Genomic DNA, 48,588 nt, shown 5'->3' with positions numbered 1-48,588 from the left:
CCGCTGCACCGGCCGCCGCTGCGCGCACCGAGCCTGCCGGGAATGGCCTGGCGCCTGCCGCGGCTCCCAGCCCTGCTCCCGGTCCTGCCGCCGGCCCAGKCGCCGACGTGGAGGTTTTGCGCCGCGCGTGGCCCGAAATCCTGCAAACACTCACCAAGATCAAGCGCAGCACCTGGGCACTGGTGGAACCCAATGCCCAAGTCGGCCATTTCGAAGACCACGTCCTGACCCTCGCGTTCACCACCACGGGGCTGGCGGGGGCTTTCGGCCGGGCCGACCACGCCGACAACCTCCGGCAGGCGATCCACAAGACGATCGGCATCGATTGCCAGATCCGGGCCGTGTCCGGCAGCAGCAACAGTCCAGCGAGCTCTGAGCCAAACCCAAAAGCGCCGGCTAGCCCGGAGACTCCGGCAACGACGGCAACGTATGCATCATCGGCCGACGTCGCCTGGGGCCTGAGCCCGGCCCCCCAGCCGCCCGAATCTCCGGCGAACGAAACCTCTGTTGCCATCCCGGCTGGGGCACCCGCCCAGACCCACGTTCCCGCCGCTTCACAGCCGGCGACGCAATCCACCCTGGCCCCCACCAGGGCCGCGCCGGCTCCCAACGACGAGGCTCCCAAGGCAGCGCCGGTGCCGGAACTGCAGGTGCCTGCCCCTGCAGCCCAGGCTCAGGTCCGCACGGCCGAGCCATCCGTCGAACCGGGCGGGCCGTCGGAGGCGTCCGGGTCCTATGCCGACCCTGATGAAGACTGGGGACCGCCCCGGGACGAGGACGCCCCGCCGCTGGACGAAGAACCACCCCTGGATTGGGATCCTTCACCCGCCGCCACGCCGCGCCGCCCCGAGCCCGCAGCAGCGGCAGCGGCTCCAGCCCGCAAGTCCCCGGCCGCGCCGGGGACCAAGGCTGCCGGCTCTCCCGCCGGGACACCGGACGCGGGCCAGGACGCGTCGGCTGATGCGTGGGCCCGCGCCGTCGAGCAGTCACCGGGCGTCTGGACGGTCGGAACAGATTCGAACCTCGGCCGGTACACGGGTCCGGATGTCGAGCCCTCGGCACCCGAGCCTGAGCCGGCGCCAGTGCACTACGAGCCGGCGACGGCACAGATCCCGGCGTATGCGGGCGTGGTGTCCGCTCCGTCCGGACTGACCTCGGACCACCCTGCCCGCGCCGAAGCGGCGCCGGCCGTCGCGGAAGCTGTTGCGCCGCGCGTGGCTGCCGCTGCCGCCGCTGCAGTCGCGGATGCTGTTGCGGTGACCGCTGCTCCGGAGGCTGCCGCCCCGGCAGGCCGGCAGAGCCTATACCAGCGGCTGTCGAACAGTCCCGAGGCCGAGGCCGGGCGGGCGAAAGCCCCCACCCGCGCTGCTGCCGCAACCACCGTGTACGTACAGGACATCCCGAGCGCCGACGACGAAACGATCGAGGAATCGGGCGTCTTCGGCCGGGCCGCCGTCGAGCGTATTTTGGGCGGGAAACTGGTAGAGGAACGCTCCCTGGATGGAAGCCCGCTGCCGCCCCGCTTCTAGCAGACCCCCTGCCGGCTGGCCCCGGCCCCACTCCAAACGAACGAGGACATTGTGTATGAAGGCGCAGTTCAAGAGCTGATCGACGAGCTCGGACGCCTTCCCGGAGTGGGGCCAAAGTCAGCCCAGCGGCTGGCCTTCCACATCCTCGAGGCGGATCCCCAGGACATGAAGCGGCTCGTCGATGCCATCACCACTGTGAAAGAACGGGTCAAATTCTGCACGGTGTGCGGGAACGTGACGGAGCAGGAACTGTGCAACATCTGCCGCGACCCGCGCCGGGATCCCTCGGTGATCTGCGTCGTCGAAGAATCTAAGGACGTCCTGGCGGTCGAGCGCACGCGGTCGTTCCGCGGCAGGTACCACGTGCTGGGCGGCGCGATTAATCCAATCGCCGGCATCGGTCCGGAACAGCTCCGGATCCGTGAGCTGCTGACCCGGCTCAACGACGGCGCCATCCAGGAAATCATCATCGCCACCGACCCCAATCTGGAGGGCGAGGCCACCGCCACGTATCTTGCCCGGATGCTCAAGTCGATCGGCATCGCCGTCACCCGGCTCGCTTCCGGCCTGCCCGTGGGCGGGGATCTGGAATACGCCGACGAAGTCACCCTCGGCAGGGCCTTCGAAGGCCGCCGCAACGCGCTGAGCTGACGGCCTTGTGGCAGCCGCAGGCAGCTACACCCCGGCGCCGCTCCTCACCGAGCGTTTGCTGTTGCGTCCGTTGACAGCGGACGACGCCGGCGCCCTGCTCCGATTCCGCGCCCATCCGGCGGCGACGCGGTACCTGTCCCACGGTCCGCTTACCCCGGCGCAGAACCACGCCCGGCTCGAGCAGGCGCTGTCCGCGGCGGCAGCCTCTACTGCCGAGTGGTTTCACTTCGGCTGGGCGATCGAACTGCGGGCCACCGGAGAAATCGTTGGGGACGGCCGGACCTGGAACACGGAGGAGCCCCCGGCGCCCGGCCGGATTCCCGCTGAGGCAGCCAGCCTGGGCTACGTTCTGCACCCGGACCACCACGGGGTCGGGCTCGGCCGGGAGGCCGCGAGCGCCCTGGTCGACTGGCTTTTCAGCGCCCGCGGCAGCGGGACCATTTTCGCGGGGGTCTACGAGCCTAATCTTCCCTCGCGCAGGCTGCTGGAGGGCTTGGGCTTCCGGAAGGACCGCTTTTCTTCCCGGTTGCCGAGGACACAGCGGGAAAGCAGCTGCCGTCCTGGCGCTACAGGCTGGACCGCGGCTAGCTGTACTGCGCCTGGGAGCTGCCGGCACAGGTGGCAGTGCCGCGGACCAGGGCTGCCGCTCCTCCCGATTCCCCTCCGGGCCCAATGGACATGTCCCCGCATCCCTCCCCCTGGCCCAGCCCCAGCCCCAAGCCCGGCGGACGTGCCCAGCGCCCGCGCCCAGGACTGGACACAATGCCCTGATGCCCACTCCTGCCTGCCAAGAATGAGCATGTCCCGCGGAACGGGAGAGCATGTCCACCACCCACCCGCGCTTCCCCAACCGGACCAGTGGACATGTCCAGCGCCCAGCCCCAAGCCCAGCGGACATGTCCAGCGCCCAGCCCCAAGCCCGGCGGACATGCCCAGTGCCCGCGCCCAGGAATGGACACAATGCCCTGATGCCCACTCCTGCCTGCCAAGAATGAGCATGTCCCGCGGAACGGGAGAGCATGTCCACTACCCACCGCGCTCCCCAACCGGACCAGCGGACATGTCCAGCACTCCGCCCCAAGCCCGGCGGACATGTCCAGCGCCCAGCCCCAAGCCCGGCGGACATGTCCAGTGTCCGCGCCCAGGACTGGACACAATGCCCTCATGCCCACTCCTGCCTGCCAAGAATGAGCATGTCCCGCGGAACGGGAGAGCATGTCCACTCCTGGCTGCCATCACGGGGCATGTCCGGTGGAGAGAGGCCCGGAGTGTCTGCCATTCGGTCACAATTCAACGGCGCGGGCGGCACGGCGATAAACTGGGGTGAGAAGTTACGCCGTCGCGCCGTTTGGTTGCCTGGCCCAGAACCCCGATGATCCAGTGAGGGTGCGCGAATGAGTTTGCCCACTACCGAAGTCCAGCCCGGATCGCAGCCGCAGACGCTGCCCGTCTCGGCCGCCGCCACCAAGCACCTTGTCGTGAAGAAATTTGGCGGGTCCTCGGTGGCGGACGCGGAGGGCATCAAGCGCGTCGCCCGGAGGGTCGTGGACGCCCAAAACGCCGGCGACGAGGTGGTGGTGGTGGTTTCCGCCATGGGCGACACCACCGATGAGCTCCTTGACCTCGCCAGCCAGGTGACCGATTCCGCCCCCGCCCGTGAGATGGACATGCTCCTTTCTGCAGGCGAACGCATCTCCATGGCGCTGCTGGCCATGGCCATCAACAAGTTCGGCGCCTCGGCCCAGTCGTTCACCGGGTCCCAGGCCGGCATGATCACCGACGGCATCCACGGCAAGGCCCGGATCATCGACGTCGACCCGCACCGCATCCGCACCGCCCTGGACAAGGGGCACATCGCGATTGTGGCCGGCTTCCAGGGCATGAGCCACGCCACGAACGAGATCACGACGCTTGGGCGCGGCGGTTCGGACACGACGGCGGTGGCCCTCGCCGCGGCGCTCGACGCCGATGTGTGCGAGATCTTCACCGACGTCGACGGCGTCTACACGGCCGATCCGCGCGTCGTGGCGTCGGCCCGGAAGATCGACCGCATCTCCAGCGAGGAAATGCTGGAGCTGGCCGCTTCCGGCGCTAAGATTCTTCACCTGCGCTGCGTCGAATATGCCCGCCGCTTTGGGGTGCCCCTGCACGTCCGTTCCTCATTCAGCCAGAACGAAGGCACCTGGGTCCTGCCCGGCGCCGACGACAAGATCACGACTCAAGAGGGAGTTGCCTTGGAGCAGCCAATCATCTCCGGTGTTGCACACGACCGTTCCGAAGCCAAAGTCACGGTTGTCGGCGTACCGGACATCCCCGGCAAGGCTGCGGCGATCTTCCAGGTCATCGCGGACGCCCACTCGAACATCGACATGATCGTCCAGAACGTCTCCACACACGGCACCGGCCGGACCGATATCTCCTTCACCCTCCCGATCGTCGAGGGCGCCGAGGCTCTGGCCGCCCTGCACGCCGCGCAGGACCGGATCGGCTTCGAGAGCATCGAATACAACGAGAAGATCGGCAAGCTCTCGCTGATCGGCGCCGGCATGCGCTCGCACCCGGGCGTTTCCGCGCGATTCTTCGCGGCCCTCTCCGAGGCCGGCATCAACATCAACATGATCTCCACCTCGGAGATCCGGATCTCCGTGGTCACCCACGCCGATCTGCTCGACGACGCCGTCCGGGCCATCCACAGGGCGTTTGACCTCGACAGCGAGGACGAGGCCACGGTCTACGGCGGCACCGGCCGCTAGCCGAGCCGAAGCTTGTCGGGCGGGATCCCGGAGCGCACAGAGATATGGGGAAGGGAGCGGCGCTTGCCGCTCCCTTCCCCACATCTGCCCGAATCCGGCCGCATCCCCCCGTTTCGGGCCGCAATCCAACGGCCGCACGCGGCCGCCCCGCAGCACCGGGATCCCCCCGGCACCTATGGGATGGGCGCAGCGGGCCTGCTCAGACCTCTTCTTTCCCGAGATCCGTTTTCCGGACAGCGTAGTGGTGTCCCTGGTCGTCCGTCTCGACCTCGAAGCCTGCCAGGTCGTCTTCCGAGGCGTGCTCGAAGTCATCGTGCTTGTGAACTACAGGCGCCGCGGTGTCGCCTCGATTTGCGGGCCCGAACAGGAGCCGCAGCTTGTCGGTCTTTTCCATGAAAGCTCTGACAGCACGTGTCACTAGTCCCACCCCCTTTCCTCGTCCCGGATGGTTCAGGATGCTGCACAGCGGTGTGGCAGTGCCCTCATTTTACGCCCGGCGGCGGGAAATGGCCCGGGCGCGGTGCCGCGAAAAGGGACCTAGCGCAGGGATTTGTCGTCAGGATTTCGGGGCACCACATAGGTGCTGCCATCGGGCCGGTGCAAGGTCTCCCACTGTTCAGTTTCGGCCTGCCGCATTGCCAGCAGCCGCCTGTTCTGGTCGGTCATCTCGTGGCCGAGTGAACTGCGGTTGGCCGGGCCGAACACGGCCCGGAACTTCCCGGTGGCCCGCATGAACCTCTCGACGGCGTTTTCCTTGGCCATGGCTATCCTTCCCTGGGAACAAGACAATGCTCCCAGTGTACGCTAATCATTAGTGCACTAATCATTCAAAGGAGTCGGTGTGACCGAAGGAACCCCAGCAATCCAGGGCGGGCACGTCACGCAGGGCGTGCAGGAAGCCCGGGCAGCGGAGGACGACCTCCTGCTGGAACAACAGCTCTGCTTCGCCCTGACGGTAGCCTCCCGAAGCGTCGTGGGCGCCTACAAACCCGTCCTGGACCAGCTCGGCCTGACGCACCCGCAGTACCTCGTCATGTTGTGCCTTTGGGAAGCAAGCCCGCGGTCCGTCCGCGACATCAGCGAGGCCCTGGCCCAGGAGCCGGCAACCATCTCGCCGCTGCTGCGCCGCCTCGAGACCGCCGGTTTCATCACCCGCCAGCGGATGGAAGGCAACGAGCGCACCCTCGATGTCCGGCTGACGCCGCGCGGAGCCGCCCTTCGGGAGCAAGCCACCGAAGTCCCGGGCATCATGATGGCCCGGCTGGGCCTGACGCGTGAACAGGTCGGCCAGCTGCACGCGACCATGATGGACCTGATCGCCGCCACCCGGCCAGGCCCGGACGACGCGCCCCGGCGGTAGACTGGGCAAAACAGAGGAGGACTGCTGATGCGCACGCAATCGGGCCGCCCGGCACTTGTCCTGGCGGCCGTCCTGATGGCCGTGGCCGGACTGGCCGCCTGCACGCCGAACGGCGGGCCAACACCTTCTCCCTCCACCAGCACGACGTCGGGCGCCCCCTCCACCCCCTCGCCAACAGCCCCGTCCGGCTCCCCGTCGCCAGACACAGAGACGACGTCCCCGGCACCCGCACCCTCCGCGGAGCCGCTGCCGTCCGGCCCCGGGCAGGGGAACGCCGAGCTCGCCATCATGATCAAACCGGCCGAGACCGCTACCGCGACCAACTTCACGCTCGTCTGCCAGAACGGGGCTCCTGCGGCCGAGAGCCAGCATCCCAACCCCGCCGCAGCGTGCATCGCCATCAAGAACAATCCGTCCATTCTCAACCCGGTTCCCGCCGGCAAGAACCAAGTCTGCACCCAGCAGGCGCCCGCTATCCAAGGCGGCCAGCAAATGATCTACGGCGGCCCGCAAACGGCGACGGTCACCGGCGTCGTGGACGGACACCAGGTTCAGGTCAGCTTCAGCCAGAAGGACGGCTGTGAAATCGCCGCCTGGAACGCCGCCAAGGACGTCCTGGGCTCATCCGGCGGGGCGAACTAAGCCCTTGCACCTCCAGCAGGAAGAGTGGCTGCCACGCCAGGCCGCCCACGTCCAACGCGTCCGCCGCTATGCGGATCCCTACCTCGAGCGGCGCTCCGCCGGCCGGAAGCACCCGGTGGAGGACTTCCTCTTCACCTACTACACCCAGAAGCCCGGACAGCTGCTGCGCTGGCACCCGGGCGCCGGCGTCGTGCTCTCCGGCCCCGAGACTGCGGCGCGGACCGGGTGGAAGTATTACCGCGCGGCCGACGGCGCCGAACTCGCGGCCGCCGGACTGCCGGCAGGGTCGCCCGCGGTGACTGTCGACGTCGGCGCCTTCCTGAGGGACCGACGGGAGGCACTGCAGTTCGCCGGGATCATCCTCGCCGCGACCGCCGCGCGGCCGGCCCAGTTCGGCTGCTTCGGGCTGCACGAGTGGGCCATGGTCTACCGGCAGGACAAATTCGACCTCCGGCACGAGTACCTGCAGTTGCGGCTGGGGTCCGGGCGCACCGACGAGGTGGTGGAGGAGAACCGGATCCGGTGTTCGCACTTCGACGCCTTCCGCTTCTATACGCCGGACGCCGTTCCGCTAAACAGCATGGTCCCCAGCAGGGAGAACCAGCGGGCCATGGATCAGCCGGGCTGCCTGCACGCCAACATGGACCTCTACAAGTGGGCCTACAAGCTTTCCCCGCTGCTGCCCAGCGAGCTGGTCATGGACTGTTTCGAACTGTCGTGGCGGATCCGGGCCATGGACATGCAGGCCTCGCCCTACGACCTCGCCGACTGGGGGTACCCGGCCATCCGGATCGAGACACCGGAGGGCAAGGCCGAGTACGTTGACTATCAGCGGGCGTTCGCGGCCGAGTCACAGCAGCTCCGGGAGCGGCTCCTGCAGGAGCTGACGCCGCTGCTCAACGCCGCGGCCGGGACCGCGCCCACCACCGGAGGCCCGGAGCCGGACAACAGCCTGAAGGGACCGTCATGACAGACACAGCCAGCCCCGAAAATGCCCGCCACGACCCTAACGGCGTCGATCTGACCATCCGCATCACCGAGGCTCCCGGTGCGCCGGAATACACGTTCAGGCTGGAAGCCGGCGACGGCGTCCCCTCCGCCGCCTCCACCCTGCCCGATCCGGCCGCAGCCCTTGAGGCCGTCCGGCGCCACGGCGAGGCCATCTTCTTCCCGAAGCCGGGGCCGCCGCGGCTGTGCACGCAGCAGTACGGCGGCCCGCAGACCGCCGTCGTGACCGGCTGGTACCTCGGACGCGAGGTCAATAGCCGCTTCAGCCGGACCGACGGCTGCGAGATCGCCCGCTGGCGCGCCATGGCGCCGCTGCTCGGCGGCACCGTTGGGTCCACGGGCGCCATCTGACGTTTCCGGGCGTGCCGCCCGGCCCCTGCGCCCGATGCCCTACCCCGCCGCGGCCGGGCCCGCTCTGGTCCGCGGCGGCTTAAACGGCAACGGCCGGCGGTGTGAGCCGCCGGCCGTTGCCGTTTCCTAGTGAGGGTTTCTGCCTAGATGGCGTTGTTCGAGGCGTTGGACTGATCGCTGTTCTGGATCTTGCCCTGGTCCTCCGAGGTCGGCGGGACCACGACGGCCCCGGCCGGGCTCACCAGCACCGTTACGAACGTGGGATCGCTGGCACCGGCGAAAGTGACCCGGCCGATGTACGAACCGGCCTCCAGCCCTTCCCAGCTCAGCGTGACCTTGCCGGCCTTGCCGTTGGCGAGCCGAAGCGGGGTCGGGTTCAGCGATGCCTTGCCCACCACCTTGCCCAGCACGGCGGCGTCGACAGAGGCCTTGGCGGGCTTGTTGTTCGGGCTCGCGTACAGGTTGGCGTAGATCGTGTACTTGCCCGGTTTCGGGTTGGGGATGGACACCGATTCGCTCGCCGATGACGTCGCGACCGTCAGCGGGCCGCTCGGGGTCATGACGTACATGTCGAAGTCAGCGTTCGGGTCCGCGGAAATGACCGAGAACTTGGCCAGAGGGGCTCCGGCCTCGACTGTGACGCTCTTGACGAGGTTCGAGGCATCCGTGCGTGCCGTGAACGGGCCCGGGACGAGCTCGACGGCCGTGGAGTCTGCCTTCGAGAGTCCGTCGAGGGTCATGTTGATCGGCGAGCTGGTGCCGGAGACCACCTTGATGGCGCCCGAACCGCTGCCCCCCTCGGAGGTGAAGGCAACATCGGACAAGGCCACGACCGACTGCGGCCGGACCGCGATCGGCGACGCCACGTTCTTGTTGGCGCCCTGCCAGGTCAGCGAACCGGTCGCGAACTTGCCCAGGGGTGCGCCCTGATTCTCAAAGGAGACCTTGAACGTGCGCTTTTCGCCGGCGGCGCTGAAGTTCAGAACGGCCGGGGTCACGGTGACCTTGATGCCGGGAACATTGAAGTTGGCCTTGTAGACCCCCGGCGTCAGGGCGGTCAGCGTGCGGGTGACCTCGATCTTCCCGGCCAGGTTGCCCAGGGCGAAGGACGGGAGGTTCATGTCCCGCGGCTGGGTGGTGCCGACTCCCGGGATGGGGGAATCGAAGCCCGTGCCGTTGATGAACGCCAGGTAGTCATCCGTGGTGGCGTCGTAGACCAGGCCCGGATCCAGCACGCGGGCCGGGTCCACCTGGCCCGCGCCGGTGGCGAACACATCGGTGTTCTTGGATCCGTCGGCGTTCACAACGTCGCTGGTGGTGGTCATCATCGCGGACTTGACCGTCGCCGGGGACCATGCGGGGTTCTTGGCGAGGATCAGCGCGCCGAAGCCGGCCACGTGCGGGGACGCCATGGAGGTGCCGGAGAGGAAACCGAAGTTGTCTCCTCCGGTGCCGATCGGTGAAACGCCGGCCAGCACGGCCACGCCGGGCGCCGCGACGTCAGGCTTGAGGAGGTCCGAGCCGGCAGCGAGCAGCGGGCCGCGGGAGGAGAACCCAGCAATCTGCGGCTGCGCCTCGAGGGGCAGCCCGGTGGTGTCCTTGTTGACCAGGGAAACCGTGATGGCCGGGTGGGCCGTGACCTTGGCCTTGATGGCCTCGGTGGCGGGCGGGTTCACGTGGACGGTGGGGACCGAGTGCTTGTCCGTGTCCAGCGAGGAGTTGGTCAGGTTGACGAGGATCATGCCGACGCCGCCGCCGCGCTTGACCTCGGCGCTCTTTGCGACGCGGTCAACGACGCCGCGGTCACAGACCACAACTTTGCCGGCGATCTTCGCCGGGTCCAGCGTGTCGGGGCCGCACAAAGCCGAGCTGGTGCTCCCGGCTGCTGCGTTGGCTGCCAGGACGACGCCGGCGTTGGAGACCTGGCCGTTCATGATGCTGGCGCCGCGGTACTTGCTGCCGTCGGAGAACTCGACCGTGCCCTGCAGTTCCTGCGAGAAGCTGCTGGCGGCGACCGTGGTCAGCCAGGGCGCGCCGTGATTGACGGTGCTGGCGGTCGGGCCGGAGTTGCCGGCGGAGACGGCGACGAAGATCCCGGCCGAGGCGGCGGACAGGAACGCCAGGGAGACCGGGTCCGTGGTGGTGTCCGTGGCGCCGGAGATGGAGTAGTTCAGGACGTCCACGCCGTCCTCGATGGCGCTCTCGATCGCATCGACGGACGCTGACGAGTAGCACCCGCCGGAGTTGGGATCGTTGTCTTCCCAGCAGACCTTGTAAACGGACAGCTTTGCGGCCGGCGCGATGCCGCTGGTCTGGCCGAAGCTCCGGCCGTCAACCATGGCTTCGACGTCGGCGTTTCCGGCAGCCGTGCTGGCGGTGTGGGTTCCATGGCTGGCGGCGTCGACCGGGGACAGCCGTTCGCCCGGGTCCCAGGCTTCCGGCGGGACAGTGGCCTCGAAGGCGTCGCTGAAGTAGCGGGCGCTCAGGACCTTGGAGTTGCAGGCGGTGCCGTCGAAGTCGGTACCGGTCTGGCACTCGCCCGTGAAGAATTCGCCGTCGGCTTTCAGCATCTGGATCTTGCCGTCCGCGGTGCGGTACGGCACGCCGACGACGGGATCTCCGGTGAGCGGCTTGACCTCCTCGCCGGCGAAGTAGGCGCTGGAGGGGGTGTATCCGGTGTCGATGACACCGACCACGACGCCCTTGCCGGCCGCGTCTTTGCCGCCGAACTTGGTGTTCCACGTGCCGTTGGGCCCGCTGAGCTTGAGGAAGTCGGTGCTGGAGTAGTCGGGTGCGTTCTGCGTGTCCGGCGCGACCACCAGGACCGAGGGGTCCTTGGCCAGCTTCAGGGCCTGGTCCGCCGTCAGCTGGGCGCTGAAGCCGTTGAGGGCTGCCGTGAACTGGCGCTGCATCTTGACGCCCTGCTGGCCGGCCACCTGGGCCTGCCGCTGTTCCAGATGCGCCGTGTACTGCTTGACTTCAGCCCTGTTGGCATCGAGCTTCTTGCCGGCTGCAGGCTTGGTGGCCGGCATCCCGGCCGTCCCGCCGTCGTAGGTTGCGGACGGCTTTTCCGCCAGGACCACAATGTAGCGGCCGTCCTTATAGTTGTTCGGATCAACATTCTTCTGTGCGACCCCGGCTACGGCCGGGCCTTGCGCCGGGGCCGCGTTGGCGGGGGCGATCGCGATGCTGGACAGAAGAACCGGCAAGCCCAGGGTCAGTGCCGCGGCCCTCCGGAGTCCCCCGCTTCGAAGGAAGCTCTTTCCTGGTGATGTCACGAGTGTTTGAACCTTTCGTAAAGGAACGGCCCGGCTTCAATACCGGGCCCAACGGACTGGCGGGAACTCACCGGGCGATCGCCCGGCCTGCCCCGACGGATACCAGCCGATTCATACAGTACAGACTGAGAGCGAGATATGACATAGACCACAAGGAGGTATTTAAAATTTGTCATGCAGTACGACACGATGCGATGGCGGAGCTCATGACCTGCGYCAATTGGCGCCTTCGGCCCGCACGGACCCACACGGGTGCGCACCCCTGCGGCACCTCGGCGAGGGAGGACGCGGCCACTAATGGTCCGGGGCCACCGCTGGCCTACGGGCGGCCTACCGCTGGCCTACTTGCGCGGAGTCCGGACGACGTCGCTGATCCATGCTCGGGTCTTCTCATCCAGGGGACCGGCCACCTTGGACGCCCTCGCCGCACGGTCGGCCTTGATCTTCTGCAGGACCATCCGGCCAAGCCCGGCGAACACTGCAACGGCCACAACAGATAACACCACGGATTTCGGTTTCTCAGCCATGGGCACATCCTACTGACCCGCGGCAGCCCGGACCATAGGCCGCAGCCGCCCCGGCGACGCCATTTCTCCAGTTCAACGACCTGCCGTTGGGGCCGCGTTCACACTCCCAGCTTCGAATACGGCCGGACGCACCGAGGCCGGTAGAATGGGCATGCAAGCTCGCGGAGCGCCCTTTCTCGTTGTATTCACCAAGCAGTCCTCAACACACAGCGGATCGGCGTGAGACGGCACCACTCCGCTGCGCCCTTACCCAACGCTCACGCACAGGAGTTGCCGGATGCCCCGGATCGTTGTCGACGTCATGCCCAAGCCCGAGATTCTGGACCCGCAGGGGAAGGCCATCGTCGGTGCTCTGCCCCGGCTGGGCTTTACCGCTTTCAGCTCTGTCCGCCAGGGCAAGCGCTTTGAACTCACGGTCGACGGCGAGGTGACCGAGGAGATCCTGGCCCAGGCCCGCGACGCCGCGGAGACCCTGCTGTCCAACCCGGTCATCGAGGACGTCGTCAACGTCGAGGTCGTTGAGGCCTGAGATGACTGAACTCCCCCTGATCGGTGAGGCTGTTGCCGTCGCCGCGCACCCCCGGCTCGCCGGTGCGAAGATCGGCGTCGTCACCTTCCCCGGCACCCTGGACGACCGCGACGCCGCCCGTGCGGTCCGGCTGGCCGGCGCCACCCCGGTGGAACTCTGGCACGCCGGGACTACTTTGGGCGACGTTGACGCCGTCGTGATTCCCGGCGGTTTCTCCTACGGCGATTACCTCCGTGCCGGCGCCATCGCCCGCTTCGCGCCGCTGATGTCCAAAATCATCGACGCCGCCAACTCGCGTGCCTTGCTGCCCGTGCTGGGCATCTGCAACGGCTTCCAGATCCTGACCGAGTCGCACCTGCTGCCCGGCTCCATGATCAAGAACGATCACCTGAAGTTCATGTGCCGCGACCAGGTCCTGCGCGTGGAGAACAACACGACGGCCTGGACCGGGGACTACGCCGCCGGCCAGGAAATCACCGTGCCGCTGAAGAACCAGGACGGCCAGTACATCGCCGACGAGAAGACCCTCGATGCGCTCGAGGCGGAAGGCCGCGTCGTGTTCCGCTACGTCGGCTTCAACCCGAACGGCTCCCGCCGCGACATTGCCGGCATCTCCAACGCCGCAGGCAACGTGGTGGGCCTCATGCCGCACCCCGAGCACGCCGTGGAGGCCGGCTTCGGCCCCGAGATCGGCTCCGGCACCGAGGGCCTCGGGTTCTTCACCTCTGTCCTGAACAAAATCGTGGGAGACAACAAATGACGGACACACCCGCAGTGGCGGCGCCCGCGGAGACCGCCCGGAAGTTCAACATCGACACCGTCGAGAACGCGGCCAAGACGCCGGACACCGAACTCCCCTGGGCCGAACTGGGCCTGAAGCAGAACGAGTTCGACGAGGTCGTTAAGGTCCTGGGCCGCCGCCCCACCGGCGCGGAACTCGCCATGTACTCGGTGATGTGGAGCGAACACTGCTCTTACAAGTCCTCGAAGAACCACCTGCGCCAGTTCGGCGACAAGGTGACCGAGGAAATGAAGAAGGACATGCTCGTTGGCATCGGCGAGAACGCCGGTGTCACCAACCTGGGCGACGGCTGGGCTGTGACGTTCAAGATCGAGTCCCATAACTCACCGTCGTTCGTGGAGCCCTACCAGGGCGCCGCAACCGGCATCGGCGGCATTGTCCGCGACATCATCTCCATGGGCGCGCGCCCGGTGGCCGTGATGGATCCGCTGCGCTTCGGTGCGATCGACCACCCGGACACCGCCCGCGTCATGCACGGCGCCGTGGCCGGCATCGGCGGCTACGGCAACTCCCTGGGCCTGCCCAACATCGGCGGCGAGATGGTCTTCGACTCCGTGTACCAGGGCAACCCGCTGGTCAACGCCCTCGCCGTCGGCGTCATGCGACACGAGGACATCCGCCTCGCCAACGCTTCCGGCAAGGGCAACAAGGTGGTGCTGTTCGGTGCCCGCACCGGCGGCGACGGGATCGGCGGCGCCTCGGTGCTGGCTTCGGAGTCGTTCGATGACACCAAGCCGTCCAAGCGCCCGGCCGTCCAGGTGGGCGACCCCTTCGCCGAGAAGGTCCTGATCGAGTGCTGTCTGGAGCTGTTCAAGGGATCCCTGGTTGAAGGCATCCAGGACCTGGGCGCCGCGGGCATTTCCTGCGCCACGTCCGAGCTCGCCTCCAACGGCGACGGCGGCATGGAGGTCGAGCTGACCTCCGTCCTGCTCCGCGACCCCACGCTGACCCCGGGCGAGATCCTGATGTCCGAGTCGCAGGAACGCATGATGGCCGTGGTCACCCCCGAGAACATCGCCGCGTTTGAAGCGGTCATGGACAAGTGGGCGGTGGAGTACTCCTGGCTGGGCGAAGTGACCGACACCGGCCGCCTCATCATCACGTGGGAAGGCGAAGTCATTGTCGACGTCGACCCGCGCACCGTGGCCCACGACGGCCCGGTCTACGACCGCCCGTACGCCCGCCCCGAATGGCAGGACGCCGTACAGGCCGACTCCTTCACCGGGTCCGTGCAGGATACCGGCCGTCCCTCCGCCCCCGCGGACCTGGCCGCCGCCATCACCGAGCTCGTCGCCTCGCCGAACATGTGCGACAAGTCCTGGATCACCAAGCAGTACGACCGCTACGTCGGCGGCAACACCGCCATGGCGTTCCCGGACGACGCCGGCGTGGTCCGGGTGGACGAGGAAACCGGCCTCGGCGTGGCCCTGGCCACCGATGCCAACGGCCGCTACACCTACCTCGATCCGTACCACGGCGCGCAACTGGCCCTTGCCGAGGCCTACCGGAACGTCGCCACCTCCGGCGCCGTTCCGATGGCCGTCAGCGACTGCCTGAACTTCGGCTCCCCCGAGGATCCCGACGTCATGTGGCAGCTGGCCGAAGCCATCCGCGGCCTGTCCGACGCCTGCATGGTCCTCGGCATCCCGGTCACCGGCGGCAACGTCTCGCTGTACAACCAGACCGGGACCACCCCCATCCACCCCTCCCCCGTGGTGGCTGTGCTGGGCAAGTTCGACGACGTCGCCCGCCGCACGCCGTCGGGCTGGAAGGAAGATGGCCAGGCCATCTACCTGCTGGGCACGACAGCGGCCGAGCTGGACGGTTCGGAATGGTCCAACATGCGCGGACACCTCGGCGGCCTGCCGCCCAAGGTTGACCTCGACGCCGAGCGCGAACTGGGGCAGATCCTGATCAACGCCTCCCGCGACGGCATGGTGGATTCCGCCCACGACCTCTCCGAAGGCGGCCTCGCTGCAGCCCTCGTGGAGTCGTCCCTGCGCTACGGCGTGGGCGCCCGGATCGCGCTGCAGGATGTCCTGGACCGCGACGGGGTGGACCTGTTCACGGCGCTGTTCTCCGAAACCCAGGGCCGCGCCGTCGTCGCTGTGCCCCGCTCGGAGGAAATCCGCTTCACGGACATGTGCACCGCCCGCGGCTTCGCGCACGTCCGGATCGGCGTCGTGGACGCCGAGGGCGGCACGCTGGAGATCAATGGCGTCGAAACCATGAGCCTCGACGCGCTCCGCGAAGCCCACGAGGCGACCCTGCCGAAGTACTTCGGCTAGTCCCCACCGCAGCCCTCGCCTCGCAAGCTCGGCCAGGGAACCCTGGCGGCGTGGGCCCACCCACCGCAGCCCTCGCCTCGCAAGCTCGGCCAGGGAACCCTGGCGGCGTAGGCCCGTTCCATCGGTTGCTCCGCAACTGCCGTTTTGAACCCTCAAAACGGCAGTTGCGGAGCAACCGTTCGTTAACGCCCGGGCCGCCATCGACGCCGATTCTGTATTTCCGATAGGCCAAGTCGGGTTCGTGGTGCCGCGTTCCCGCATCGTCGATGATCGGCACGTTTAGCTCCGGTTCCGGAAGGCCTGCGGCGAATCCGAGCCCACCCGAATGAACCTCAAAAGGGCGGCTACGGAGCAATCGACGGGGTTAGTCGTCGCTGCGGAGTTCCCGCTGCCGTGCGCTGAGAAGTTCGAGTTCGGGCCGGGCTGCCACGAAGCGTTCGACGGCGGTCAGCACCTCCACGACGTGTCCCCGGTCGGCTGCCACCAGGCCGGCGCCCAACTGCGTGCGCCGGTGCTGTTCGTGGTCCCCGACCTCGGCCACGGAGACATCAAAGCGCCGCTTCAGCTCCGCCAGCAGCGGCCGCACCACGGAGCGCTTCTCCTTGAGGCTGTGAACGTCGCCCAGAAGGATGTCGAATTCGATCCATCCGATCCACATGCCATAAGCCTATCCATTGCTCCCCACCGCCGTTTTGAGGCCTCAAAATGGCGTCTACGGAGCAATCGACGGGGTTAGATGGTGAGTTCGCCCATCCGGTCCCAGCCTTCGCCGTCTAGCTGGCGGCTGATGATCCGGGGAGTTTCGGCCAGGGCCTGGGGCATGTCCGCCATGGCCTGCTTGAAGTGGGCGCTGTTCACGTGGTCTCCGGCGGCGTCGTCCTTGAAGGCCTCAACGAGGACGAATTCATTGGGATCCTCCACGCTGCGGGACCAGTCGAACCATAGGTTCCCTGGCTCCTGGCGGGTGGCCCGGATGAAATCGTCCACGAGTCCCAGCCAGCGCTCGGACCAGTCCGGCTTGACCTTGAATTTGACGACGATGAAGATCACGAGCTGTTGCCTTTCATTCGAAATTCCGGAGGTTCCATTCTTGCAGGCGGTCAGCAGGCCTTGATGGCCTCGCGGGCAAGTTCCTGCTGCCGCGGGGTGCCGATCCGGTCGGCCCACTGCTCGGCGAGCTGGAACTCCACCATTGCCTCGGTGCAGCGGCCGGCGTCGTGCAGCGTCCAGCCGAGGTTGTTGTGCAGCGAGACCACCCACCGCTTGGTCCGCTCGTCGTGGACCGTCGAGGCATACTCCAGGGCGCTCCGGGTCCAGGTCTCGGCGTGCGCGGAGTCGGCAATGGCGAGCATGTGCAGCGCGTCCACGGCCAGGAATTCCTCGCCCAGGTGGTCCGCCAGTTCTGCCGCCTGCTCAAAGAGCGGCACGGCCATCGCCCCGTGGCCGCTGGAATTGAGCACCCGGCCGCGTTCCAGCAGCACCCGGACGGCCACGGTGGGCTCGTCGGCATCGATCGAATCCAGCAGCGCGTCGGCTTCCTCGTAGCGGCCCTGCAGCCCGATGGCCCGGCCCAGCTGGGCGGTGAGTTCGGCGCGTTCGTCGGCGTCATAGCTGTCATCTGCGGCGGCCGCCCGGAAACGGGCTTCCGATCCGGCGGGGTCGTCGAAGTTCCACAATTGGTCAAGGGTTGTCTGTTCCAGCATCCACCTGCTCCTGCTCAGCTTTCACCTGCGGCCAGTTCGTGTGCACTCCCAATGTATCGGGAAGTGACATGCCGTTGTGCACGTCCCGCGAGGGCGCTGCCGGCCGCGTAGAACCAGTTGGACGGCCTGCTGAAGGCCGTGATTTTGAGGAACACCCGCCCCGCGGCGTCGATCTCCACTTCGAAGGCTTCCTCGCCCCGCACGGGATGACCCGGCAGCGTGCCGTACCCGAACCCGGCACGTTGGGGCCCGTCGCCGGGCACCGGCCGGCGCACCCACACCACCTCGCAGGGCGCGTTGATCCGGAAGGGCCCGACGCCGAATCCGCTCACCACGCGCGCACCGGGCACGACGGCGTCGGAGTCGGTGCGGATCCGCAGCCCGGAGCGTTTCTGCAGCTGCCAGGAAAGAATCCCCTGCGCCACCCTCCGGTACAGTGCCAGGCCATCGCCCAGGTAGGTCTGGGACACCAGGCAGGGAAAGCCTTCCGGAGCCTGCCCGTGCTCGGTGGAGCCAATGCCCGGATAGTTCAGCCCGGCCCCCGCGATGCCGCCGGCGTCAGGGCCGCCGCTCATGTGCCTTGGCCCCGGGCGAGCCCTGCCCAGCCCAGCTGCTCCCGCTGTTTTCGGCTGAGCGATGCGACCACCAGGTCATAGGAATCCTCCACCATGTCCCGGATCATGTCGTCCGGCAGCGATCCGTCCAGCCGGACCCCGTTCCAGTGCGTCTTGTTCATATGCCAGGCGCCGGTGATTTCCGGATGGATGGCCCGCAGCTGTTCGGCCAGGGCCGGCTCGCATTTGAGGCTCACGGACCAGTCCGCCGGGTCCATGGCGGATAACGCGAACATCTTGGCGTCCTGCCGCGCGCCACCCGCCACGGCAGAGCGCACTTTGAACACGGATGTCTCCGGGCCGAACGGAAAGTCCTCAAAGGCGCCCGGGAAGCTCAGGCAGATCTCGCGGAGGGTGGCAACGTCCATGACACGAGCCTATCCGGCTGCGGTCTACCCGGCAGTGCGGGCATCGCCGATGCTGTGCAGCCCTTCGGGAGTGGTGCCGTTGACTTCGTAATCGCCCACGGTGCGGGCCTTGAACACGGCCGGGTTGTGGGTGGCCACGGTCCGGGCGTTGCGCCAGTGCCGGTCCAGCGACTTGGACTTCGACGTGGCGGATGCCCCGGTCACGTCGAAGAGCTGCTGGGCCGCGGACTGGACGAGCTCGGGCACCAGCAGCTGGGCCTTTTCCACCGCGATCTCGCCGCGGATGTAGCGCTGCTCCGGCGTGAGTTCCAGGTCCTGATCCGCACCGGCGTCGAGCTCCCGGGCCGCGGCCAGCACCACCGACTCCGCTAGAGGCCCACGCGCCACCCTTCGCGGGCGGGGCACTCGTTCACGACGACGTCCAGCCCGGCGGCCTTGGCACGCTCCGCAGCGGCGTCGTCGAAGACGCCCAGTTGCAGCCAGACGGCCTTGGCGCCTACGGCAATGGCCTCGTCTATGACGGCCCCCACCTTGTGGGAGTTGACGAAGCAGTCCACGACGTCGATCGGGTGTTTCGCCGCGGGAATCTCCGTCAGGGAGCGGTACCCCTTCTCGCCATGGACGTCGTCTCCGGGCAAGTTGACCGGAATGATTTCCATACCCATCCGGTCACGGATATACAGGGAGACGTCGTACGCCGAGCGCCATTCGTTGGTGGTCAGGCCGACCACCGCCCACGTGCCTTTGGTTCGCATGAGGCGGTCAATGACTGCCGGATCGTTAACGTGGGCCATGCATTAACCTTACTCCTGCGACTTTTTTGGACAATCGTCGAATAAATGAACGATTTCGCGCCGCCGGGCGCCGCCGTGAACGAATATTACAACGCGTGAGACGCGGATTTTGTGGAATCGTGCATCTCGGTTCTAGTAGGTAGTGACCATCCCGAGCGGCCGAGAGACCTGGATCGATGAAGCCGCAGCAACCCCGGTGCCGTGAGACGACCATTCCCACGGAACTGTTCCGCTCACTTTCGATTGAATTCGAGGGAACCAGAGGAACCAAGGGTGCTACTGCCAGGACCGATGGAGTGCTGCCATGACCCCTGAGAATTCTTCCGCCCTGCCCACCTTTGCCCGGACTGCGTCCGAGGCAACCCCACAAACCACTTCGGACGCGACGGCGAACGAAGCAGGGCTGCGTGACGCGCCCGGTTCCTCTCGCGGCTCGTCGGGATGGTCCCTGACCGAGCCCACGGACGGCGCAGTGCACGGCGCCCCCACCGACGGACCGGCGCGTCACCGCAGCACCACCCCCAGGCACCACACCGCCGCGACGGCAGTGGCCGACACGGTTTCCTTCTGGGAAGAACAGGCCCTGCGCCTCGACTGGGCGGCACCGGCCGACGGTGCCCTCAGTAACGACATCGGCGGCAAGCCCTGGCACACCGCGCACCGCCGCATCCCGGCCGACGTCGAGGCCGGCACCGGCCCGCAGATCACCTGGTTCGAGGGCGGCAGGCTCAATGTCGCCTACAACTGCGTCGACCGCCATGTAGCGGCTGGGCGGGGAGACAAGGTGGCCCTGCACTTCGAGGGCGAGCCCGGTGACCGCCGTGCCGTCACCTACGCCGGCCTCCAGCGCGAGGTGTCCAAGGCCGCCAATGCCCTCCTGGACCTCGGCATCACCAAGGGCGACCGCGTGGTCATCTACCTCCCGGTCATCCCCGAAACCGTGATCATCACCCTCGCCGTGGCCCGCATCGGCGCCATCCACTCCCTGGTCTTCGGCGGCTTCTCCGCCGAGGCCTTGAAGTTCCGTGTGGAGGACACCGGCGCCAAACTCCTGGTCACCACCGACGGACAGTTCCGCCGCGGCGCCGCGGTGCCGGTCAAGGACAACGCGGATGCCGCCGTCTCCGGCGACAACGCCATCGAGCACGTCCTGGTGGTCAACAGGACCACTCCGGCGGACGAACTCGGGACCGTCCCGATGACCGCGGGCCGCGATGTGTGGTGGCACGACGCCGTCGGGACAGCTTCCGACGTCCACGTAGCCGAACCGTTCGACGCCGAGACGCCGCTGTTCATCATGTACACCTCCGGCACTACCGGGAAGCCCAAGGGCCTGGTCCACACCTCCGGTGGCTACCTCGCGCAGGCGTCGTGGAGCTTCGAGCACCTGTTCAGCAACCCGGACCCCGCGCTGCGGGAGAAGGACGTGCACTGGTGCACGGCCGACCTCGCCTGGGTCACCGCGCACACCTACGAGCTCTACGGCCCGCTCTCCAACGGCGCCACGCAGGTCATTTTCGAGGGAACACCCAACACCCCGCACCCAGGCCGGCACTTTGAGATCATCGAACGCTACGGCGTCACGCAGTACTACACCGCGCCCACCCTGGTGCGCTCCCTGATGGGCTGGTTCCCGGACGGCGTCCCCGACGCGTACGATCTCTCCTCCATCCGTCTCCTCGGCACGGTGGGCGAGGCCATCAACCCCGAGGCCTGGCGCTGGTTCCGGGCCAACATCGGCGCCGGCACCGCCCCGGTGGTGGACACCTGGTGGCAGTCCGAAACCGGCGCCACCATCCTCTCCCCCGCACCGACGGACACCGCGTTCAAGCCCGGCTGCGCGGCCCGTCCGCTGCCCGGGGTCAGCACGCGCATCGTGGACGACGCCGGCAATGCGGTTCCGCCGGGCGTCCAGGGTTTCATCGTGGTGGACTCCCCCGGCCCCGCGATCGCGCGGACAGTCTGGGGGAACCCGCGCCGCTACTTCGATTCGTACTGGCGTCAATACGCCGAACAGGGCTGGTTCCTCGCCGGTGATGGCGCCAAGTATGACGACGACGGAGACATCTGGATCCTCGGGCGGGTAGATGACACCCTCAACGTCTCAGGGCACCTGCTCTCCACGATCGAGATCGAGTCGGCGCTCGTCTCCCACCCGGACGTGGTGGAAGCGGGCGTCTGCCCGGTCGCGGACCCAAAGACCGGGCATGCCATCGTGGCGTTTGTCGTGCTGAAGGATTCGGCGGCTACCGAGGACATCGCGTCCGAATTGAAGGCGCACGTCGCTAAGCAGATCGGGCCGATCGCCAAGCCGCGCGACGTCGTCGTCGTTCCCGATGTGCCCAAGACCCGCAGCGGCAAGATCATGCGCCGGCTGCTGACCCAGCTGTTCGAAGGAACCGCGCTCGGGGACACCACGTCGCTCCAGAACGAACCATCCATCGCGGGCATCCAGGATGTGCTGCGCGAACGCAACAACACCCCAGAAGTAAGGAACACCCATGACTGACATCAGCAGCGTCGCCCGTCTTTCCGAACCGCTCAAGTTCGCCTACTGGGTTCCCAACGTTTCCGGCGGCCTGGTGGTTTCCACCATCGAACAGCGCACCGGCTGGGACTTCGAGTACAACAAGAAGCTGGCCAGGATCGCGGAAAACTCCGGCTTCGAATACGCCCTCACCCAAACCCGGTACGCCGCCTCCTACGGCGCGGACAAGCAGCACGAGGCCACCTCGTTCAGCCTGGCGCTGCTGGCCGCCACCGAGCGCCTCAAGGTGATCTCCGCCGTCCATCCGGGCATGTGGCACCCCGGCGTGCTGGCGAAGTACATCATCACCGCGGACCACATCTCCAACGGCCGCGCCGCAGTGAACATCGTCTCCGGCTGGCTCAAGGACGAATTCACCAACTTTGGGCTCGAATGGCTCGAGCACGACGAGCGCTATGTCCGCACCGAGGAATTCATCAAGGTCCTCCGCGGGCTGTGGACCGAGCAGGAATACAGCCAGTCCGGCAAGTACTACAACATCACCGATTTCACCCTGAACCCGGCCCCGGTGGACGTGCCGGGCCGGGCACACCCGGAGATCTTCTTTGGCGGCAACTCCACAGCCGCGCAGGCCACTGCCGGCCGCGTGGCCGACTGGTACTTCTCCAACGGCAAGGACCTCGAAGGGTTCAAGGAGAACATCGCCGGCGTCGTGGCCTCCGCAGGAGAAGTCGGGCGTGCTGCCGGGCGCGGGAGCGGCGCCGGGCTGCCCTCCCGGAGCTCCTCCCACCTCCCCGCCCTCCCCTCTCCTAGGTTTGGCCTCAACGGCTTCGTCATTGCCCGTGATTCCGAGAAGGAAGCCCGCGACACCCTCCGCGAGATCGTCGAGAAGGCGCACAAGCCCGCCGTCGAAGGGTTCCGCGCCGCCGTGCAGGAAGCCGGAGCGTCCACCACGGATGGCAAGGGCATGTGGGCCGACTCCAGCTTCGAGGATCTGGTCCAGTACAACGACGGCTTCAAGACGCAGCTGATTGGCACACCGGAGCAGATCGCCGAGCGGATCGTGGAGTACAAGAAGATCGGCGTGAACCTGTTCCTCACCGGCTACCTGCATTTCCAGGAGGAAGTCGCCGTGTTCGGTCAGGACGTCCTGCCGATCGTGCGCGAACTCGAGGCGGACCTGGCACGCAAGAACGGCATCGAGCTGGACCTGTCCCAGACCCCGGTGGCAAACGTTGAGGTAGCTGCGTAATGGCTGAGCGCAAGTTCGGTTTCCGCACCCGCGCGCTGCACGCCGGCGGCACCCCCGACGCCGAGCACGGCGCCCGTGCCGTGCCGATCTACCAGACCACCTCCTTCGTGTTCAAGGACACGCAGGAGGCCGCGAGCCTCTTCGCGCTGCAGAAATACGGCAACATCTACTCCCGGATCGGCAACCCCACCGTGGCCGCGTTCGAGGAGCGCATCGCCTCCCTGGAGGGCGGCATCGGCGCCGTGGCCACGTCTTCGGGCATGGCGGCGGAGTTCATCACTTTCGCCGCGCTCACCCAGGCCGGGGACCACATCGTCGCCGCCTCCCAGCTCTACGGCGGTACGGTGACCCAGCTGGACGTCACGCTGCGCCGCTTCGGCGTGGACACAACGTTCGTCCCCGGCACCGACCCGGCGGACTACGCCGCCGCAGTCCGGGAAAACACCAAGGCGATCTTCGTCGAGGTGGTGGCCAACCCGTCCTCGGAGGTCCAGGACCTTGCGGCCCTCGCGAAGGTGGCGCACGACGCCGGCGTCCCGCTCGTCGTCGACGCCACCTTGAGCACGCCGTACCTCGTGCGGCCGATCGAGCACGGCGCGGACATCGTGATCCACTCCGCCACGAAGTTCCTCGGCGGCCACGGCACCACCCTGGGCGGCGTGATCGTCGAAAGCGGCCGCTTCGATTGGGGCAACGGCAACTTCCCCACGATGACGGAGCCGGTGGCCTCCTACGGAAATGTGTCCTGGTGGGGCAACTTCGGCGAGTACGGCTTCCTGACAAAGCTGCGTTGCGAACAGTTGCGCGACATCGGCCCGGCACTGTCCCCGCAGTCGGCCTTCCAGCTCCTGCAGGGCGTCGAAACGCTCCCCCAGCGCCTCGACGAGCACCTGAAGAACGCGCAGGCCGTGGCTGAATGGCTCGAGGCGGACGAGCGCGTGGCCTACGTGAACTTCTCCGGCCTGCCTTCGCACCCGCACTTCGAGCGGGCCAAGAAGTACCTGCCGCTGGGTCCTGGCTCGGTCTTCTCCTTCGGCGTCAAGGGCGGCCGTGCCGCGGGCCAGAAGTTCATCGAGTCCCTGCAGTTGGCCTCGCACCTGGCCAATGTGGGCGACTCCCGGACCCTGGTCATCCACCCCGGGTCCACCACCCACCAGCAGCTCAACCCCGAACAGCTCGAATCCGCCGGCGTCCCCGAGGACCTGGTCCGCATCTCGATCGGGTTGGAAGACATCGACGACATCCTCTGGGACCTTGATCAGGCCCTGGACGCGGCGTCCCGGGAGGCAGCCTCGGATGCATCCGCCCGCGGCTTGGACACAGCAGAGGCTGAAGCCTGCACGATCGGAGCGAACTGATGACTGTTGAAGAACGGACCTGGACCGGGCCCTCGGCGCCGGAGCGCCTGAACCTGCTGCGGCAGGCGAAGTCGATCGCGATCGTGGGCGCTTCGGACAAGCCGTCGCGCGCGAGCTATTTCGTGGCCACCTACCTGCAGTCCTCCACCCGGTACAAGGTCTACTTCGTGAACCCGGTGGTGAAGGAAATCCTGGGTCAGCCGACGTACGCGTCGCTGGCGGATCTGCCGGAAAGCCCGGACATTGTGGACGTGTTCCGCAAGCACGGTGACCTGCCGGGCGTCCTGGACGAGGCCATCGCCGCCGGCGCCAAGACCCTCTGGCTGCAACTGGGCTCCTGGCATGAGGACGTGGCCAAAGAGGCCGAAGCCGCCGGGCTCGACGTCGTGATGGACCGCTGCGTGAAGATTGAGCATGCCCGGTTCCACGGCGGCCTGCACCTGGCCGGCTTCGACACCGGCGTCATCTCCTCCAAGCGGCAGGTCCTGGCCTAAAAGCGGCAGGCCCAACAGCACCCGTCACCCGCCAACCCACCTGTTGCGCTATCACTTAGGGTCGTTCCCAGCGCGGCAAAGAACAGCCCTAAGTGATAGCGCAACTGGGTTAGAAGGCGGTCTAGGGCTGGCCGGGGGGCGTGGGAAGCAAACCGGGAAAGGTCGGCGCCGGCACCGGATCCGAGGGAAGACCCCGGTCCGCGCCCCGGCCCGGGAGCTCGGGCCTTCCCGGCGCGACCGGACGATTTGGCGGCGTCGGCAGGATACCGTCACGCCCGACGGCGGGCGGCGTGGTGCGCGGCTTGCGTCCGGCCTTCTTGTCCGAGTCCTCGTCGCCGTCCGATCCCGCGCCAGTGGGTGCAGTGCTGGATGGGGCAGCCCCGGGAGTTCCTGCCGGCGACGTCGCGGCAGGTGCAGGGAAGACCGGGACCGAGGACGGCGACGGCTGGACATGCTCGGGGGCCGGAGTGCCGTGCCCCGGGGACTGGAAGATGACGCCGACGCTCTGGCTGACACTGTGCCGGAAGTCCTCGCTGGATGCCGCCACGGCGCCGGCACCAAGGGTCATGGCACCCACGACGGCGCCACCGACGATTGCCAGCCGACGCTTCCGGYCGCGGCGCTCGGCGAGGCTAGTGACCCCGGTCGGCAGCGATTCATCGGCGGCATCCTTGGCGGACGCGACCGCGGGCAGCGCCGTCGTCGCGGCTGAGACAGGGGCGGCTGAACGGGCTACTCCGGCGGCAAGCAGTGCCGCGAGATCGGCGCGGGGCGCCGGAGCCGCATCCGGGATCACGGCGCGGAGCTGTTCGAGCGCGCTCCGGAGCTCGGCCGCGGCTTCGAGGCCGGAGTCGCTCAGCATGGTCTGGATGCTGCCATCCTGCTGGGGGTCGCGGGTGCCGGTCATGATGCTGCGTGGTCCTTTTCGGTTACGAGTTCGCGCAGGGCACTGAGCCCGCGGCGCTGAAGCTGTTTGATGGCACCCGGCGTCTTGTCCATGATGCCGGCCACCTGTTCGATGGAAAGGTCTGCGACGATCCGCAGGACCAGAACTTCCCGTTGCTCCTCATTGAGCCTCGCGAGAGTGTCCGAGATACCGCCCAGGGATCCGAGCACCTCGTCCTCGGCTGATGCCGAGTACCGCGCGTCGGTCAGGGGGTCGTACTCGGCTAGGTGCGGCGTGCGTTCTGCCCGCCGCCTGTAGTCGACCAGCCGGGCGTGGGCGACGGAGAAAATGAACGTCCGCAGGCCCTTGTGGCCGCCGCTGACGCCGGCCAGTTTCGGCAGGACGTCCACGAACACGTCTTGGGTCAGGGCCTCGGCGTCGTCCACGCCCCGGGCCCGGAAGTAGCCCAGCACGGCAGGGGAAATGACAGCGTACACCGCGCTGAAACCTGATGGGTCACCAGCTAAAGCGGCTGACAATTCGTCGTCGCTTAGCTGCTGTGCCAAGAAGCTGTCCTTCCGTTACTGCTGGGGTGCGGCCCCCCCGTAAGTCTAGCGGCCGCACCCCGGAGCCCTTCAAAATGAGGGCTCCCTCCTTGCTTTCAGACCCGTGACGGGTCCAGGCTAAACAGCCGGATATTACTTGTCGTGCTGGGGCAGCTCGACGGACGGCTGGGCCGGAACGGCCTGGGTGGCCGGGGTGGCCGGGACGCCATTGGCGCCGGGAACCGCGGGGATAGCCCGGGTCGCCGGAACTGCGGCGTTGACGTTGGCGTTGGCGCGTGCCTCACCGGCAGCACCCTTGACGCTGGCGTCGCCCTTAACGGTGGCGCCCTTCTTTGAATCAACGGAGCCTTCGACGGCACCCTCGGTGCCGTCCACATCGGCGTCGCCCTTCGCCTTGCCGTCAGTGGACGGCGCGGCCGGAACTGCGGGGACGGCCGGCGTTGCCGGGAGCGTAGGTGTGGCCGGGACAGCTGGAGTGGCGGGCGTAGCGTGGTTCACTTCAGTCTGCTCGGTGCTGGACATCTGGGCCGCATTGGCCAGTCCGATGCCGGAGAAACCTCCGACTGCCAGGATGGCGGCGCCGACAACAATCTTGGTGGTCTTGCTAACACTCTTCATTACAGACGTACATCCTTTGTTTTTTTGGTGGAAGGCGGGCTGAGGCCTCTTGGGGGGCAGTCGACAGCCCACTCTCGCCAGAAAAGGCTGGCCGGCGCCCATGGGGGCAGGCGCCGGCAAGCGCTTACGGTAAAGAGCCGACCGGAGACCAGATGGGGGGAAGGCGCCGGTCGGCACTTACGGTGGAAGGCCAGCCGGTGCCTGGTGGGGGGTCCAAGGCTCCGGCGGCGCTTACAAAGAGGTAATCGCTGGGCGGGCCCGAAAGGTTACGCACCAATCAGAAATTTCTTGATTTCTTTTTTGGGCCGGTGTTGCCGGGGCTTAACGACGGCGGCGGCGGGTCCCCGTCAGGGAACCCGCCGCCGCCGTGCGCCGCGTCAGGACCGGAAGAGTCCGCTGTAGGCATTGAGGGCGATCTGGCCACCCAGGTGTGCGTAAAGAACGTTGCTCCCGGCCGGAATCTCCCGGCTTGTCACGAGGTCGATCAGCCCGGCCAGGGACTTGCCCTCGTAGACGGGGTCGGTGATCATGGCCTCGAGCGAGGCGCCCAGACGGATGGCTTCCAGGGTGGAGTCGACGGGAATTCCATAGCGGTCCCCGGCCCAGCCCCCCATGACGTTGATTTCGTCGTCACGGAGTTCCCGGCCCAGGCCGATCAGCTCGGCGGTGTTCCGGGCAATCCGTTCAACCTGGTCGCGGGTCTTCGTCAGGGTCGCCGAAGCATCGATGCCGATCACGCGGCGTGGTTTGTCCTGGCCGGCAAAACCCGCGATCATGCCGGCATGGGTGGAGCCCGTGACGGTGCAGACGATGATCGTGTCGAAGAAGATGCCGAGCTCGCGCTCCTGCTCCTCCACCTCGTAGGCCCAGTTGGCAAAGCCCAGCCCGCCCAGCCTGTGGTCGGACGCGCCGGCCGGGATCGCGTACGGCTTGCCGCCAGCAGCCTTGACCTCCTCGATCGCGTTCTCCCAACTGCTGCGGATACCGATGTCAAAGCCCGCACTCTCCAGCCGGACATCGGCGCCCATGATGCGCGAGAGCAGGATGTTGCCCACGCGGTCGGACAGCGGATCCGGCCAGTCGACCCAGTTTTCCTGTACCAGGCGGGCCTTGAGGCCGAGCTTCGCGGCCACCGCCGCGACCTGGCGGGTGTGGTTGGACTGGTAGCCGCCAATTGAGACCAGGGTGTCCGCGCCCTGCGCCAGGGCATCCGGGACAAAGTACTCCAGCTTGCGGGTCTTGTTGCCGCCGAACGCGAGGCCGCTGTTGACGTCCTCCCGCTTCGCCCAGATCGTGGCCCCGCCCAAGTGCGCGCTGAGCCGCGGCAGCGGGTGGACGGGACTCGGTCCAAACATCAGGGGGTAGCGCTCAAAATCGGTGATGGCCATCGTCGGTCCTTCGCTCGCGGTGGGAAACGGCTGGGTGAACAACAAATATGCAATACATTGCATTGTCGGATACCAGCTCCGGGAGGCATAGCGCTGCCGGACAAGGCGACTTAACTGCGACGGCGGGCCGCCCTTTCCAGGGTGGCCCGCCGCCGTCGTTCGCCAGTTAGAGCGTCAGCCGGTGCTAGTCGTTAATGAGATCGTTGACCACGATCGTCTGGTCGCGGTCCGGGCCGACGCCGATCGCGGAGAACCGCGTGCCGGAGAGCTTTTCCAGGGCAAGGACGTAGTTCCGGGCGTTTTCCGGCAGGTCCTCCAGGGTGCGGGCGCCCGTGATGTCCTCGGTCCAGCCTTCGAAGTATTCGAAGATCGGCTTGGCGTGGTGGAACTCAGTCTGGGTCATGGGCATTTCGTCGTGCCGCACGCCGTCGACGTCGTACGCCACGCAGACCGGGATCTGCTCGATGCCCGTCAGGACGTCCAGCTTGGTGACGAAGTAGTCCGTGAAGCCGTTGACGCGGGAGGCGTGGCGCGCCAGCACGGCGTCGTACCAACCGCAGCGGCGGGGACGGCCGGTGTTGACGCCGAACTCGCCGCCGGTCTTCTGCAGGTACATGCCCATCTCATCGAACAGTTCCGTGGGGAACGGACCTGCGCCCACGCGGGTGGTGTAAGCCTTGATGATGCCGATGGAACGCGAGATCCGCGTGGGGCCGATGCCCGAGCCCACGGAGGCGCCGCCCGCGGTGGGGTTCGAGGACGTCACGAAGGGGTACGTGCCGTGGTCAACGTCCAGGAACGTGGCCTGGCCGCCCTCCATGAGGACCACCTTGCCCTCGTCCAGGGCGGTGTTCAGGACGTAGGTGCTGTCGATGACCAGCGGGCGCAGACGCTCGGCGAAGGACAGGAAGTACTCCACGATCTCGTCCACCTCGATGTCGCGGCGGTTGTAGACCTTGACCAGGAGTTCGTTCTTCTGGCGCAGCGAGCCCTCCACCTTCTGGCGCAGGATCGAGGCGTCAAAGACGTCCTGGACGCGGATGCCGAGGCGGGCCACCTTGTCCATGTAGGCGGGGCCGATGCCGCGGCCGGTGGTGCCGATGGCGCGGCCGCCGAGGAAACGCTCGGTGACCTTGTCCAGGACCTGGTGATAGGGCGCCACGAGGTGCGCGTTGGCGGAGACACGCAGTTTGGAGGTGTCCGCGCCGCGGGCCTCCAGTCCGTCGATCTCCTGGAACAGGGCTTCCAGGTTCACCACACAGCCGTTGCCGATGATCGGAATCGCGTTCGGGCTCAGGATGCCGGCCGGAAGGAGCTTGAGCTCATACTTCTCACCGCCCACGACGACGGTGTGCCCGGCGTTGTTACCGCCGTTGGGCTTGACGACATAGTCGACGCGGCCGCCAAGCAGGTCAGTGGCCTTACCTTTGCCTTCGTCGCCCCATTGGGCTCCGACGATCACGATTGCTGGCATGGGATCCTCCCCCATTCGTTCGGGCCGAACTCCGTGTGATCCACCAGGTGGTCGCCACAGCTCAGCGCCGTTCATGAGAATGCCCCGAATCTACCGCTGTGCTCTTACCCAACGCTAGAGTTCCGGGGCTCTTACCACCCAAGTTTAGCCGAAAACGGTCACCGGCATGGCTTTGGGTCCTTGTTTGGACGTGTCAGCAAGCTTGTGGGGAACGCCAGGGCGGCTTCCGCGAGTGAGGGCCACGCCTCCGCGGAGGCCGCAGGCACTTCCACCCAGTCCTTGAACGGGCGCCCCATCCCGGACGGATCAAAGAGCTGCCCGCCGGGGAGTTCGAGGGAGCGGATAGCTGCATCTTTCACCAAGTGGCCCGACACATAGCGGGCACCACTTGCGGGAGCGCCCGTAGTGGAATTGAGTGGGAGTGAGGATCCCGAGCGCCGAAAGGAAACGTGCCATGTCCCGGAACAGCGGGTCCCAGAACAGCGACCACATCCGCGTGACCCATGCCGGCTCGTTGCCCCGCACGCCCGAGCTGATCGCCGCGAACGAGGCCAGGGAAACCGACGGCATCACGCCCGAATTCCTGGACCTGCTCGAAACCTCGGTGGCCGACGTCGTCCAGCGCCAAAAGGATCTGGGCATCGACATCCCCAATGACGGCGAGTACGGGCACACGATGTCCAGCTCCGTGGACTACGGCGCCTGGTGGAATTACTCCTTCTCCCGGCTGGGCGGACTGGTGCCGACCGACGTGGACCGCTGGGCCGACGCCAAGGTGCACCGTTCCTCGCCGGGCCACATCGTCCTGACCTCCTTCCCCGACCGCCGGGACCGGCTGAAGTTCGACGACGCCTACAACGACCCCTCCTCCGGAATCCTGGCCCACCGCAAGGCCGTCACGCAGCCGAAGATCGCGGGGCCGCTGACGTACACCGGCCAAAAACTCGTGGCCTCGGACATTGCCAACCTCAAGACCGGCCTGGCCGCGGCCGGGCTGACCGAGGGATTCGTCGCCTCCCTCTCCCCCGGCTCATGCGCCCGCGTGGCCAACGAGTACTACCGGAGCGACGAGGAACTCCTCTACGCCTGTGCCGACGCGATGCGTGAGGAATACAAAGCCATCATCGACGCCGGCCTGACGGTCCAGCTCGACGACCCCTCCCTGGCCGAGAGCTGGGACCAGATCAACCCCGAGCCGAGCCTGGCTGACTACCTGAAGTTCATCCAGCTCCGGGTCGAAGCAACAAACTGGGCGCTGCGCGATCTTCCCCAGGAGCAGATCCGGCTGCATGTCTGCTGGGGTTCCTGGCACGGCCCGCACACCACGGACATCCCCTTCGCGAACATCGTCGACTCAGTCCTGCAGATCAATGCCGGCGGCTACTCGTTCGAGGCGGCCAACGTCCGGCACGAGCACGAATGGCGCGTCTGGGAGGGCGCGTTGCTGCCCGAGGGGAAGGTCATCATCCCGGGCGTCGTCTCGCACGCCACCAATGTCGTGGAGCACCCGGACCTCGTGGCCGACCGGATCGTGCGCTTCGCGGACCTCGTGGGGCGTCAAAATGTGATTGCTTCCACAGATTGCGGGCTGGGCGGCAGGGTGCATCCGCAAATTGCGTACGCCAAGCTGGAGGCCCTCAGCGAAGGGGCACGCCGCGCCACCAAGCGGCTCTGGTAGCCCAGGCCGGGGCCGGCGCCGCATTTCGCAGGGCTTGATAGACTGATAAGGATCGACCAGGAATCGGTCCACACCACATTTTCAAACCACACCATTGCTCCGCATGCCCGGTATTCGGCGTGTTCGCATCCGGTGTGGCTGCTTTGCCAATCCCGCAGGAGACCCAGCAACATATGACAGCCCTGGCCACCGAAAATTTCCGCGAAGAGCTCCTGAGCCGCCGGTACGAACCTAGCATTGCCCCCGTCAACGAGCTCCTTGACGCTCTCCAGGCAACCAAGGCTGGCACCACTGTCCCCTACGTGGACCCCATGCACGACGTCGATGAGTGCCGCATCATCAGCCTGTACTCCAACATCGGCACCGCGGATGCGTCAGGCTTCATCACCGCCGGCGAAGACGAGGCGGCCACCCGCATGCTGGGAATCCAGTGGAAGCTGGGCCTGCGCCCCGAATTCGTCATGCCGTGGAACGTCCACCCGTGGTACGTCCCCGGCGAGCCCAACGGCAAATTCACGCCGGACCAGATTTCCGCAGGCCTCAAGCCGCTGCTGAAGTTCCTGGCCCTCGTGCCCCGCGCCTCCGTGATCGTGGCCCACGGCACCGAGGCCAACCGCCTGGCCAACCTGCTGCTCAAGACCGAAGTGCCCATGATCTGGCGCCGCGGCCTGAAGACCTACAAGGTCCGCTCACTCAGCGGCCGGGCATTCGCCGGCACTCCGGCCCGGCAGGAAGAGTACCTGGCGGAGATGCACACCGCGTACGCGGATGCCATGGCCCGCACAGGCCTGGCCAAGGCCTGATCCCCACCCACCCGCACGCATTAACGACGGCGGGCTCCCACCTTGAGGTGGGAGCCCGCCTTCGTCGGTTAACCGCGCGTCAGCCCTCGGACTCGATGGCGGCCCTTGCGCCGGGATCGGAATCCTTGAGGAACTTTTCGATCCGCTCCGGTTCCTCGGCCTCGCCGATCGCCGCGGACGCCCGGCCCAGCGAGTAGAGGGAGCGCAGGAAGCCGCGGTTGGGTTCGTGCTCCCACGGGATCGGCCCGACGCCGCGCCAGCCGTTGCGGCGCAGCGAATCCAGGCCGCGGTGGTAGCCCACCCGCGAGTACGCGTAGGAATCGATGGTGCGGCCCTCGTCCCACGCTTCCTCGGCCAGGATGGCCCACAGGAGCGAGGACGTGGGGTGCTTGGCTACAAGGTCCACGGCTTCCTGGCCGAGCGCGAGGTGCTGGTAGATCTCAGTCTCGGCAGGCAGGAGCGTGGGCTCGGGGCCCATCAGGTTCTTGCGGAACTCGTCGGACATGGCTAGAAGGTCTTGCCGGTGGAGCCCAGCTGCTGGGCGGCCTCGACCACACGGGCGGCCAGACCGGCCTCGGCGGAAGCGCCCCAGACGCGGGGATCGTAAAGCTTCTTGCTGCCGACCTCGCCGTCGACCTTCAGCACGCCGTCGTAATTGCGGAACATGTGGTCCACCACCGGGCGGGTGTACGCGTACTGGGTGTCGGTGTCGATGTTCATCTTGATGACACCGTAGGAGACGGCGTCCGCGATTTCCTTGTCCGAGGAGCCGGAGCCGCCGTGGAACACGAGGTCGAACGGGTTGGACTTGCCGATCTTGGCGCCCACCTGCTCCTGGATGTCCTTGAGGATCTCCGGGCGGAGCTTGACGCCGCCCGGCTTGTATACGCCGTGCACGTTGCCGAAGGTCAGCGCCGTGATGTAGCGGCCGTTTTCGCCGGAACCGAGAGCGTCGATGGTGGCCAGGGCGTCCTCGACCGTGGTGTAAAGCTTGTCGTTGATGGCGTTCTCGACGCCGTCCTCCTCGCCGCCAACGGTGCCGATCTCAACTTCGAGGATCATCTTGGCGGCAGCCGTGCGCTCGAGCAGTTCCCGGGCGATCCGCAGGTTTTCCTGCAGGGTCTCGGCGGAGCCGTCCCACATGTGCGAGTTGAAGAAGGGGTTGCGGCCGGCCTTGACCTCTGCCTCGGAAGCGGCGAGCAGCGGGAGCACGAAGCCGTCCAGCTTGTCCTTGGGGCAGTGGTCCGTGTGCAGGGCGATGTTGACGCCGTAGTTCTTGGCGACCTCGCGGGCGAAGGCCGCGAAGCCCAGGGAGCCGGCAACCATGTCCTTGGTGGAGGCACCGGACCAGTAGGCCGCGCCGCCGGTGGAGACCTGGACGATGCCATCGGATTCCGCCTCGGCGAAGCCGCGCATGGCGGCGTTTAGGGTCTGGGAGGACGTGACGTTGACAGCCGGGAAGGCGAAGCCACCCGTCTTTGCACGGTCGATCATCTCGGAGTAGATCTCTGGGGTTGCAATGGGCATGCTGACTCCTAAAGTGAATTTCGTCTACGGGCTGGTGCTCCTGGAGGGAACCTCGTCGGCTAGGAACCATCCTAGTCATTCCTGCGCCGGGGCAGTGTCTCCGGTCACTGTGCCTGTGTAACACTCGCTCCCCCGGCGGTCCCGCCTGCCGCTCACCGCCCGAGCTTCCCGCCCAGACGGCAGTTCGCGGCAGTGTTGGGCGAAAGCATTGCCGTGAAGTGCCATCTCGGCGGCAGTTAGAGGTGCTGGCCGAACACGTGGCGGCGGATCCAGGCGTGCATCGCGATCGCGGCGGCAGAGGCCGCGTTGATGGAGCGGGTGGAGCCGAACTGCTCGATCGACAAGGTGTCCAGCGCCGCGTCGTGGACCTCAGGGGTCAGGCCCGGGCCCTCCTGGCCGAAGACCAGGACGCAGTCCCTGGGCAGTTCGTAGGTTTCCAGCGGGACGGAGTCCGGGAAGATGTCGATCCCGATGATCGCCAGCCCCTCCCCCTGCGCCCAGGTCACGAAGTCCTCAACGGTGGGGTGGTGGCGGACGTGCTGGTAGCGGTCGGTAACCATGGCCCCGCGGCGGTTCCACCGGCGTCGTCCGATGATGTGGACTTCCTTGGCGAGGAACGCGTTGGCGGTCCGGACCACGGTGCCGATGTTGAGGTCGTGCTGCCAGTTCTCGATCGCGATGTGGAAATTGTGGCGCTTGGAGTCCAGGTCCGCCACGATCGCCTCGTGCTTCCAGTAGCGGTATTTGTCCACCACGTTGCGCCGGTCGCCGTCCGCCAGGAGGTCCGGGTCCCAGTGCTCGCCCTGTGGAAGTTCGCCTTCCCAGGGGCCGACGCCGACCTCCGCCTTCGGTTCCGCCACTGCCGCCGGGTCCGCTGACGTCTCTGGCACAGGCTCTACGCCGGCGTCGCCGGGGATCTCGGGTTCAGTCACGCCTCAACATTAGACTGGGAGGCAGGTAGCGGCACACTTACGGCGGAGGACACCATGGCAGATCAGCGCGAAGAGCAGGGGACCGACTCAGACGGGGCACGTTCATATGCCTCGATGTACCGCAGTGGCCAGGAAATCGAATGCTGGCTCACGGACATGGACGGCGTGCTGGTCCACGAGAACCAGCCCATCCCGGGCGCCTCGGAGCTGATCCAGCGCTGGGTGGACACCTCCAAACGGTTCCTCGTGCTGACCAACAACTCGATCTTCACGCCCCGGGACCTCGCGGCCCGGCTCAGTTCTTCCGGACTGGAAATCCCGGAGGAGAACATCTGGACGTCGGCCCTGGCAACTGCCCAGTTCCTCAAGGACCAGGTCCGCGGCTCCGAATCGGGGAACCGCGCCTACACGATCGGCGAAGCAGGACTCACGACGGCGCTCCACGAGGCAGGCTTCATCCTCACCGACCAGAACCCCGACTTCGTGGTGCTCGGCGAGACCCGCACCTACTCGTTTGAAGCCATCACCATGGCCATCCGCCTGATCCTGGCCGGCGCGCGTTTCATCGCCACCAACCCGGACGCCACCGGGCCCTCGAAGGACGGCCCCATGCCTGCCACCGGGGCCATCGCCGCCCTCATCACCAAGGCCACGGGCCGCGAACCGTACATTGTGGGCAAGCCCAACCCGATGATGTTCCGCTCGGCGATGAACCAGATCGACGCGCATTCGGAAACCACAGCCATGATCGGCGACCGCATGGACACCGACATCATCGCCGGCATGGAAGCGGGCCTGCACACGGTGCTGGTGCTCAGCGGCATCACCCACCGGGACGACATCGCCGCGTACCCGTTCCGGCCGAACCAGATCCTGAATTCCGTGGCGGACCTCAAGAACCAGATCTGAGGAAACCCCTAGAACGCGGTCTTCTTCCCGCCGCCGCCCGGCAGCGGAAAGAGGTCGTCCTGGAGTTTGTCGATGATGGGCCGGTAGACGAACGGGCTCCAGCCCGGGCTCGCGTGCTCCGGCCTCGCCCCGTCGGTGCGCAGGTCATCCGAGGCCATGTTGGCTTTGAAGGTCAGCGACCACGTATCCCGGGCGGTCTCGTAGTCCACGGTCTTGTCCCGGGGGTTGCCGATGAACGCCATCTTTGTTTCGCCGAGTTTCCCGACGAAACGGCTTGCCTCAAAGTGGTAGATGTAGGCGGATTCGGACTGGATCAGCACGCTGGACGGCGCGAGCGGAGACAGCTGTTCCAGGGTCTGGTCCACTACTTGGCCCCAACTGCGCTCATTCTTGTGCAGCATCCTCTCGCCGAGCTCGTAGCCACCGCGCAGCACCGTAGGGAAGCGGAACCCGCTTTCGTAGAGCAGCACCACGCCCTCAAACCAGCTCTGGTCCAGCACGTCGTGCCGGCTCGCCGGGCTGGAATCCAGGAGGATGAACGCCACTTCGACGCCGTGCAGCTCGCGCAGCCGGGCAGCCACCTGAGTTGCCACCATGCCGCCGAAACTATGGCCGTAGAAGTAGAGGGTGGTGAGATTGTGGGCGCGGACGTACTCGATCACGGCAATGACCACCTCGTCGATGTCCAGCCCCTCGTTGGAATACCCGACGGCGCCGAGCCGGCCCCTCTTGTTCAAGGATCCGCGCAAGGCGTTCAGGATCCACAGGGCTTCTTCCCAGCCCGTCTTGTAGCCGGGGAACAGGATCCAGCTGGCGTGGGGATAGTACAGTTCGGCGACGTCATCCGGCACTTCGAGGATCCGGGTGACACGCCGATCGGTCTGCACGCGCCGCGTGAACAGCATGTCCGCCGCCAGCAGTGAAGCGGACCCGGCGCCGATCAGGAATGTCCGCCGGGAAACCCGTTTAAGCTCGACGGCGCGGCGGAGCATGCGGGCCTCGGCAGCACCGGGGCCTCGCGGATGGTTCGGTTCCATCTCGGCCGGCACATTACTACCGTATCCACGGTCCGGCGGGGATGAGAAACCCGACCAATCCGGAAGACAGAAGGGCAGCCTGGAGCGGCGTTGCCGCCGCTGGCCGGCTAGACAGGCTCGGGCTCGCGGCCGACCTCGCGACGGCTGATCTCCATGCCGATCTCGTCATACGTTGCCAGCAGTTCCGAGCGGGCCATGTCAGCGGGGTCATCGAGCAGGCCGAACACACAGTCGCTCGCGGCGAAAAGTTCGTCGTCGGAGAACCGGGTCAGCCGCCGGGTGCCGGAGGGATCGATGGAGGACAGGAATTCCCCGGACATGTCCAGGGCGGGCAATGCGGCGGAATCGTCGCGGTGCGCGGTCAGCTCCAGGGAAACGCCGCCGGGGGCGGGCATGCCGGCGATGTCCGAGCCGGCGCTCCCGCCGTCGATCGCGTTGAGGTCGTTGCGCAGGCCGGCCAGCGCCGATGATTCCACAAATGCGGCCAGGCCGAGGTCGACGCGGATGTGCGAGATGATCCCCATGCGGCGAACGCGCTGGACAATGTGCGTCAGGGAGGGGCGGGAGGCTTGCGTGAGGCTCCCCCGGACACTAATCCGGACGACGTCGGAAACGACATCGAGTTTGACGTGGGCTTGCAGTGTCTGGTCCATAGGTACTCCAAAGAAGGATGTCTATGGCCGACGGCTCAACCTCATTCAGCGTATCCGCGCTTGTGGTTGCACACAAGTCATAGGCGACTGCCGGTTCAGCCCGCCTGTCGCCGGTCCGGCTCTTCGTAGTGCGTCCGGGTTGCCGTTCCGCCCACAGACTGCACCAGGGAGGTGGCGATATCGCGGAGTTTGACGTTGCCGTTACTGGACGCATCGGTGAGGATCCGGACCGCGGTTTCCTGGTCGCAGCGGTTCTGCGCCATGACGATCCCGATCGCCATGTCGATGACGGTCCGGGATTCAAGGGTGGCGCGCAGGTTGGTGGCGCTGTCCGTGTGCAGCGAGAAGCGGACTGCCAGCCGCAGCGCCTGGGAGATTTCACGGGTGTAGCCGCGGGCCCGGACAGCGACGTCGCCGTCGAACTTGTGCGGGACATCGGAGTAGAGGTTCAGCGCCGCCTGGGCTTCGCCCTGGAGGTGGAAAGGCACCGACAACACCGAGCGCAGGCCGTGCGAGGCGACGGCGGAGGCATAGTCAGGGCCCCAGCGGTCCTCGTCGAAGAGGTCAGGGACGTAGACTTCCCGTTCCTCCTTGGCAGCGGTCAGGCATGGGCCCTGGGACAGTGAGTACTGGATCTCGTCCACTTCACGGGCGGAGTCACTGCTCCACCCGATCGTGGCGGCCTTACGGTCCCGGAGCAGGGTAATTCCGCACAGCGCGTCGTCGCCGGAGCCCGCCACCTGGTGCGCGGAAAAACGCGCGAGTTCGTTCAGGAACACTTCGAAGTCCGCGCTGTCCAGGATCAGGTTCTGGATCTGGTCGACAGTGCCGACGGAGTCAGCCCTCAAGTCTTCGGGGTGCGGGAGCATGGCGCGTTTCTCCAGATGCGGGTACGGACGGGGGTATTTAAGAAATGATAAGTCACCCCCTGTACCCCGTCCATCCCCGTCAGCCGAGGGCGGAGCGCTAGTTGAGGCCCAGTTCGTCCTTGCCGAAGGCGAAGAGATACGGAACACCGGCTTCGGCCTCGATCTTTTCCTTGGCTCCCGTGTCGCGGTCCACGATCACGGCGACGGCCACCACGTTGCCGCCGGCCTTACGGACGCCTTCGACGGCGGTCAGCGCGGAACCGCCGGTGGTTGAGGTGTCCTCCAGGACCAGGACCTTGCGACCCTCGACCGAGGGACCTTCCACCTGGCGGCCCATGCCGTAGGACTTCTGCGCCTTGCGGACAACGAACGCGTCCACCGGGCGGCCGGCGTCGACGGCGGCATGCATGACGGCGGTGCCCACCGGATCTGCCCCCATGGTGAGCCCGCCGGCGCACTCGAAATCGATCCCGGCGTCCTCCATCAGGGAGAGCATGACCTGTCCCACCAGCTTGGACGCCTCGTGGTGCAGCGTGATGCGGCGCAGGTCAATGTAGTAGTCGGCTTCCGCTCCGCTGGAGAGAATGACCTTGCCGCGGACGACGGCCAGTTCCTTGATCAGTTCCAGGAGTCGGGCACGGGCAGAGGCAGCGTCAGCTGCGAAGTCACGGGTGGCAGTCATGGGTCCCAGTTTAGTGGCTGGTCCGGGGCCGACGGCCCGGGACCTTTTACTCTTGGCGGCACCGGCACACGGGAGTCGGATGGAACCATGACGGCAGGAACCGAACCATCCATGCGTTGGCCTGCGATCACCAAAGACATCGGCAGTTTCCGGGTCCGGCCGAACCTGGTGGACTATGACGCGGCGCGCGCGGCGTTCACCTGGGATGAGGGCCGACGCGCCCTGTCCGGGCTCCCCGGTGGCCGCGGCCTCAACATTGCCTACGAGGCAGTGGACCGGCACGCGGCCGGCAGCGGCGCCGGCCGGGAGGCTCTGCGGTTCGTCCGGGCCGATGGCAGCACGCACTCGCTGAACTACGCCGAACTCGCGGAACAGACCAACCGCTTCGCCGGGGTCCTGCGCAGTCTGGGCATCCGCCGCGGGGAACGGGTTTTCTCCCTCACCGGCCGCGGCCCGGACCTGTACGTCGCGGTGCTCGGCACGTTCAAGAACGCGAGCGTGTTCTGCCCGTTGTTCTCCGCGTTCGGCCCCGAGCCCGTGCGGCAGCGCCTCTTGCTCGGCTCCGGCCGGGCGCTGGTGACCACGCGGGCGCTATACCGCCGGAAGATCGCCCAGCTCCGCGAGCAGCTCCCGGAACTGCGCCACGTCCTGCTCATCGACGCCGAAGGCGATCCGGAGCCCGGAACCCTGGACCTGACAGCCCTCATGCGGGAAGCCCCGCCGGACGGGGAGATCGCGGCAACCCAACCCGAAGACATGGCCCTGCTGCACTTCACCTCCGGCACCACCGGCACCCCGAAAGGCGCCATCCACGTGCACGACGCCGTGACCGCCCACCACGCGACCGGCACCTTTGCCCTGGACCTGCACCCCGGGGACGTCTACTGGTGCACGGCGGACCCCGGCTGGGTCACCGGAACCTCGTACGGCGTGATCGCACCCCTGAGCCACGGGGTGACGGCCATCGTGGACGAGGAGGAAATGGACGCAGACCGGTGGTACCGGATCCTCGCCGAACAGGGAGTCACGGTCTGGTACACGGCCCCGACGGCCTTGCGCATGCTCATGAAAGCCGGGACCGGCCGGACCGCGGGACACGACCTCTCCGCCCTGCGTTTCGTCGCCAGCGTCGGCGAGCCGCTCAACCCCGAGGTGGTGGTGTGGGGGCAGGAGGCGTTCGGGCAGCCGGTGCATGACAACTGGTGGCAGACCGAAACCGGCGGCATCATGATTTCCAACTACGCCGCCACTGAGATCCGGCCCGGTTCCATGGGCCGGCCGCTCCCCGGCGTCGAGGCAGCCCTCGTGGCCCGGGACCCGGACGGCAAGCCCGTCATCCGCGACGGCGAAGCGGCGCTGGTCACGGCCCCCGACGCCATGGGGGAACTGGCTCTCCGGCCCGGCTGGCCCTCCATGTTCCGCGGCTACCTGCACGAGGAGGAGCGCTACCGCCGCTGCTTCGCCGGCGGCTGGTACCTGACCGGGGATCTGGCCAGACGCGACGCCGACGGCTACTACTGGTTTGTCGGCCGGGGCGACGACGTCATCAAGTCCTCGGGGCACCTGATCGGCCCGTTCGAGGTGGAGAGTTCCCTCATGGAGCACCCGGCCGTGGCCGAAGCCGGTGTGATCGGAGTTCCGGACCCGGTGGCCGGCGAGGTAGTCAAGGCCTTCGTTGAGCTCCGGACCGGCTGGGACCCGTCCGGGGAGCTGGCACTGGAGATCATCGGATTCGCCCGCAAGCGGCTGGGCCCCGCCGTCGCACCGCGGCTGCTCGACTTCACCACCGCGCTGCCCAAGACCCGCAGCGGGAAGATCCTCCGGCGCCTGCTCAAGGCCCGGGAGCTCGGTCTGCCAGAGGGCGATACCTCCACCATCGAAACGCCCCCGGCCCCGGCGAGCGCCCCACACCCCAAGCAGCCGGCCCCGACAAAGCAGGCGCCGAAATGACGGGCACGGCGGGCCCGCGCGGAGGCCCCGTGGACGCGGCCCACGGCCGGGAACTGCTGCTGCAGATGCTTCGTGTCCGCCAGCTCGAAGAGAAATGTGTCGAGCTCTACAGTGCCGCCAAAATCCGCGGCTTCCTGCATGTCTACATTGGCGAGGAGGCCGTCGCCGCCGGCGTCCTGTCGTCCCTGGAACCGGAAGACGCCGTGGTCGCGACCTACCGGGAGCACGGCCACGCGCTGTTGCGCGGCGTCTCGGCCGGGGCGATCCTCGCCGAAATGTACGGCTACGTTGAAGGGTGCTGCCGCGGGCGCGGCGGGTCAATGCACCTCTTCGACGCCGGCACCCGATTCTTCGGCGGCAACGCGATCGTCGCCGGGGGCCTGCCGCTCGCCGTCGGCCTGGCGCTCGCCGACAAGATGGCCGAACGCACCAACGTCACGGTGTGTTTCTTCGGCGAAGGCGCCGTGGCCGAAGGCGAATTCCACGAAAGCCTCAACCTGGCGGCCCTCTGGCAGCTGCCCGTGCTGTTCTGCTGCGAGAACAATCTCTACGCCATGGGAACCGCGCTGGCCCGCTCCGAATCGCAGACGGACATCGCCCTCAAGGCCGCCGTGTACGAGATCCCCGCATGGGCCGTGGACGGAATGGACGTCCTGGCCGTCGAGGAGGGTGCGCGCCGCGCAGTGGACGCCGTCCGCTCCGGCGGCGGACCGCACTTCCTGGAGCTGAGGACCTACCGCTTCCGGGCCCATTCCATGTTTGATCCCGAACGTTACCGCACGAAGGACGAGGTGGCGCGCTGGATGGAACGGGACCCGATCACGCTGCTGCGGACCGCTCTGGAGTCCGCGGGCCAGCTCACGGCCGCCGGGTGGGAGCAACTGCAGGCGGACGCCCAGGCGGAAATCGCGGCCGCCGTGGCCTTCGCCGAGGCCGGAACCCCGGAACCGGTGGAGGAACTGACCCGCTTTGTCTACAGCGAGCGTGTCGCCGGAGAAGGCACGGACACTGGCGCAGGCACGCAGTCAGCCGGAAAGCGTGCCGGAGAGGAAACCGGCGCGCCATGAAGTCCAGCTACCGTGAGGCGCTCCGTGCGGCCATCCGCGACGCCATGATCCGCGATGAGCGGGTGTTCCTGATGGGCGAGGACGTGGGCGCTTATGGCGGCTCGTTCGCGGTCAGTCTGGGCCTGCTGGAGGAGTTCGGCCCGAACCGGATCCGGGATACCCCGCTGTCGGAATCCGGGTTCGTCGGTGCCGGGATCGGGGCGGCCCTTGGCGGCATGCGCCCGATCGTGGAAATCATGACCGTCAACTTCAGCCTCCTGGCCCTCGACCAGATCGTGAATAACGCCGCCACCTTGCTGCACATGTCCGGCGGCCAGTTCCACGTGCCGCTCGTGATCCGGATGACCACCGGTGCGGGCCGCCAGCTCGGTGCCCAGCACTCGCACAGCCTCGAGGGCTGGTACGCGCATATCCCGGGTTTGCGGATTCTCGCCCCGGCTACCCTCGAAGACGCCCGCGGCATGCTGTGGACGGCGCTTCAGGACCCGGACCCCGTACTCATCTTCGAGCACGGCTCGCTGTACAACGTCCCCGGGGAACTTGCCGACGGCGCCGGCCCCGTGGACATCAGCACTGCCGCCATCCGGCGCCCCGGCAACGACATCTCGCTGATCACCTACGGCGGGACCCTCCCCGCGGTGCTCAGCGCCGCGGAACAGCTCGCGGCTGACGGGATCGACGCCGAGGTCCTGGACCTGCGCACGCTCCGACCGCTCGACGACGCCGCCATCCTGGCCTCCGTGACCCGTACGCACCGAGCCGTGGTGGTCGATGAAGGCTGGCGCAGCGGCAGCCTTTCGGCCGAGGTGAGCGCACGGATCACCGAACAGGCGTTTTTCGACCTCGATGCGCCGGTGGCCCGAGTCTGCAGCGCCGAGGTACCGATCCCCTATGCCAAGCACCTGGAACTGGCGGCACTCCCGTCCGAGGCGAAAATCGTGGCCGCGGCCAAAATGACGGTGGATACCAGTGGGTGACTTCCTGATGCCGTCACTCGGCGCTGACATGGAGCACGGCAAGATTGTCGAATGGCTGGTCAAGCCCGGTGACTATGTGCGCCGCGGGGACCTCGTGGCGGTCGTGGATACAGACAAGACCGTCATGGACGTGGAATCCTTCCAGGAGGGGGTGGTCGCCGAACTGCTGGTGGACCTCGGCGAGACTGTTCCGGTGGGAACCCCGCTGGCCCGGATCACCCAGACCCCGGCCGAGGTCGGGGTTCCGGAAGCGGTCCCGCCGCGGACGCCGTCGCCAGCCAGTGCGGCCAAGTCCCAGGTTCCGGAAGCGCCCGGCCCTGCGCCGGGTCCGCCGATCGCGCCACCGGTGCGGCACCTGGCGCACCAGCTGGGCGTGGACACCGGCAGGATCCAGGGCACCGGCAAAGACGGCACCATCACCCGGGCGGACGTGGAACACGCGATGGCGGCCAGGCCCGGCGATGCGGGCAGGGTGCGTGCCTCGCCGCGGGCCCGGCGCCTCGCGGCGGAGCTCGGGATCGGGCTGTCAACCGTGACCGGTACCGGGAGGAACGGCGCCGTGACGGTGGCCGACGTGCAGGGCGCCGCCAGCGCTGCGCGTCCGGGACTTCCGGAGACCGCCCTGCCCGTCGCCGGGCCGGAACTCGCAGGGCCGGAGCCAGGGGTGCCGGACCGCGGCATACCGGCACTGGCGACGCCGGAAGCGCCGGCGGCGCCTACGGCGCCAATAAAAGGGAGGCCGCCGTCGGAGCGCGTGGCCACCCTGCGCCGCGCCATCGGCGCCCTGATGACGCGCTCGAAGCAGACCATCCCGCACTACTACCTAAGCACCACGCTGGATCTGCGGGCCGCCGTCGAATGGATGCAGTCCGTCAACGCGCACCGGCCCGTCTCCGCCCGGCTGGTCTCCTCGGCGCTCCTGCTCAAGGCCGCGGCGCTGGCGGCACGGGACGTACCGGAGGTCAACGGATTTTACGACGCCGGCGAGTTCCGGCCCAGCGCCTCGGTCCACCTGGGCATAGCGGTGGCCCTGCGCCAGGGCGGCCTCGTGGCCCCGGCAATCCACGACGCCGACACCCTGCCCCTGGACGTGCTGATGGAGCAGTTGCGGGATCTTGTCAGCCGGGCCAGGGCCGGGCGGCTGCAGCGAGCGGAAATGGCCGATCCGACCCTGACCGTGACCAATCTCGGGGACCTCGGCGTGGACAGTGTCTACGGCGTGATCTACCCGCCCCAGGTCGCCATGGTGGGATTCGGGCGCGTAATGGAACAGCCTTGGGCCCAGAACGGGCTCCTCGGGGTCCGGCACGCTGTCATTGCCACGCTCTCGGCGGACCACCGGGTCAGCGACGGACTGCGCGGCGGCCGCTACCTGGCCCGGATCGACGAACTGCTGCAAGAACCGGAGCACCTGTGAAACCGGAGGAACCATGAACGAACAAGACGCCCGGGCGGCGGTGCAGTCCGCGATAGGCAAGGTGGCACCGGACGTGGACCTGGCCGAGGTGGACGAGGACGCCCGGCTGCGGCAGGACCTCGAGCTTGACTCGCTGGATTTCCTTCGGCTGGTGGAAACGATCGACACGGACACCGGCGTGGACATCCCGGAGCGTGACTACCCGGCAGTGTCCACGGTCAAGGGGCTCATCGGGTACCTCGCGGCGCACGGCTGACCCATCGGCTGCTCCGTAACCGCCGTTTTGAGAGCTCTAAAGGGCGGCTACGGAGCAATCGACGGTGGCGGACAGGCCGCGGCTAGGGCTGCGGCTGGGGTTCGGCCCGGCGTGCGAAGGCCGGTGCGTGCTCCGGGCGCGGACCGAAAGCGATAAAGCGGGGAATGATGGTGCGGAACACCGGAACGTGCCGGGCAAGGAAGAGTGCCGCGGACGGCGCCTTTGACCGCTTACCGGTCATGATCGGGACGAAGACCGCCCGCTGCATGACACGTTGCACGGTCTGCACGATGACGGTGGGCAGCCGCCGGCGTCGTTCGACTTTCTTGAGGTCTTCCGTGCTCACGCGGCCGCGGAGCAGTGCGGGGGCAAGGTACTCGGCGGTGGCCACCGCGTCCTGGATGGCGAGGTTGATTCCGACGCCGCCAGCCGGCGACATCGCATGGGCGGCGTCGCCAATGCACAGAAGCCCGTTGATGTGCCACGAGCGCAGCCGGTTCAGGCGCACGTCCAGCCAGTGGAGGTCATCGAGGGAACGGATGGCGTCAACGCGGTCGGCGAGGTCCGGGCGGAGCGCCGCGACCCGCCGCCGGAACCCTTCGACGCCCTCCGCGCGAATCCGGGCGTCGGTGCCCTTGGCCGCCAGGTAGCCCATTTGGTAGTAGTCGTTGCGGAACAGCGCCAGCAGCGCCTCGCCGGGGCCGAAGGCCGGCACGATGCCCGCCACCTCGCCAGTTTCGGAGGCATACCGCGGCAACCGGAACCACCAGGTATCGAACGGCACGGGAAACTCTTTCGGCGCCAGCCCGGCCGCGGCGCGGAGCACGGAATGACGGCCGTCCGTTGCGATCACGACGTCCGCCAGGAGTTCGTCCTGCGTGCCGTCCGGGGTCCGGAAGCGGACTCCGCGGACACGGCCCCCGTTGCGGACCAGCCCGGTGGCCGTACGGCTCATGAGCAGGGTGAATCCCGGCTCTTCGGCTGCGGCGGCGGCGAGGAAGTTCAGGAAATCCCATTGCGGCATCATGGCGACGTAGTTGTACGGCGGCGGCAGGGCGTTAAAGTCGCCCATGGTCACGGGCGGCCCGCCCGGGACGGGGAAAGCGACATTCTTCAGGCGGCTCTGCGGCAGCTGCCTGAAGTCCTGCCCGAGCCCGAGTTCGTCAATCAGCCGGATCGTGGAGGGGTGCACCGTGTCGCCACGAAAATCCCGCAGGAAGTCAGCGTGCTTCTCAAGGACTGTCACCTGCACCCCGGCCCGGGCCAGCAGCAGTCCAAGCATCATCCCCGCAGGTCCACCGCCCACCACCGCGCATCCGGTCTTCTCCATGGCCCCACGCTACGCCTGCACGGGGTGGCGCGGGAGGGGTTTTCGCGCAGGTTTTGGACCTGCGCTGCGGCTTCGGACCGGCGCGGCGGGGATCCGCGTAGCGCCGGCCCGAAACCCTGGCGCCAGCCCGAGAACGTAGCGGCGAGCCGAAACCTGGGCGCCGCGCAGCCCGGCGTCGCCGGCTTAGAGCCTGGTGTCGAAGGAGTCGCAGAAGACGTTCTCGTTGAACGTGCCCTGGAACTCCGACTTGCCCTGGATCTTCTCGATGGTCGCCCGAATGGCCTCGGGCGACCCGGCGTGGGCGTGGATGGCCGTCTTCACCATCGGCACGTCAATCAGGTGGTTGGGCTGGTTGAGCGAGACGAACACGGTGGGGACTTCGGTGGCGTACCAGGGAATCTCGGCCGCCATGGGTGTTGACCACTTGATCCGGATGGCTGCTTCCTGGGCGAAGCCTTTCACGTTGGCGAACACAAACGCGGCGTCGTACTTCTGCGCGTAATCCGCCGTGGCTTCCTCGGAGATGACCGACATGAAATTCACGCCCTCCTCCCCTACCGCCTTGCGCTGCGCCGCCGTCTTGAACAGATGGACTTCAAACCCGGCATTCTCGAGCTCGTCCCGGACGGTGTCCAGGTAGGCCAGAGGATCCGCCATGGTGAAATCCGCACCGCCGGAGATGCCGTACAGCCGGATCCGCTTGTGCGTCTCCGGGGTGATGGGCAGGTTCTGCGCAGTATCCTTCACCAACGTGACGGTCTTGTCCGCAACTTCGGCAGCGATGGCCAAATGGGCTGCGCTCCCGATCAGCTGCAGCGCTTCGACCGGCGGGACGAGGGATTCCCGTGCGGCCTTGTGCAGTCCGAGCGAGGCTTTCAGGCCCAGGATCCGGCGCAGGGCGTCCTGCAGCCGCACTTCCGTGATGACCCCGGACTTGAAGCCGTCCATCATGTACCGGAAATCTTCCGCGGGGTTGCGGAAGAACAGGAACATGTCACAGCCCGCCGCAATGGTGGCCGGCACAAGCTCGCTGCGCTTCATGGCCTGGGTGAGGCCGATCATCTGGGACGCGTCGGTGAGGATCAGCCCGTTGAAGCCGAGCTCGCCGCGGAGCAGGTCCTGGAGGAGTTCCGGCGCCAGGGTCGCGGGCAGGATGTCCTCCGCCGCCAGGCCGGGACGGAAATGCCGTGACAAGTCCGGCGCGCCGATGTGCCCGACCATGATGGACTGCACGCCGTGCCCGATCATCTCCCGGTACACATGCCCGTAGGTCCTGGTCCATTCCTCGTAGCCGAACGTGTTGTAGGACGTGACCACGTGCTGGTCGCGTTCGTCCAGGCCGTCCCCCGGGAAGTGCTTCATGGCGCACACGGTTGGCGATTCGCTGATGCCGTCGAAGTACTCCTTGGCCCGTTCCACCACGATTTCCGGGGTGTTGCCGAAGGCCCGGGTGGAGATGACGGTGTTGCGCCAGTTGTAGTGGATGTCCACGATCGGCGCGAAGGCCCAGTTGCAGCCCAGCGCGGCTGTCTCCACACCGGCAACGCGCCCCATCTGGCGGGCGATGTCCTTGTCCGGGTGCGAACCCGCCTGCAGGTGGGTCGAGACGAACGTCCCGTCGTCGCAGCTGCCGGCGCCGCCCATTTCGGGGTTCGACGCGATCAGCAGCGGTACCCGTGTCTTGGACTGCGCGTAGCGGATGTGTTCCTGCACGTCGGCTGACGGCCCCGGCCGGTACCGCATGCCGCCCACGTGGTACTGCTCCAGGACACCGTCGAGGTATTCCGGGGAGTAGTCGTTGTTGTGGTTGATGAACAGCTGCCCGATCTTTTCCTCATCCGTCATGGAGTCGATGGTGGACTCCACCCAGGCGATGGCGGATTCGTCGAGGTTGAACGGCGCGGCCTTCAGGTCCACCAGGAACCGGGTTGCATCGCCCTGCGGCCCGGCGAGGGCCGCAACAGCGTCATCTACGATCTGCTTCACCGGCGTGGCGATATCCACTACAACACTTGCTTCGTCGGACTGGAGTTCTTCCAGGGTTTCCAGCTGCGAATCCAGCAGTGAGAGCGGCATGAAGTGTCCCGGGCGTGCGGCCATGCGCTTGTGCAGCAGTTCCCGGGTGCCGTGCAGGTGCACGAACACTACGGATGAGTCCCCGCTGCGGATGATGTCGCGGTAGGAGCGCTTGAGCGCGCTGCACGCGATGACCAGACCGGAGTCCGACGCCGAGAAGCGCCTGCCGATTTCGGCCAGCCAGGGTGCCCGGTCGTCGTCGTCCAGCGGGATGCCGGAGGCCATCTTGTCGATGTTGGCCTGCGGGTGCAGCGAGTCGCCGTCGAGGAATTCCGCGCCGAGGCGGTCGGCGATAGCGGCGCCTACGGTGCTTTTGCCGCAACTCGTCACGCCCATCACCACGATGTGGGCGGGACCGGCGGTCTTCAGTTCACTTGTCATGGCCGGTTCACCAGTCATGGACGGTTCACCAGTCATGGACGGTGCCGTCGACGAGGCGGTTGTAAGGCAGGTAGGCCTGCTGGTAGGGGTAGGCGGCGGCGGCTTCGGCGTTGAATTCGACGCCGATGCCGGGCTTGTCTCCCGGGTGCAGGTAGCCGTCCACGAAGGTCATGGACTGTTCGAAGACCTCGTTGGTCGCATCCGAGTGCTGCATGTATTCCTGGATGCCGTAGTTGTGGATCGCCAGGCCGACGTGCAGCTGCGCGGCGAACCCGACCGGGGAGATGTCGGTGGGGCCGTGGAAGCCGGACTTGATCTGGTAC

At 67.2% G+C, this 48,588-nt stretch carries 49 protein-coding genes; 23 read left to right on the top strand and 26 right to left on the bottom strand.

Features of this window, described 5'->3' with window-relative positions; genetic code table 11:
* The 4 genes from AC1D2F_RS21260 to AC1D2F_RS21245 form a co-directional block, all read left to right on the top strand.
* Positions 1-1,529 (top strand): DNA polymerase III subunit gamma/tau domain-containing protein (locus AC1D2F_RS21260; protein ID WP_476967654.1); only part of this gene is annotated, 1,529 nt, incomplete at its 5' end.
* Between the two features lie 51 nt (positions 1,530-1,580).
* Positions 1,581-2,180 (top strand): recombination mediator RecR, encoded by a 600-nt coding sequence (gene recR, locus AC1D2F_RS21255; protein ID WP_090579574.1) that lies wholly within the window; start codon positions 1,581-1,583, stop codon positions 2,178-2,180.
* Positions 2,181-2,187: 7 nt separating this feature from the next.
* Positions 2,188-3,507 carry a GNAT family N-acetyltransferase gene (locus AC1D2F_RS21250; RefSeq protein WP_476967653.1) on the top strand — a complete coding sequence of 440 codons (1,320 nt, stop codon included), beginning with the start codon at positions 2,188-2,190 and terminating at the stop codon, positions 3,505-3,507.
* A gap of 67 nt (positions 3,508-3,574) precedes the next feature.
* On the top strand, positions 3,575-4,933 hold the full coding sequence (locus tag AC1D2F_RS21245; RefSeq protein WP_229996177.1) for an aspartate kinase: 1,359 nt from the start codon (positions 3,575-3,577) through the stop codon (positions 4,931-4,933).
* Between the two features lie 199 nt (positions 4,934-5,132).
* Here the strand turns inward: AC1D2F_RS21245 and AC1D2F_RS21240 are convergent, their stop codons facing one another.
* Together AC1D2F_RS21240 and AC1D2F_RS21235 are read right to left on the bottom strand one after the other, a co-directional pair.
* Entirely contained in the window at positions 5,133-5,327 is a 195-nt protein-coding gene (locus AC1D2F_RS21240) for a hypothetical protein (RefSeq protein WP_043423475.1), read from the bottom strand.
* 143 nt (positions 5,328-5,470) lie between these two features.
* Complete coding sequence (locus AC1D2F_RS21235) at positions 5,471-5,695, bottom strand: hypothetical protein (protein ID WP_229996176.1); 225 nt, start codon at positions 5,693-5,695, stop codon at positions 5,471-5,473.
* Positions 5,696-5,822: 127 nt separating this feature from the next.
* Here AC1D2F_RS21235 and AC1D2F_RS21230 point away from each other — a divergent pair, with 127 nt between their 5' ends.
* The 4 genes from AC1D2F_RS21230 to AC1D2F_RS21215 are packed head-to-tail and all read left to right on the top strand — an operon-like array spanning position 5,823 to position 8,294.
* Positions 5,823-6,293, top strand: a complete 471-nt coding sequence (locus AC1D2F_RS21230) for a MarR family winged helix-turn-helix transcriptional regulator (protein WP_229996178.1) — start codon at positions 5,823-5,825, stop codon at positions 6,291-6,293.
* Between the two features lie 27 nt (positions 6,294-6,320).
* A complete protein-coding gene (locus AC1D2F_RS21225) occupies positions 6,321-6,935 on the top strand; it encodes a serine protease inhibitor (RefSeq protein ID WP_476967652.1) in 615 nt (204 codons plus the stop codon).
* A gap of 4 nt (positions 6,936-6,939) precedes the next feature.
* Positions 6,940-7,905, top strand: coding sequence for a 3-methyladenine DNA glycosylase (locus AC1D2F_RS21220; protein ID WP_476967651.1), 966 nt, complete (start codon positions 6,940-6,942; stop codon positions 7,903-7,905).
* On the top strand, positions 7,902-8,294 hold the full coding sequence (locus AC1D2F_RS21215; protein ID WP_476967650.1) for a serine protease inhibitor: 393 nt from the start codon (positions 7,902-7,904) through the stop codon (positions 8,292-8,294). Before AC1D2F_RS21220 ends, AC1D2F_RS21215 begins: the two co-directional genes overlap by 4 nt.
* 143 nt (positions 8,295-8,437) lie before the next feature.
* Here the strand turns inward: AC1D2F_RS21215 and AC1D2F_RS21210 are convergent, their stop codons facing one another.
* Positions 8,438-11,572 carry a S8 family serine peptidase gene (locus tag AC1D2F_RS21210; protein ID WP_476967649.1) on the bottom strand — a complete coding sequence of 1,045 codons (3,135 nt, stop codon included), beginning with the start codon at positions 11,570-11,572 and terminating at the stop codon, positions 8,438-8,440.
* A 341-nt stretch (positions 11,573-11,913) separates the two neighbouring features.
* On the bottom strand, positions 11,914-12,099 hold the full coding sequence (locus tag AC1D2F_RS21205) for a hypothetical protein (protein ID WP_091564988.1): 186 nt from the start codon (positions 12,097-12,099) through the stop codon (positions 11,914-11,916).
* Positions 12,100-12,376: 277 nt separating this feature from the next.
* Between AC1D2F_RS21205 and purS the strand changes: the two genes are divergently transcribed.
* The 3 genes from purS to purL are packed head-to-tail and all read left to right on the top strand — an operon-like array spanning position 12,377 to position 15,718.
* Positions 12,377-12,628 (top strand): phosphoribosylformylglycinamidine synthase subunit PurS, encoded by a 252-nt coding sequence (purS, locus tag AC1D2F_RS21200; RefSeq protein WP_018776110.1) that lies wholly within the window; start codon positions 12,377-12,379, stop codon positions 12,626-12,628.
* Position 12,629: 1 nt separating this feature from the next.
* Positions 12,630-13,388: a phosphoribosylformylglycinamidine synthase subunit PurQ gene (purQ, locus tag AC1D2F_RS21195; protein ID WP_229995927.1), complete on the top strand. Its 759-nt coding sequence runs from the start codon at positions 12,630-12,632 to the stop codon at positions 13,386-13,388.
* Positions 13,385-15,718, top strand: coding sequence for a phosphoribosylformylglycinamidine synthase subunit PurL (purL, locus tag AC1D2F_RS21190; RefSeq protein ID WP_364746114.1), 2,334 nt, complete (start codon positions 13,385-13,387; stop codon positions 15,716-15,718). Before purQ ends, purL begins: the two co-directional genes overlap by 4 nt.
* Before the next feature lie 364 nt (positions 15,719-16,082).
* On the opposite strand, the gene AC1D2F_RS21185 is transcribed toward purL, so the two are convergent.
* The 7 genes from AC1D2F_RS21185 to AC1D2F_RS21155 all read right to left on the bottom strand — a co-directional run bounded on the left by AC1D2F_RS21185 (position 16,083) and on the right by AC1D2F_RS21155 (position 19,197).
* On the bottom strand, positions 16,083-16,376 hold the full coding sequence (locus AC1D2F_RS21185; protein WP_229995614.1) for a DUF503 domain-containing protein: 294 nt from the start codon (positions 16,374-16,376) through the stop codon (positions 16,083-16,085).
* 74 nt (positions 16,377-16,450) lie between these two features.
* Positions 16,451-16,768, bottom strand: a complete 318-nt coding sequence (locus AC1D2F_RS21180; protein WP_476967648.1) for a putative quinol monooxygenase — start codon at positions 16,766-16,768, stop codon at positions 16,451-16,453.
* Between the two features lie 50 nt (positions 16,769-16,818).
* Positions 16,819-17,421 (bottom strand): hypothetical protein, encoded by a 603-nt coding sequence (locus tag AC1D2F_RS21175; RefSeq protein WP_476967647.1) that lies wholly within the window; start codon positions 17,419-17,421, stop codon positions 16,819-16,821.
* Between the two features lie 14 nt (positions 17,422-17,435).
* Positions 17,436-17,996 (bottom strand): DUF1990 family protein, encoded by a 561-nt coding sequence (locus AC1D2F_RS21170; RefSeq protein ID WP_229995612.1) that lies wholly within the window; start codon positions 17,994-17,996, stop codon positions 17,436-17,438.
* A complete protein-coding gene (locus tag AC1D2F_RS21165) occupies positions 17,993-18,403 on the bottom strand; it encodes an MmcQ/YjbR family DNA-binding protein (RefSeq protein WP_476967646.1) in 411 nt (136 codons plus the stop codon). The genes AC1D2F_RS21170 and AC1D2F_RS21165 overlap by 4 nt, the downstream gene beginning before the upstream one ends.
* A 24-nt stretch (positions 18,404-18,427) precedes the next feature.
* Positions 18,428-18,760, bottom strand: coding sequence for an acyl-CoA dehydrogenase family protein (locus AC1D2F_RS21160; RefSeq protein ID WP_356815842.1), 333 nt, complete (start codon positions 18,758-18,760; stop codon positions 18,428-18,430).
* A gap of 11 nt (positions 18,761-18,771) precedes the next feature.
* Positions 18,772-19,197, bottom strand: coding sequence for a CoA-binding protein (locus AC1D2F_RS21155; protein ID WP_229995610.1), 426 nt, complete (start codon positions 19,195-19,197; stop codon positions 18,772-18,774).
* A gap of 304 nt (positions 19,198-19,501) precedes the next feature.
* Here AC1D2F_RS21155 and acs point away from each other — a divergent pair, with 304 nt between their 5' ends.
* The 4 genes from acs to AC1D2F_RS21135 are packed head-to-tail and all read left to right on the top strand — an operon-like array spanning position 19,502 to position 24,789.
* A complete protein-coding gene (gene acs / locus AC1D2F_RS21150) occupies positions 19,502-21,706 on the top strand; it encodes an acetate--CoA ligase (RefSeq protein ID WP_476967645.1) in 2,205 nt (734 codons plus the stop codon).
* Complete coding sequence (gene sfnG, locus AC1D2F_RS21145) at positions 21,699-22,937, top strand: dimethylsulfone monooxygenase SfnG (protein ID WP_229995608.1); 1,239 nt, start codon at positions 21,699-21,701, stop codon at positions 22,935-22,937. Before acs ends, sfnG begins: the two co-directional genes overlap by 8 nt.
* The gene (locus AC1D2F_RS21140; protein ID WP_229995607.1) at positions 22,937-24,295 is read left to right on the top strand and encodes an O-acetylhomoserine aminocarboxypropyltransferase/cysteine synthase family protein; all 1,359 of its coding nucleotides are present in this window, start codon (positions 22,937-22,939) and stop codon (positions 24,293-24,295) included. The genes sfnG and AC1D2F_RS21140 overlap by 1 nt, the downstream gene beginning before the upstream one ends.
* Positions 24,295-24,789 carry a CoA-binding protein gene (locus AC1D2F_RS21135; RefSeq protein WP_364746140.1) on the top strand — a complete coding sequence of 165 codons (495 nt, stop codon included), beginning with the start codon at positions 24,295-24,297 and terminating at the stop codon, positions 24,787-24,789. The genes AC1D2F_RS21140 and AC1D2F_RS21135 overlap by 1 nt, the downstream gene beginning before the upstream one ends.
* Positions 24,790-24,910: 121 nt before the next feature.
* On the opposite strand, the gene AC1D2F_RS21130 is transcribed toward AC1D2F_RS21135, so the two are convergent.
* From AC1D2F_RS21130 to AC1D2F_RS21110, 5 genes are all read right to left on the bottom strand, one after another.
* On the bottom strand, positions 24,911-25,696 hold the full coding sequence (locus AC1D2F_RS21130; protein WP_476967644.1) for a serine/threonine-protein kinase: 786 nt from the start codon (positions 25,694-25,696) through the stop codon (positions 24,911-24,913).
* Complete coding sequence (locus tag AC1D2F_RS21125; protein WP_229995604.1) at positions 25,693-26,241, bottom strand: RNA polymerase sigma factor; 549 nt, start codon at positions 26,239-26,241, stop codon at positions 25,693-25,695. The genes AC1D2F_RS21130 and AC1D2F_RS21125 overlap by 4 nt, the downstream gene beginning before the upstream one ends.
* A gap of 132 nt (positions 26,242-26,373) precedes the next feature.
* Positions 26,374-26,859, bottom strand: a complete 486-nt coding sequence (locus AC1D2F_RS21120) for a hypothetical protein (RefSeq protein WP_476967643.1) — start codon at positions 26,857-26,859, stop codon at positions 26,374-26,376.
* Positions 26,860-27,236: 377 nt separating this feature from the next.
* Positions 27,237-28,247 (bottom strand): 1-aminocyclopropane-1-carboxylate deaminase, encoded by a 1,011-nt coding sequence (locus AC1D2F_RS21115; RefSeq protein WP_476967642.1) that lies wholly within the window; start codon positions 28,245-28,247, stop codon positions 27,237-27,239.
* 184 nt (positions 28,248-28,431) lie between these two features.
* Positions 28,432-29,721, bottom strand: a complete 1,290-nt coding sequence (locus tag AC1D2F_RS21110) for an adenylosuccinate synthase (RefSeq protein ID WP_476967641.1) — start codon at positions 29,719-29,721, stop codon at positions 28,432-28,434.
* A 454-nt stretch (positions 29,722-30,175) separates the two neighbouring features.
* Between AC1D2F_RS21110 and AC1D2F_RS21105 the strand changes: the two genes are divergently transcribed.
* A complete protein-coding gene (locus AC1D2F_RS21105; RefSeq protein ID WP_229995601.1) occupies positions 30,176-31,399 on the top strand; it encodes a cobalamin-independent methionine synthase II family protein in 1,224 nt (407 codons plus the stop codon).
* Positions 31,400-31,572: 173 nt separating this feature from the next.
* On the top strand, positions 31,573-32,202 hold the full coding sequence (locus tag AC1D2F_RS21100) for a uracil-DNA glycosylase family protein (protein ID WP_229995600.1): 630 nt from the start codon (positions 31,573-31,575) through the stop codon (positions 32,200-32,202).
* Between the two features lie 79 nt (positions 32,203-32,281).
* Here AC1D2F_RS21100 and AC1D2F_RS21095 read toward each other — a convergent pair whose 3' ends face one another.
* From AC1D2F_RS21095 to AC1D2F_RS21085, 3 genes are all read right to left on the bottom strand, one after another.
* Entirely contained in the window at positions 32,282-32,707 is a 426-nt protein-coding gene (locus AC1D2F_RS21095) for a DUF3151 domain-containing protein (protein ID WP_229995977.1), read from the bottom strand.
* A 2-nt stretch (positions 32,708-32,709) separates the two neighbouring features.
* A complete protein-coding gene (fbaA, locus tag AC1D2F_RS21090; RefSeq protein ID WP_091565009.1) occupies positions 32,710-33,729 on the bottom strand; it encodes a class II fructose-bisphosphate aldolase in 1,020 nt (339 codons plus the stop codon).
* 236 nt (positions 33,730-33,965) lie between these two features.
* A complete protein-coding gene (locus tag AC1D2F_RS21085) occupies positions 33,966-34,619 on the bottom strand; it encodes a TrmH family RNA methyltransferase (RefSeq protein ID WP_229995978.1) in 654 nt (217 codons plus the stop codon).
* 96 nt (positions 34,620-34,715) lie between these two features.
* On the opposite strand from AC1D2F_RS21085, the gene AC1D2F_RS21080 reads away from it, so the two are divergent.
* Positions 34,716-35,570, top strand: coding sequence for an HAD-IIA family hydrolase (locus tag AC1D2F_RS21080; RefSeq protein ID WP_229995976.1), 855 nt, complete (start codon positions 34,716-34,718; stop codon positions 35,568-35,570).
* 8 nt (positions 35,571-35,578) lie between these two features.
* On the opposite strand, the gene AC1D2F_RS21075 is transcribed toward AC1D2F_RS21080, so the two are convergent.
* The 4 genes from AC1D2F_RS21075 to pyrE form a co-directional block, all read right to left on the bottom strand.
* Positions 35,579-36,619: a thioesterase domain-containing protein gene (locus AC1D2F_RS21075; protein WP_414645503.1), complete on the bottom strand. Its 1,041-nt coding sequence runs from the start codon at positions 36,617-36,619 to the stop codon at positions 35,579-35,581.
* Positions 36,620-36,714: 95 nt separating this feature from the next.
* Positions 36,715-37,260, bottom strand: coding sequence for a hypothetical protein (locus AC1D2F_RS21070; protein WP_476967640.1), 546 nt, complete (start codon positions 37,258-37,260; stop codon positions 36,715-36,717).
* 95 nt (positions 37,261-37,355) lie between these two features.
* Complete coding sequence (locus tag AC1D2F_RS21065) at positions 37,356-38,129, bottom strand: GAF and ANTAR domain-containing protein (RefSeq protein ID WP_229995973.1); 774 nt, start codon at positions 38,127-38,129, stop codon at positions 37,356-37,358.
* A 97-nt stretch (positions 38,130-38,226) separates the two neighbouring features.
* Positions 38,227-38,811: an orotate phosphoribosyltransferase gene (gene pyrE, locus AC1D2F_RS21060; RefSeq protein ID WP_229995972.1), complete on the bottom strand. Its 585-nt coding sequence runs from the start codon at positions 38,809-38,811 to the stop codon at positions 38,227-38,229.
* Positions 38,812-38,898: 87 nt separating this feature from the next.
* Here pyrE and acsA point away from each other — a divergent pair, with 87 nt between their 5' ends.
* The 5 genes from acsA to AC1D2F_RS21035 are packed head-to-tail and all read left to right on the top strand — an operon-like array spanning position 38,899 to position 44,478.
* Positions 38,899-40,761, top strand: a complete 1,863-nt coding sequence (gene acsA, locus AC1D2F_RS21055; RefSeq protein ID WP_476967639.1) for an acetate--CoA ligase — start codon at positions 38,899-38,901, stop codon at positions 40,759-40,761.
* Positions 40,758-41,828: a pyruvate dehydrogenase (acetyl-transferring) E1 component subunit alpha gene (gene pdhA / locus AC1D2F_RS21050; protein ID WP_476967638.1), complete on the top strand. Its 1,071-nt coding sequence runs from the start codon at positions 40,758-40,760 to the stop codon at positions 41,826-41,828. The genes acsA and pdhA overlap by 4 nt, the downstream gene beginning before the upstream one ends.
* A complete protein-coding gene (locus tag AC1D2F_RS21045; protein WP_476967637.1) occupies positions 41,825-42,805 on the top strand; it encodes an alpha-ketoacid dehydrogenase subunit beta in 981 nt (326 codons plus the stop codon). The genes pdhA and AC1D2F_RS21045 overlap by 4 nt, the downstream gene beginning before the upstream one ends.
* A complete protein-coding gene (locus AC1D2F_RS21040) occupies positions 42,798-44,222 on the top strand; it encodes a 2-oxo acid dehydrogenase subunit E2 (protein WP_476967636.1) in 1,425 nt (474 codons plus the stop codon). Before AC1D2F_RS21045 ends, AC1D2F_RS21040 begins: the two co-directional genes overlap by 8 nt.
* Before the next feature lie 13 nt (positions 44,223-44,235).
* Entirely contained in the window at positions 44,236-44,478 is a 243-nt protein-coding gene (locus AC1D2F_RS21035) for an acyl carrier protein (RefSeq protein WP_229995999.1), read from the top strand.
* A gap of 82 nt (positions 44,479-44,560) precedes the next feature.
* Here the strand turns inward: AC1D2F_RS21035 and AC1D2F_RS21030 are convergent, their stop codons facing one another.
* The 3 genes from AC1D2F_RS21030 to AC1D2F_RS21020 all read right to left on the bottom strand — a co-directional run.
* The gene (locus AC1D2F_RS21030) at positions 44,561-45,808 is read right to left on the bottom strand and encodes an FAD-dependent oxidoreductase (protein WP_229995998.1); all 1,248 of its coding nucleotides are present in this window, start codon (positions 45,806-45,808) and stop codon (positions 44,561-44,563) included.
* A 183-nt stretch (positions 45,809-45,991) separates the two neighbouring features.
* A complete protein-coding gene (locus AC1D2F_RS21025) occupies positions 45,992-48,265 on the bottom strand; it encodes a gluconokinase, GntK/IdnK-type (RefSeq protein WP_476967635.1) in 2,274 nt (757 codons plus the stop codon).
* Positions 48,266-48,290: 25 nt separating this feature from the next.
* Positions 48,291-48,588 (bottom strand): enolase C-terminal domain-like protein (locus tag AC1D2F_RS21020; RefSeq protein ID WP_476967634.1); only part of this gene is annotated, 298 nt, incomplete at its 5' end.

The sequence above is a fragment of the Arthrobacter sp. P1_B3 genome, from assembly GCF_056406615.1.
Note: the sequence above shows the minus strand (reverse complement) of the source record. Positions and strands in the feature narration are given on the sequence as shown.

What these genes read in the sequence shown, in the direction of transcription:
- AC1D2F_RS21245 (WP_229996177.1), top strand. Translation starts at nt 3,575, where the DNA reads ATGAGTTTGCCCACTACCGAAGTCCAGCCCGGATCGCAGCCGCAGACG.
- AC1D2F_RS21240 (WP_043423475.1), bottom strand. Translation starts at nt 5,327, where the DNA reads ATGGAAAAGACCGACAAGCTGCGGCTCCTGTTCGGGCCCGCAAATCGA.
- AC1D2F_RS21235 (WP_229996176.1), bottom strand. Translation starts at nt 5,695, where the DNA reads ATGGCCAAGGAAAACGCCGTCGAGAGGTTCATGCGGGCCACCGGGAAG.
- AC1D2F_RS21225 (WP_476967652.1), top strand. Translation starts at nt 6,321, where the DNA reads ATGCGCACGCAATCGGGCCGCCCGGCACTTGTCCTGGCGGCCGTCCTG.
- AC1D2F_RS21215 (WP_476967650.1), top strand. Translation starts at nt 7,902, where the DNA reads ATGACAGACACAGCCAGCCCCGAAAATGCCCGCCACGACCCTAACGGC.
- AC1D2F_RS21205 (WP_091564988.1), bottom strand. Translation starts at nt 12,099, where the DNA reads ATGGCTGAGAAACCGAAATCCGTGGTGTTATCTGTTGTGGCCGTTGCA.
- purS (WP_018776110.1), top strand. Translation starts at nt 12,377, where the DNA reads ATGCCCCGGATCGTTGTCGACGTCATGCCCAAGCCCGAGATTCTGGAC.
- purQ (WP_229995927.1), top strand. Translation starts at nt 12,630, where the DNA reads ATGACTGAACTCCCCCTGATCGGTGAGGCTGTTGCCGTCGCCGCGCAC.
- purL (WP_364746114.1), top strand. Translation starts at nt 13,385, where the DNA reads ATGACGGACACACCCGCAGTGGCGGCGCCCGCGGAGACCGCCCGGAAG.
- AC1D2F_RS21185 (WP_229995614.1), bottom strand. Translation starts at nt 16,376, where the DNA reads ATGTGGATCGGATGGATCGAATTCGACATCCTTCTGGGCGACGTTCAC.
- AC1D2F_RS21175 (WP_476967647.1), bottom strand. Translation starts at nt 17,421, where the DNA reads ATGCTGGAACAGACAACCCTTGACCAATTGTGGAACTTCGACGACCCC.
- AC1D2F_RS21170 (WP_229995612.1), bottom strand. Translation starts at nt 17,996, where the DNA reads ATGAGCGGCGGCCCTGACGCCGGCGGCATCGCGGGGGCCGGGCTGAAC.
- AC1D2F_RS21165 (WP_476967646.1), bottom strand. Translation starts at nt 18,403, where the DNA reads ATGGACGTTGCCACCCTCCGCGAGATCTGCCTGAGCTTCCCGGGCGCC.
- AC1D2F_RS21155 (WP_229995610.1), bottom strand. Translation starts at nt 19,197, where the DNA reads ATGGCCCACGTTAACGATCCGGCAGTCATTGACCGCCTCATGCGAACC.
- acs (WP_476967645.1), top strand. Translation starts at nt 19,502, where the DNA reads ATGACCCCTGAGAATTCTTCCGCCCTGCCCACCTTTGCCCGGACTGCG.
- sfnG (WP_229995608.1), top strand. Translation starts at nt 21,699, where the DNA reads ATGACTGACATCAGCAGCGTCGCCCGTCTTTCCGAACCGCTCAAGTTC.
- AC1D2F_RS21140 (WP_229995607.1), top strand. Translation starts at nt 22,937, where the DNA reads ATGGCTGAGCGCAAGTTCGGTTTCCGCACCCGCGCGCTGCACGCCGGC.
- AC1D2F_RS21135 (WP_364746140.1), top strand. Translation starts at nt 24,295, where the DNA reads ATGACTGTTGAAGAACGGACCTGGACCGGGCCCTCGGCGCCGGAGCGC.
- AC1D2F_RS21120 (WP_476967643.1), bottom strand. Translation starts at nt 26,859, where the DNA reads ATGAAGAGTGTTAGCAAGACCACCAAGATTGTTGTCGGCGCCGCCATC.
- AC1D2F_RS21115 (WP_476967642.1), bottom strand. Translation starts at nt 28,247, where the DNA reads ATGGCCATCACCGATTTTGAGCGCTACCCCCTGATGTTTGGACCGAGT.
- AC1D2F_RS21110 (WP_476967641.1), bottom strand. Translation starts at nt 29,721, where the DNA reads ATGCCAGCAATCGTGATCGTCGGAGCCCAATGGGGCGACGAAGGCAAA.
- AC1D2F_RS21105 (WP_229995601.1), top strand. Translation starts at nt 30,176, where the DNA reads ATGTCCCGGAACAGCGGGTCCCAGAACAGCGACCACATCCGCGTGACC.
- AC1D2F_RS21100 (WP_229995600.1), top strand. Translation starts at nt 31,573, where the DNA reads ATGACAGCCCTGGCCACCGAAAATTTCCGCGAAGAGCTCCTGAGCCGC.
- AC1D2F_RS21095 (WP_229995977.1), bottom strand. Translation starts at nt 32,707, where the DNA reads ATGTCCGACGAGTTCCGCAAGAACCTGATGGGCCCCGAGCCCACGCTC.
- fbaA (WP_091565009.1), bottom strand. Translation starts at nt 33,729, where the DNA reads ATGCCCATTGCAACCCCAGAGATCTACTCCGAGATGATCGACCGTGCA.
- AC1D2F_RS21080 (WP_229995976.1), top strand. Translation starts at nt 34,716, where the DNA reads ATGGCAGATCAGCGCGAAGAGCAGGGGACCGACTCAGACGGGGCACGT.
- AC1D2F_RS21070 (WP_476967640.1), bottom strand. Translation starts at nt 37,260, where the DNA reads ATGGACCAGACACTGCAAGCCCACGTCAAACTCGATGTCGTTTCCGAC.
- AC1D2F_RS21065 (WP_229995973.1), bottom strand. Translation starts at nt 38,129, where the DNA reads ATGCTCCCGCACCCCGAAGACTTGAGGGCTGACTCCGTCGGCACTGTC.
- pyrE (WP_229995972.1), bottom strand. Translation starts at nt 38,811, where the DNA reads ATGACTGCCACCCGTGACTTCGCAGCTGACGCTGCCTCTGCCCGTGCC.
- acsA (WP_476967639.1), top strand. Translation starts at nt 38,899, where the DNA reads ATGACGGCAGGAACCGAACCATCCATGCGTTGGCCTGCGATCACCAAA.
- pdhA (WP_476967638.1), top strand. Translation starts at nt 40,758, where the DNA reads ATGACGGGCACGGCGGGCCCGCGCGGAGGCCCCGTGGACGCGGCCCAC.
- AC1D2F_RS21045 (WP_476967637.1), top strand. Translation starts at nt 41,825, where the DNA reads ATGAAGTCCAGCTACCGTGAGGCGCTCCGTGCGGCCATCCGCGACGCC.
- AC1D2F_RS21035 (WP_229995999.1), top strand. Translation starts at nt 44,236, where the DNA reads ATGAACGAACAAGACGCCCGGGCGGCGGTGCAGTCCGCGATAGGCAAG.
- AC1D2F_RS21030 (WP_229995998.1), bottom strand. Translation starts at nt 45,808, where the DNA reads ATGGAGAAGACCGGATGCGCGGTGGTGGGCGGTGGACCTGCGGGGATG.
- AC1D2F_RS21025 (WP_476967635.1), bottom strand. Translation starts at nt 48,265, where the DNA reads ATGACAAGTGAACTGAAGACCGCCGGTCCCGCCCACATCGTGGTGATG.